We start from the raw sequence: 56,067 nt of genomic DNA, 5'->3' as shown, positions 1-56,067 counted from the left end.
AAGGTCTCGTCGTAGCCGCCCACCCGCAGGAACGCCCGCCGGTCGAAGGCCGCGTGGTGGCCGTGGGCGACGTAGCCCGAGATGCCGCCCTGCCGGTGGGCCGAGCCGCCGTTGCCGAGGCGGCTGTTCTGCGCCGCCGCGATGGCCCGCTGCAGCGGCGTGACCCCGACGGTCCGGAGCGGCACGACCACCGAGACGGCTTCCCGCAGCTGCATCGTGCCGACGAGGTTCTGCACGAACCCCTCCGGATAGACGGCGTGGCAATCGGCGCGGACCAGGTAGGCGGAGGCGGGATGCGCCAGCCGTGCCGCGAGGTTGAGGGCCGCCGCCTGGATCCGGCGCTCGTTGTGGACGAGCCGGATCCGCGGATCCCCGGCGCTCAGGGCGGAGACGATCGCGCAGGTGCCATCGCGGCTGCCGCCATCCAACACCAGCAATTCGCAGGCGACCGCATCCCGGTCGGGCAGAACGGACGCGATGGCCTCGGCGATGTGGCCGGCCTCGTCGAGGGCCGGCATGGCGATCGTCACGAGCGGAGCACCGGCGGCGCGCGCGGGGGTTCTCGTGGGTGATCTCATGGGGGCTCTCCCGACACCGGGCCCCGGTGGTCGGCGGATCCGGGCCGGCCGTTCCGGAGGGAAGCGGACGCCGACGGTCCCGCATCCGAGGGCTCATCTGCCGTGATTGGCCGCGATTACGGGCATTGATCACAACCACCACTTCGGTTGGCCGCACCGATACGACGAAAGGTGTAATTCTGACCGCCCCACCGCAATGATAGCCCGTTCCGGCGGGACAGCCGGACGGCTCGACAGTCGATTCGAACCGGATCCCGCGAGCTCGATCACGGGCTCGAAGCGTCATGCGGGACCCCCTCGAATGATGAAATCTTTGGATGCGCTTGCCCTCGGCCCGTCGGAATGCGGGCTGACCGAACAGCGGGGCGATCCGTCGACGCTGCGGGTCACCGAGATTGCGCCCGACGACCGGATCATCGCCTTCGACGCCGTGGGCCTCTGGCAGTATCGCGGTCTCTTGCGCGTCCTGATCCTGCGGGACCTGAAGGTCCTCTATCGTCAGACCGCCCTCGGCGCCTGCTGGGCGATCGCACAGCCGCTCTTCACCGTCCTGATCTTCACCGTGATCTTCGGCCACTTCGCCAAGATCCCCACCGACGGCGCGCCCTACGCGCTGTTCGCGGGCAGCGCGGTCGTCCTGTGGACCTACTTCGCCGAAGCGGTCCGGCGCAGCGCCAACGGCCTCGTGGCGGAGGCCGAACTCATCCGCAAGATCTACTTCCCGCGGCTGGTCATCCCGCTCGCCACGGTGATCTCGCCGATGGTCGACTTCGCCATCGCGCTGGCCGTCATGCTGGCCCTGATGGTCTGGTACGGCGTGGTGCCGGACTGGCACCTCGTGCTGGCCGTCCCGACCCTGATCGTCACGGCGATGCTCGCCCTCGGCGTGAGTTTGTGGCTCGGCCCGATCAATGTCCGCTTCCGGGACGTCAAGCACACGCTGCCGTTCCTGATCCAGATCTGGATGTACGCCTCGCCGATCGTCTACGCGTCGAGCATCGTGCCCGCCTCGGTGCGCTGGCTCTACGCACTCAATCCCATGGTCGGCCTGATCGAGGCGTTCCGGTTCGCCGTCCTCGGCGGGACGCCGCCCGACGCCTTCGCGATCACGGTCTCGGTCACGGCAGCGTTCGTCCTGCTCGTCAGCGGACTGATCTTCTTCCAGCGCATGGAGCGCTCCTTCGCGGATGTAATCTGATGTCGATGGCAATCAGCGTACAAGATATCGGCAAGCAGTACTGGCGCGCGCCGCGGGCCGCGCACCAGAACTCCCTGCGCGACGCCCTCAGCGAGGGCGTCCGGGGCCTCTTGTCCCGCCGCTCCGAGGCGCGCCCGGCACGGGAATCCTTCTGGGCGCTCAGGGACGTCAGCTTCGGCATCAAGCACGGTGAGAATGTCGGCATCATCGGCCTGAACGGCGCCGGCAAGAGCACGCTCCTCAAGCTGCTCTCACGGATCGCCGCCCCCACCACCGGCCGCATCCGCCTCGAGGGTCGGGTCGGTGCCCTGCTCGAGGTCGGCACCGGCTTCCACAGAGAGCTGACCGGCCGGGAGAACATCTTCCTGTACGGCTCGATCCTGGGCATGGGCCGGCAGGAGATCGCCGACAAGTTCGACGCGATCGTCGCGTTCTCGGAGATCGGAGACTTCATCGACACGCCGGTCAAACGCTACTCGAGCGGCATGTATGTCCGGCTGGCCTTCTCGGTCGCGGCCCATCTCGAGCCCGACATCCTGCTCTTGGATGAAGTCCTGGCCGTCGGAGACTACGCCTTCCAGAGAAAATGCATGGACTTCGCCCATCGCCTGCAAGCGAGCGGCGCCACCATCCTGATCGTGTCGCACAACATGTTCAGCGTGAAGACGATGTGCAAGCGCGTGATCTACATCAAGAACGGGACGGTGGCCTATGACGGGCCCGTGGATGCGGGCCTCAAAATCTACGAGCAGGACAGCTACCTGTCCCATCCCTCGTGGTACAGACCCGAACAGTCGAGCCAGGACTTCCGGATCACCGGCGTCGAGATCTTCGACGCGGCCGGAGAGGGCAAGACGGTCTTCTCCCACGGCGAGCGGATGCGGATCCGCATGCGGTATGCGGCCGATCTGCCGATCCACGACGCGAACGTCTCCTGCTCCTTCACCCGCGCCGACGAGACCCATTGCTGCACGTTCAGCACGCTGCTCGACGCGGCACCGGTGCCGGTGATCGCCGGTACGGGGACGATCGAGCTGCTGACACCGCCGCTCCGGCTCACCGCGGACGATTACCGGGTGTCGATCTCCGTGCGCCGCAAGGGCTTCGACACGATCGCCGACGCCAAGATCGGCGCCCGGTTCCACGTTCAGCACCCGGATCTCGATCCGTACATCTTCGGCATCTTCCACGAAGAAGGTCACTGGACCTTCGGCAGGTAGACTTATCGGGAAGGCAAAGAACCATGAGCACGGTCGATGTCGTCGTCCCCTGCTACAATTACGGCCGCTACCTCCGCGCATGCGTCGACAGTATCCTGACGCAGCGCGATGTGGACGTCCGGATTCTCATCATCGACGACATGTCGAACGACTCATCCGAAGAGGTGGGACGGGCCCTGGCCCGGGAGGATGCCCGCGTCACCTATCGGCGCCACACGGTCAACCAGGGACACATCAAGACCTTCAACGAAGGAATCATCGACTGGGCCACGGCCGACTACACGCTGCTGCTTTCGGCCGACGACATGCTGACGCCCGGGGCGCTCGCCCGCGCGGCGCAGGCGCTGAACCGGCATCCCGAAGCGGGGCTCGTCTGCGGGATGGCGGTGTCCCAGGCCGGCGACGTGGAGCCGGTGGCCGTCGCCGACGCGTCGGACCCGGAATGCCGGCTCGTCCCGGGGCGCACGTTCATCAAGCGCTTCTGCGACTTCGGAAACCAGTTCGCATCCCCGGTCGTGATCGTCCGCACATCCGTCCAGCACCGTCTCGGCGGCTACAATCCGAAGATGCGGCACACCTCCGACATGGAGATGTGGATGCGCTTCGCGTGCCATGGGCCCGTGGTCATCCTGAATGCAAAGCAGGCCTATTACCGCTGGCATAATCAGAACATGAGTTCTCATTACTATGCACAGGCGATCAGCGATCGCCGTGAGCAGATGGAAACCTGCCGCGTCATCCTGCAGGAGCAGGGAGACAGGATCCCCGAGCTTCAGGGATGGGTGGCCGCGATGCAGCGGCGGATCGGACGCGAACTCCTGATCACGGCGAGCAACTCCTTCACCCTGCATCACGACGACGACTGGAAGGAGATCCTCGCAGCTGCAGCGGAGTTCGATCCGCACCTGCTCCTGCGGCGCGACTGGTGGAAGCTCGCCCTGAAGCGGGTGATCGGTCGTCCGGCGCTCCATACCTTCCGCAGGCAGCTGCACCGATCGAACGGAAGGTCGATCCGGGAGTGTCGTCTCGACTGGACGAACCATGGCGAGGTCACCGGCTGGTGGCCCGCCTGAACATCCTGTCGCGGACGGTGCCTTCTCGGCGCCGCATGTCAGCACAGGTGCAATCGAGCGGAGGACGACGTGCAGAGGCCCGTCATAAACGTCGCATTCGGCATCGATCAGTCGTACATCCCACAACTTCGTGTGGTCATGCGCTCGATCGAGACACGAAACGAACGCAACCCGCTGCGGTTTTTCGTCTTCCATGACGGCATCGACGCGGCCAGCCGAGCCCAGGTTTCGACCCGGCGCGCCACGATCGAGTGGATTCAGATCTGCGATCCGGTCCTGCTCGGGTTCGACGCCCATCGCCCGAGCATGAGTCGGGCGACGTATTTCCGGTTGATGATCCCGCGATTTATGCCGCCTGACGTCAGTCGTGCGATCTATCTCGATTCCGATCTCATCCTTCAAAGCGACATCGCCGAACTCTGGGACTTCGACCTCGGCGCCCATGCGCTCGGAGCCGTGGTCGATGCCGGCCTCAACCCGCGCGACTTCGCCGCGCGGTACGGCCTGCCGGCCCAGGGCCGATACTTCAACGCGGGCGTGCTCCTGCTGGATGTCCAGAAACTCAGAGCGGACCAGAGCTTCGACCACACGATCGCGCTCCTTGCAAGCAACGTCTACGATTACGACGATCAGGATGCGTTGAACATCAGCTTCTGGAACCGCTGGACCAGCATTCCACCGGACTGGAACTTCCAGCGCAATTTCCTCTACGAGAAGTTCGCAACGTGGACCGCCCTGACCCGGAGCGCCCCGCGGCCGAAGATCATCCACTTCACCGACGCGACCAAACCCTGGCGCCGCGACGAATGGCATCCTCTGGCGTGGCTTTACCTGAAGGAGCTGCGCGGTGCCGAGTTCGGCCTGAGCCTCCTGCGCAATGCGGGCATCGGCTTCAAGACCCGGCTCAAATGGCGTCTGCGCTGGCTGCTGTGGAATTTCAGATGCTTCTGCAGATGGAACCTCGGCCTCCAATAGCGAAGCCGGCCTTCTCCTGAGTTTCTCGGAAGCGTGCCGGCGCCGAACGCGCCGACGCGGCCCCGGTCGAACCCCGACACGCCACGGCGCCCGACATGAAGCTGACCTACTTTGCCGGCGATCCGCCGAACTTCGGGGATGAACTCAACCCGCTGGTCTGGAGCGCGATGCTTCCGGACGGCTTTCTGGATGATCGCGAGGAGGCGCTGTTCCTCGGGATCGGCTCGATCATCCAAGACATCTACCCGAGATCGGCAAGAAAATACGTTATCGGGTCCGGCTACGGCGGCTATTCGGCGATGCCGGACGTGCATGACGGATCCTGGGACGTCCTGTTCGTCCGTGGCCCCGGGACCGCGCGGCGCCTCGGCCTCCCGGCGGAGCGGGCGATCTGCGATCCAGCCGTCCTGCTGCGCCTGCTGCCGCTGCCGGAGGCCGCGTCGGGCATCACGGTCGCCTTCATGCCGCATTACGAAAGCCTGGAGCGTGGCTTCTGGCAGGTGGCCTGCCGGATGGCGGGCGTCACGCTGATCGATCCCCGGGACGATGTCGGGCGGATCCTGTCCCAGATCAGGGGCGCCAGGCTCCTCATCACCGAGGCGATGCACGGCGCCATCGTCGCCGATGCCCTCCGCACGCCCTGGATCGCCGCCAAGCCGCTCCATCACTCGCATCGCATGAAGTGGCGGGACTGGTCCGAGTCCCTCGAGATCGACCTGCGCCCGCATGCCTTGCTGCCGAGCAACATCCGCGAGATGTATCACGCCGTTTGGCCCAACGCCGAAGTCTGGCGCGCGGCGCGTTCGAGCACGATGCCGACTCTCAAGCCCGTCAATCAGATGCTGACCTGGATCGCCGCGAAGCGTCTGCAGCAGCTGTCGCATGCGGAGCCGCAGATGAGCCGCGACACCCGGCTGGATGCGGCCGTCGACGGAGTCGCCTCTGCCATAGATCGGTTCGTTCGGTCCCGCGGCGGTTCGGGCCTGCGCGCGACCGGGCGGGCACCGGCTTCGGCCCGTTCCGCGTCGATGCGGTCGATGCGCTTGACGGCGTGAGGGCGGCCGCGGGGGCGATCCCGCCGATCCCCGTGACGGCCCGGCTGGCGTCCGATCAGATCGGCCGATGCATCGAGGCCATCTGAACCAGCGCCCTTCGGCAATCCCGGCGCGCGACCAGATGATAGGTCGCGCGGACCGGGAAGACCCTCAGCGCTCCGACGATGGCCCTGAAGGCCCGGCGCTTCTGGCCGCGCGAGGCTGCGGCGATCATGATCGTGACGAAATACCAGTAAAAGTGCTGCAGCGTGCCTTGATACGCCCTGAGGAACGCGAGGGGCGAGGGCCAGATACGCCATTCCGGCACACTATGCCTGAAGAAGACCAGCCGGTCGTAGGCAAGACGGTCGTACTGAATCGCGTCGTAGGTGCCGTGGGCGCGGCCGCGGAAGAGCATGCAGGGTGTCTCGACATAGCCCAGGGTCCGCCGGCGGGCGATACGGAGCTGCCAATCCAGGTCTTCTCCACCGATGAGCGTCTCGTCGAACAGACCCACCAAATCGCGGACGCGTCTGCGGACCACGAGCGTGCCCAGTTGAGGAAAGTAGCCGCTCAGCATGGTCCGAAGAAGTGCGTCGCCGACGCCCGGATGCCGTTCCGGCCAAGGGGCTGAGGGATTCTTCAGGTCCGGGTCCGTGCCGACGGCCTGCCCCAGAACGCCGTCCAAGGCGGGATCCGCATCGAGGACCGCAATCTGCGCACGCACATTCCCCGGAAGCCACGCGTCGTCATCGTCGAGGAAAGCGATGAAGTCGCCGGTCGCCAAACGCAGGCCCGCATTCCGTGCCGCGCTCGGCCCGCGGCGCTCCACCGCCACGTAGGTGGCCCCGAACGCCTCGGCGATCGCCCGGTTCTCGCACGCGCCCCCATTGTCCGCGACGAGGATTTCAAACGCGAGATCGCGATCTTCGAGGCGCCGGATGCTTGCGAGCGCACCGCGCAGAAGATGGGGCCGCCGGAATGTCGGCACGATGACCGAAACCAGCCTCGGACCGTCTTGCATCGGGGCGCCTCCCAGGCCGATGGATCTGCTGCGACATGACAGGGCAGTACGGCCTCGGACTGTCGGAACACCCCGAGACGCCGGAGATCAGACCCATTCTTCCCACGCATCGAAGGCGCCGCGCAGCAGGGCCTGGAAGATCAGATCATGGTCGAAGCAGGTGACGAAGGTCCGCCCCACGGTGCCCTCAGGTTTGGTCTCCTCCGCCTGCGCATAGAGGGTCCGGTAGCCGGCCTCGCGGGCCGCCTGTTGGGCGAAGGGCGTCCAGTTCATCGATTGACCGAGCGGGATCGCGAAGCTCGCCGGAGCGACGCCCAGGCGCCGCGCGATGATGGCCCGGGAGACGACGAGTTCCTCGACGGTCCGATCCGTGTCGAGGCGCCCGAAATCCGGGTGCGTCACCGAGTGGCTGCCGATCTCGACCCCGGCCGCGGCGAGCGCTTCGATGGCGCGCCAGTCCAGGATGCCGCGCGGCCCGGTCTCGGGCCGGTCCAGCCAGCCTGCCACGATGAACAGGGTCCACGGGATCCCGTAATCACGCAGGATCGGGGCCGCCGCGCTCAGCACGCTGTGCCAGCCATCGTCGAAGGTGATGGCGAGGTCGCGGGCGCCGCCGCGTCCCTCGGCGATGGCGGCCGCCGGCACGAAGCGGTAGCCCAGACGGAGCGCCCGCTCGATCTGATGCCGGAAGCGCCCGGGGGCGACGTCGTTGACGCCGCATTCCGGCTGGCCCACCGAGTGGTAGCAGAGGATGCGCCCGGCCGGCAGGGCCCGACGCCGGCGGGCGAGGGCGAGCGTCGTGCGCTCGCAGGCCATCCGGGCGGCGGCGACGCGCGGGCGGGTCAGGCCGACCGTCCGGGCGAGGCTCTTGACCGGTGCGGGGATCATCGCAGGGCGGCGCGCAGGCCGTCGACGACCTGATCCTGCGCCGCCTCCGTCATCGCCGCGTAGAGCGGCAGCAGGATCGCGTGGTCGCGGGCCCGCTCGGATTCCGGCAGCGCGAACCGCCGTGGCGCCTCGGCGTAGGGCGGCTCCAGATGCGCGCACATGATGCCCCGGCGGGTGGCGATGCCCCGGTCGAGCATCGCCTGCATGACCGCCTGCTGGTCCGCATCGTCCGGGAGGCGGACGCAGTAGCTCTGCCAGTTGCTGCGCAGCCCCATCGGCTCGGGCGGCGGCGTCACCCCGGGGAGGTCGGCCAGCCGCACGCGGTAGCCGTCGGCGAGGCCGCGGCGCCGGGCGATCAGGTCGGGCAGCCGCTTCAGCTGCTCCCGGCCGATGGCCGCCTGCACGTCGGTCATCCGGTAGTTGAAGCCCGCGATGGCGTATTCCTCGACCACCACCCGGGCGCTGCCGTGGCGGGCGATGTCGGAGACGCTCATCCCGTGCTGGCGCAGCAGCCGGAAGGTCTGGTCCCACGCGGCGTTGGCGGTGGTGATCATGCCGCCGTCGCCGGTGGTCAGCACCTTGCGCGGGTGGAACGAGAAGCAGGCGATGTCCCCCGCCGGGCTGCCGATCGGCCGCCAGACGTCGCCCTGGAGCCGCTCGGAGCCGATGGCGCAGGCCGCGTCCTCGATCACCGGGATGCCGGACCGGCGCCCGATCGCCACGATCGCCTCCAGGTCGCAGGGCATGCCCATCTGGTGGACGCAGACGATGGCCTTCGTCTTCCCGGTGATCGCCGCCGCGGCGGCGTCCGGGGCCATGTTGTAGGTCGCCGGGTCGATGTCGACGAAGATCGGCGTCGCCCCGCACTGGGCGATGGCGTTGGCGGTGGCGATGAAGCTGTGGCTCACCGTCACCACCTCGTCGCCGGGGCCGACCCCGACGGCGAGGAGGGCGAGATGCAGCGCGGTCGTGCAGTTCGAGACCGCGCAGGCATGGGGCGCGCCGACGATCGCGGCGAACTCCGTCTCGAAGGCCGCGACCTGCGGCCCCTGGGTCAGCCATCCGGAGCGGACGACGGCGGCGGCGGCCTCGGCCTCGGGGTCGCCGACTTCGGGCTTGGCGATCGGGATCATGCCAGCGCCCGCCGCAGGTGTTCCGAGCGGGACTCGTCCTGCCACCAGGCGACGAGGTCGGCGAGGCCCTCGGCCGCCCCGATCTTCGCCTCGAAGCCGATCAGCGCCTTGGCGAGGCTCGTGTCGCAGAGGCGCCGGGGCACCGGGTTCACGGCCCGCTCGGCCTCGTGGATCAGCGGCGTGCCGTCCCGGCCCATGATCCGGGTGAGGTGGCCGGCGAGGTCGACCAGCGAGGTCTCGACGCCGGTGCCGACGTTGAGCACCACGTCGGTGGCCGGCGAGATCGCCGACAGGATGTTGGCCCGGGCGATGTCGCGGACATGGACGAGGTCCATGGTCTGCAGGCCGTCGCCGAAGACGATCGGCGACTGGCCCTCGGCCAGGCGCTGCATCCAGCGGACCATGACCTCGGTGTAGCGGCCGGTCAGGTCCATCCGCGGGCCGTAGGCGTTGAAGTACCGGAGCGCGACGTAGTCCAGCCCGTACATGTCGTTGAACGAGCGCAGCAGACCTTCGCCGAAGGACTTGGCGGCGCCGTACAGGGTCCGGTTGTCGTAGGGGTGGTGCTTCTCGGTCGTCGGGAAGACCTCCGCCATCCCGTAGACCGAAGCCGAGGAGGCCATCACCACCTTGGCGACGCCGGCCTCGACGCAGCTCTCAAGCAGGTTGAAGGTCGCGGCGGCCATCACCTCGAAGGCGTGGCGCGGCTCCGCGGCGCATTGCGTGATCCGCAGGGCCGCCTGGTGGAACACCACGTCGGTGCCCTTGACCAGCGTGTCCATCAGGGCGCGGTCGCGGATGTCGCCCTGGACAAGGCGGACGCGGCCGGAGCCGAGGGCGTCCCCGAGATTCTCGGGGCGGCCGCGGATCATGTTGTCGATGGCCACGATCTCCTCGCAGCCGGCGTCGACCAGAAGGTCGATGATGTGCGAGCCGATGAAGCCCGATCCGCCGGTGACCAGGATCCGGGTCCCGCGCAGGTCGCCGCTGAACCGGCTTCCCTTGGTGACCTCACGCAGCTTGGGCATCGGCGACCTCGCAGTAGCTCGCGACGGCCCGGCAGACGGTGTCGATCTGCGCGGACGTCATCTCGGGGAACATCGGGAGGGACAGGGTCCGGGCGGCCAGCCGCTCGGTGACCGGCAGGCGGCCGGCGCCGTCGTCGAGGTGGCTGTAGGCGGGCTGCCGGTGGACCGGGACGGGATAGTGGATGCCGGTGGCGATGCCGGCCGCGTTGAGGTACTGGCGCAGCCCCTCGCGATCCGCCGTCGACACGGCGTAGACGTGGAACACGTGGTCGAGCCCGGCGGGCGCCGGCAGCTCCAGGCCGAGGCCCGCGAGCCGGGCACCGTACTCCGCCGCCACCGCCTGGCGGGCGCGGGTCCAGCCCTCCAGGTGCGGGAGCTTGACCCCCAGCACCGCGCCCTGGACGCCGTCCATGCGCAGGTTGAAGCCGTGGCGGACGTGGTTGTACTTGCCCTGCTGGCCCCAGTCGCGCAGGCAGCGGGCCGCCGCAGCGAGGTCGTCCCGGTCCGTGACGATGGCGCCGCCCTCGCCGTAGGCCCCGAGATTCTTGCCGGGATAGAAGCTGAAGCAGCCGATATCCCCGATCGTGCCGGCCTTGCGGCCGCCGCGCTCGGCGAGATGCGCCTGGGCGGCGTCCTCGACGAGGGCGAGCCCGTGGCGGCGGGCGATGGCGCCGAGCGCGTCGAGATCGGCCATCCGGCCGTGGAGATGCACCGGCAGGATCGCCTTGGTGCGGGGCGTGATCGCCGCCTCGACCAGGGCCGGGTCCATGGTCCAGGTGACCGGGTCGATGTCGACGAGGACCGGGGTGGCCCCGGCATACAGGACCGCCGCGACCGTCGCCACGAAGGTCGACGAGACCGTGATCACCTCGTCGCCCGGGCCGATGTCGAGGGCGAGGAGGGCGAGGTGCAGGGCCGCGGTGCCGCTGCTGACAGCGACCGCGTGGCGGGCGCCGCAGGCCTCGGCGAAGGCCGTCTCGAAGGCGCTGACCGCCGGGCCGAGGACGAAGTCGCCGCTGCGCAGAACGTTGAGGATTGCGGTCTCGACGTCGCCGCCGATCGCCGCGTACTGCGCCTTGAGGTCGAGGAAGGGGATCACGAGGCCCTCGCAAGTGGCATGAGGTCGATGGGGGCGCCGTTCTGGCGCAGGGAGCGCATGGCGGCTTCGAGCATCTCGACGACGCGCAGGCCGCTGTGGCCGTCGGTCATGGGCGCGGTGCCGTTCTCGATGGAATCGGCGAAGTGCTCGATCTCGACGATCAGCGCCTCGCGGAAGGACAGGTGCGGCGACCACATGTCGCCGGTCCGGTAGGAGACCATCAGCTCGGTGATGTCGTCCGAGCCGCCGCCGACCGTGACGCCGCGGTCGTAGACCTTGACCTTCTCGATCGGGTCGAGGTCGTTGTAGACGATCATCTTCTTGCTGCCGCCGATCAGCGTCTGCCGCACCTTCACGGGCGCGAGCCAGTTGACGTTGATCTGCGCGACGACGCCGCGCGGGTAGAAGACGGTCAGGTGGGCCATGTTCTCGGGACGGCCGCTGAAATGGCCGGTGCCGCTCGCCGAGATCGCCACCGGGGCGAGGTCCAGGATGTGGTCGAGGATCGCGAGGTCGTGGACCGCCAGGTCCCAGATCACGTTCACGTCGCGCTGGAACAGGCCGAGGTTCACCCGGGTCGAGTCGTAGTAGAACACGTCGCCGATGGCGTCGGTCGTGACGAGCTCGTGGATCTTCTCGACCGCGCCCGTGTAGACGAAGGTGTGATCGACCATCAGCCTCAGGTTGCGCTTGGCCGCCTCCTCGATCAGCAGCCGGGCCTCGAAGGCCGAGGGCGTGATCGGCTTCTCGATGAAGACGTGCTTGCCGGCCCGGAGCGCGTTGATGGCGATCTCGAAATGCGAGCTCACCGGCGTCGCCACCATGACGGCGTCGATCGCGGGATCGGCCACGAGGTCGCGCCAGTCCTGATGGAGCTGGACGGCGGGGTAGCGCTTGCCGGCCCGGGCGAGCGCGGCGGGCGACTGGTCGGCGATGGCCACCAGCTGGCAGCGCTCGCTCTCCGACGTGCACCGGGCGAGGTTCGGCCCCCAGTAGCCGTATCCGACGATACCGATCGAGATCATGAGTGCATTCCCCTCAAGCAATCTGCAGAGGCTCGGCCGGCTCGGGCCGCGGCGACTGGACGGAACGGGCGCGCGCGGCGCTTTCGGCGCGCTTGGTGCGCGTGTCCCCGACGACCCGCGCGGGGCATCCGGCGACGATGGCGAAGGCCGGTACATCCCGGGTGACGACGGCACCGGCGCCGACCAGGGCGCCCTCGCCGATGGTGATCCCCGCCACGATGGTGGCGTTGGAGCCGATGGAGGCGCGGGCCTCGACCACGGTCTCGACGAGCTCCCACTCGCCGTCCCGCTTCAGGCTCCCGTCCGCGTTGGTGGCTTCCGGATAGAGCTCGTTGGTGAAGACCACGCCGTGGCCGATGAACACTTCGGCCCCGATCGAGACGCCCGCGCAGATGAAGCTGTGCGAGGAGATCTTGCAGCGCGGGCCGATATGGCTGCCGCGCTGGATCTCCACGAACGGGCCGATGCGCGAGCCGTCTTCGATTCGACATCCATAAATATTGACCAGATCTGGGTACAATATGCCCACATCAGAACCAATATTGACATCATTAATCGGCATACCGGTCGCTCCACCCGCCGAATTTCCGTGCGGTAAAGCTGCACAGAGCTGCAGGTGGCCGGGAACCCAGGCTTTCGATGGCGTTCGTCCGTCGAAAGGCGAATAGCGTCTGCCCGATGCTGCCGGCCGTCGCGATCCGGCGGCGCTCCGGTCGCCGCGCCTACGCCGAAAGGCGGGGATCCTGCCCCGACGGGACGGCGCCGGCCCACCTTTTGGAGGAGTCCCGGCGGACTTTGCCGTTACGCATCATGCCGCCTCAGCCACCCATAAGCCCGTGAGGCCGACGCGCGGTTCGCCGCTCGATGGCCACGCCCGGACATGGCAGCGCATTCGAGGGGACGAGGCGTGTCGAGGATTCTGGCGAAGACTGAGCCTATGCCTGCCGGATATCGGTCCGCCGTCACCCGGCGCGCCTCCCGAGCCGGCATCATGGCCTGCCTGCTCGCCCTGTTCACGGTCCCCGCGGCGGCGGAGTACCGGATCGCCCCCGGGGACACGATCGAGGTGTCGGCCCTGAGCCTCCCGAACTTCAAGCAGGAATCCACGGTCTCGACCGATGGCGCCCTCATGGTCCCGCTGCTCGGGGACGTGCCGGCCGCCGGCCTGACCCTCGCGGAGCTGCGCCGGAACCTGCAGAAGACCCTGGCCGCCAAGGCGGTGCGGCAGCGCGGGCCGGACGGCAGGGAAACGATCGCCGTGATCGAGCCGGACGAGATCGGCGTGCGGGTCGCGAAGTACCAGCCGATCTACCTGAGCGGCGACGTGACCAAGCAGGGCGAGCACCCGTTCCATCCGGGCATGACCGTCCGGCAGGCGGTCGCCCTCGCGGGCGGCTACAATCTCCTGCGGTTCCGGATGGAGAACCCGATCATCGAATCCGCGAACCTGCGCGCCGACTACGACGCGACCTGGGCGAGCATCGCGCGGGAGAATGCGACGATCTGGCGCCTGAAGGCGATCATCGCCGCGCCGCGGGACAGGAGCGCCCCGGCCGCGGACCCGCAGGCCGCCTCGGGCGGCCGCCCGACACCGGCGCAGAAGCTCGCCGAGCAGCAGCTCCGGATCCAGCTGACCGACATCGCGAAGGAGAAGGAGCATCTGCAGCGCTCCCTCGCCCGGGCCCAGACGCAGTACGCCAATCTCAGCGAGCAGCAGGTCAAGGAGAAGGAGGGCGTCAACGCCGATGCCGAGGAGTACGACACGGTGCGTGCCCTGTTCCAGCGCGGCGCGGTGGTCACCACGCGGCTGACCGACGCCCGGCGGGCGGTGCTGCTCTCCTCGACCCGCGCCCTGCAGACGACGGTCCAGCTCACCCAGCTCGACCGTGACAAGAGCGACGTCGCCCGCAAGCTCGAGCGGGTCGAGGACCTGCAGGCCATGGACGCCCTGGAGAAGCTCCAGGCCGCGGAGAGCAACCTGTCGGCACTTCGCTCGAAGCTGAACAGCATCAACGACAAGCTCGTCTACACCGGCGCCCTGCGGGCCCAGCTCCTATCCGGAAGCCGGGCGCAGGCCGCGATCTCGGTCTTCCGCCAGGGCAGCACGTCCCGGACCCAGCTCGACGCCGCCGAGGACATGGAGCTTCAGCCGGGCGACGTCCTGGAGGTCGCGCTCAAGCCGGATCCCACCCTGCGGGGCATCGGTGACGGAGCCGGCCAGAACTGACGCCCCCCGGTTCGGCACCCCATGGGCCGAGCCGACACCCCCTTTGACAGAGAGCGCTCCGAGGCGGTGTCCGCCGCGGTGAGGAGAGAGCCATGAACCGACACTCGACCAGCGCGTCCTTCCTGCCGATCGGTGCGGCCCGCGCCGGTGGGACGGGCCCCTGGCGCAGCCTGCCGTTCTCGTCCGAGACGGAGGCGCAGGTCTCCATCCTGACGATTGCCCGGCAGAACTGGCGGTCGATCCTGGTCTTCGCCACCATCGGCCTGGTCTGCGCCGGATTCTACGTCGCGACCGCGCCCGCGATCTTCACGGCCCGGACGCGCATCTACATCGAGAGCCGCACCAGCCCGGTGACGGCCCGCGACACGCCCAATGCCGGGGCCCCGCTCGAGATCGCCGAGGTGGAGAGCCAGGTCGAGTACATACGCTCGGAGAAGATCGCGCTGGCCGCCGTGCGCCGGCTCGGCCTCCCCCCCCTGCAGGACCTCGCGGTGCCCTCGCACCCGCTGGTGGCGAAGATCCGTGAGGTCGTGAAGGCCCTCAAGGCGCTCCCCCATCGATTGATCGGCACCGAACCGCCGGTCCGGGAGACTGCCCCCGTGAGCCCGGAACTGAGCCAGGCACGGACCCTCCGGGAGAACGTGGAGGCCAACCGCATCGGCGCGGCCTACGTCATCGAGGTCGGGTACAGCGCCGACAACCCGACCACCGCCGCCGCCGTCGCGAACGCGGTGGCCGAGGCCTATGTCAGCACCGAGCTGGAAAACCGGGCCCAGATCTGGAAGGTCGCCGGCGAGTGGATGCTGCCGCGGCTGAAGGAACTCCAGCAGCGCGCCAGCCAGGCCTCGCGCGAGGCCCAGACCTACAAGGCCGAGCACACCATCATCGACCTGGGCAAGCGCGGCCTCGTGGGCGAGCAGCAGGTGGAAGAGCTCAACACCGCCGTGGCCGCGGCCCGCGCCAAGACCATGGATGCCCGGGCGGTGCGCGACCAGATCCGCGGGCTCCTCGATTCGGACATCGCCGATCCCGGGATCACCGAGGCCTTCAAGGATAGCGTGATCATCCAGCTGCGCCGGCAATATGTCGACCTCGTGCAGCGCGCCGACGACCTGAAGCGCCGGCTCGGCCCCGACCACGAGGCGGTCCAGGCGATCCAGCGGGACATTCAGGCGGCCAAGCAGTCGCTGCGCACCGAACTCGAGCGCCTCGCCATGTCCCTGGACCACGATTACGAGGTCGCCAAGGCACGTGAGGACAGCATGACGGCGGCCTTCGACGCCCTGATCTCGAAGACGCTGATCATGAGCAATGCCCGGGTCAAGGCGAAAGAACTCGACCGCACCGCCGAGACCTACGACCAGATCTACACGAACCTGCTCCAGCGCTACATCGACGCCGTCAACCAGCAATCCTATCCGCAGCCCTCTGCCCACGTGATCACGCCGGCGACCGTGCCGGAGGCTCCGAGCGCGCCCCGCGGCAGCCTGATCCTGCTCCTCGGCCTCTTCGTCGGCACCGGGTTCGGGGTGAGCGGCGCCTTCGCGCGGCACTGGTTCGACCGGACGATCCGCTCGCCCCGGCAGCTCACCGGCCACGGCCTGACCTGCCTCGCCGCTCTCCCCGAGCTGCGGCGCGAGCCGGGCTTCCGGGCCGCCCTGGCGCTGGCTCAGGCCCATGCCAGCGAGGCGCAGCGCCCGGCCAATGTCGAAGCGTTCAAGGCGAGCGCGGTGCGGTTCATGCCCCAATCGGTCTTCGTCGAGCGCCTGCACAGCCTGAAGGCCCATGTGCTGGGCAGCGATCGCCGCGGTGCGGTCTTCGCGATCGGCGTCACCTCGGTGGGGTCCGGCGCGGGCAAGACCCTGTTCGCGAGCAATTTCGGCCAGCTCCTCGCCCGCGTCCGGTCGAGCGCCGGGCGGGTGCTGGTGATCGACGCGGACGTCAGGCGTGCGACGCTCTCGCAGATCAACCGGGCCACGGACCAGCGCGGCCTGCTCGATGTGCTCGCCGGCCGCTGCTGCGCCACGGAGGCGGTCCGGCCCCAGCCCGGGGAAGTCCGCCTGCTCGCCTGCGGGAACCGCCACCCGAACGACCCCCATTTCAGCGACCTGATGACCCCGGAGGGCGTCGCGTCGGTCGTCGGGGACGAACGCACCACCCTCGACCGCGTCGTCGTCGATCTGCCGCCGGTGGACGAATTGCCCACTCTCCAGCCGCTCCTCGACAGCCTCGACGGTCTGATCATCGTGGTGGAGGCGGGGCGGACGAGCATCGACGAGGTCGCCGCCGCCGTCCACGATCTCGAGTCGAGCGGCAGCACCGTCCTGGGCATCGTGCTCAACAAGACGAGCGACGGGACGGCGGTCCGGCGCGGCGGCCTCAGGAGCGCGCTCCGGCGCTGGGCCACGGCCCCGCGGCGGCCCCACGACGCAACCCAGGCGGCTCTGTGATCGGCCCGCTCAGCCGGGGCATCGGCCGGACCTCGGCCTTCGGGCCGGGCGCGGCCACCGCGCCCCCGGCGGTCGCGAACCCGAAGACCGTGCCCGGCCGTCGGGTCGCCTTCTTCGGCCACGATCTGGCCGAGCCGACGGTCCGAAAGCGGGTCGATGCCATCCGGGAAGCCGGCTGGTCCGTAATCGTCTACGCCTTCGAGCGGGCCCGACCCGGCGGCGCAGCCACGCCCCGGGAGGCGGACGACGCCGTCCCGCTCGGCCGGACCGTCGACCGGAACTACGCAAGCCGGCTGCCGCGCCTCGCCCTCGGCATCCTCCGCGCCCTGCGCCGCGGGCCCGACCTGCGCGCGGCGGACGTGATCTACGTGCGCAACCTCGACATGGCCCTCGTGGCCTGGACCTCTTCACGCCTCGCCGGAAGCCGCGCGCGCCTCGTCTATGAGGTGCTCGATATCCAGCGGCTGATGGTCCGGCCGGACGCCCCGGGGCGGATCGCCCGCACGGTCGAGCGCTGGCTCCTCCGCCGCAGCGCCCTCCTCGTCGTGAGCGCACCGGACTTCATCGACCGGTACTTCCGGCCCGTCCAAGGCTTCACCGGCGCGTGGCATCTGCTGGAGAACAAGGTCATGGGCCATCGCCTCGGCGAGGTGGCGGACCGGCTCGATCGCACCCGCGCGGCTGAGCCGCCCTGGGTGATCGGCTGGTTCGGGACGCTGCGCTGCCGCAGGAGCCTGACGCTTCTCGCCGCCATTGCCGACGCCCTCGGCGACTCGGTGCGGATCGTCCTGGCCGGGCGTCTCTCCGAGGAGGACATAGCCCCGCGCGTGCTGGCCGAAACCCTGGACGGCCGTGCGAACATGGCGTTCCGCGGTCCTTACGCCAATCCCCGCGATCTCCCCGAGATCTACAGCGGCGTCCACTTCAGCTGGGCCGTCGATTACCTCGACGATGGACTGAATTCGGACTGGCTGCTGCCGAACCGGCTCTACGAGGGCGGCCTGTGCGGGGCGCTGACGCTCGCGCGCGCCTCGACCGCCACCGGGCGCTACGCGGTCGCCGAAGGGCTCGGCTGGGCCTTCCCCGAGCCGCTCGCGGATTCCGTGACGGCGTTCCTGCGGACGCTGACGCCCGCCGTCTACGCGCAGCGACACGCCCGCCTGCTCGCCTGCGACCTCGCCACGTTCGTCGATGTCGGCGGCATGCGCGATCTCCTGGTCCGGGTGGACTGAACAGGCCTCTTCAGAGCAGTCCGGGCATCGCAATTCCGGCGCGCAGGCGCGGGCTGATTCGCCCGCCGCGCCGGGCGGCACGCCCAGCCGCGCCGCGGATCCGGATGCCCTGCCATTCGGTACCCCAGCGTACCCATGAAATCAGTACTCGACTCAAAACAGCCCCAACAAACACCCACATATGTTGCATTTTAGCCTCATCATTTGACACCGGATCGCATTGGGGCGAATACTTGCAATCGAATACCTGAAGCGCATTCGGATCATCGAAATCGGTTCGAAAGCCAAGCCAAACGCCTTAGCAATAAGCGGAGGCAAGCAAATCAAAGTTTGATCATTCAGAAAATCGATGAACGATGGACTACATTCGCAAAGATCTTGAGACCGATCGCCGCCCGACGACAAACGACCTTGCGAATGCACATCTCGATCAGTTCAAGAACCGGCTATCAAACAAATCACCCTGTACGTACGTAGTGAGCGATGATTGTATTTAGAGAAGAAATTTAGGCAGTTAATTTCATACAGGGTATTTACAGGCGATTTTACGAAAGTTAGCATTGTATCCGTGGTCATCGGCCATCGCCCCAGACGACCGGAGCGACCGCGTATCTCAGTGTCACGCCGTCGGCGGGCTCATTGGGTACTCACGTCATCGCTGACAATGGACTTCCTTCGAAAGGAGGTAATTTCTCATGGCCAGTCTTGGTACTCGAGACGCGCTCATCATCGTTGAGCGGGACACGGCCGAGAGCCGCGGCGGCTTTTCGGGTGCACATGCCGGTGACAACCCGGCCGTCGTCGAGCAACGGGACCAGTCCCGGGGCCGCTCCAGCCGCATCGTGATCATCGATCGACGCCAACTCGTCGGCCGATGCCTCGCCGCCTCGCTCAGCGAGGCCGACCGGGAGACTTCGTTTGAAGTCTTCGCGGACATCGAATCGTGGAAGCGTCAGACGCCCTTCGTTCCGGCGAGCGTGGTCGTCCTCTGCCGGCCGGACGGCAATCTGTCCGAGACCGAGTGGGCCGAGATCACCCGGGAGCTGACCTTCCTGCAGGGCGAGGCCGGCACGCCGCCGGTGGCGGTCATCTCGGACGGCGAGCACCTCGAGCAGATCGTGCGGATCATCAAGCTCGGGGTCAAAGGCTACATTCCGACGACGACCTCCGTCGACATCGCCCTGCAGGCCCTCCAGCTCGTGCAGGCCGGCGGCGTCTACATCCCGGCCGAGTGCCTCCTGCCCCTGCTGGCCAACATCAAGGTGGACGAGCCGGTCGAGGCCGGCGACGATGAGATCTTCTCGCCGCGGCAGCTCTGCGTGGCGCGGGCGCTGCGGAAGGGCACGCCGAACAAGATCATTGCGTATGAACTGAACATGTGCGAGAGCACCGTGAAGGTTCATGTCCGGAATATCATGAAGAAGCTTAAGGCCAAGAACCGGACGGAAGTCGCCTATCTGACGAACAAGTACTTCCTCCGTGAGGATTCGAGCCTGGCGAGCGTGAAGGCCCCCGCGGCCTGATCGCCCCCGGCGGCCCCTCCCGCGGTCGCAGGGTGACCCCGGCGAGACCGCGATCCGGCGGCGCCAAGCGGGGCTTCACGGACTCCTCTCCGGTCGACGGCTTGATCGGCCCGGGAGGGGCCTCGTCAGCCTCGCCGCCGCTCGAGGCATCGGGCTCCTGAAGCGGACGGATCGCCCGCGCCGCCCCGGCGGGCGCGATCATCGGCGCAGATCCCGGCTCGCGCGGCGACGGGCCCCATCGCGGGCGAAGTCGAGATCGCTTCCCTGCCGGCCGCCCCGCTCCGTCGCGGGCAGTTCGCGCAGCGTGTCGCCCGCCCCGTCGGGCATGCGGGCGCAGGACCGCACCGGAACTGGCCGCTTCGGCCGCTGGCGGGCCGCCGCCCGTCCAGGCATCGCGCACCCGGCCGCCGACCGCCGCCACCCGCATTCAGGGCCATGCCCGCCTCGCGCTTGGCGGCGCCCCCGCAAGCGCGGCGCCGGTCGCGTCACCCCGCCCCAGCCTGGGAGCCTGGGAGGCGCCGGCACGTCCGCGCAGGGCTCGACATCCCCCGTCCTTCGGTCCGCGCCGTGCTGCCCCGACATCACCGTCCGGACATCGCGGGTGTCAGACGGCTACGCCCTTCGGCCTAGATCGAGCCATCCTTCGGCGATCCGGCGAAGATTGCGCACAGGCATCACCCGAATTGCCAAAGACGGCTGCTCTTTTCTGACCGCTTCATCTCAGGGCGCACGCGGCTAAGATGCGTGCATCGGGCTATAGCAGAGAACTCCCGAAAGAGTTCCGACCGAGGAGAATCCTGTTGGCGGCGCGTTTCTACTTCGAGATCGCAAATGCCGAGGAGACGATCCGCGACCTGGTCGGCGTCGAGGCCGCGGGCCTCGAGGAAGCCCTGATCGAGGCCCGCAGCGTGATCGCCGAGATGGCCGAGGAGATCACCGGAGGCGGCCGAGAACCGCTCTGGACCCTGCTCGTGCGCAACGAGGCCGGCTGGCTGGTCGGCCGGTTGCCCATCCGGAAGTGACGGCACTGGCCGCACCCGCCGCCTCCGAGGCGCGCCTGTTAAGATATCGTTAACGGATTGTCTTGAGGATCGGGCCAGCCCTCGCACCGTGGCAGCCATGGCCGGAATGCCCCACTCCTCGACCGACCCGCGCGCCGCCCTGCAGGCTGATGCCATGGCCGCCCAGATGGCGCTGGCCGCCGACGCCCTGCAGTTGCGCGGCGATATCGAGACGGCCGAATCGCTTCGCGCCATGGCGCGGCACAACCGGATCCTCGGACTCAAGCTGCGGGTCGAGCACGGTCTCGCGCCGCTCCCGAGCCGCGACCGCGCCCGGCGTCAGGACAGCGCGACCCGCTGACGGTTCCGCCCGGAGCGACGCGGCACGCCCGGTTCCGCTCCCCTCGAGACAGGGCGTCCCGGGCACAGGCCCCCACGCCCGCACCGGCGCCGATTGCTCGCCGCGCCTTAACGGCCGGCGCCTGCCCCGTCTTGCGACGGGCCCGACCCTGACCGATGCCCCCGGGGCGGCCGATCCGCCGATCGAGCCATGCGGCGGCCTTGCCTGTCGGCGCCAGCAGATGCGGGCTCTCCACGTGCGGTCGCCCGCCTCGCGCCCGATCCGGCCGAAGCGGCACGCCGTGTCCTGGGCAGTTCCCCGCGGGCCAGCTCTGCCGGAAAGCGGGTTCGGGACGGTCGCGGTCCGAACGGGATGCGTGAAAGGCGCCATCCCATTGAAAAAATTCGACATGGCTGGCGTCGAATTGAGAGTGTGATAGAGTAGCAGCTCAGCTTGCGACAGGAAATTCAGTCGTCGTGCCGGCGCCAGAAGCGGAAAATTCGGATATCAGCACAACCCTGGCGCTGGACATGGTCGGGCGCGCCTATTTGGCCCTCGCCCTGCTCTATGAGACGGCTCATCCTGGCGAGTTCGGCGATGTTCAGCAGAAGATCCGCACGTTCGTCGAAGATAATTTCCGCATCATTCAAGAAACAAGCCGCAACGGAAGCCTGACGACCGGGACAGTCGACGACGCCGTTCAACTTGTGAACAGCGTCCTCGTTGAGGTTGAAAACAAGATTGCCACGATGATCCGGCCGACGCGACCTATGCGCAGCTAGGTATCGTCTTGAGATAGGCTTGCGCTGAGCTTGTCCGTTCCGAGACTGTTGCAGTCGAGCCATGGGCCTCCGCTAAATCGCCGTGCGGCACGCCTTGTCGAAAAGTGCAATTGGCCTCAATATCGACAGATATAATTGAGCATGTTACCCGGAGGAAAGGGCAGCAATAGAATATCAATCACGATGATATGCAGCGATGATTGTGATCGAGGCGCGCGCAGTGCGGATGTCGCGCTCGAGGTCCTGATCCGGGCCTATCACGCTCTTGCGGTGGTCTACGAGCTGTCCAGCCCCGGTGCCTACGTGGCGCTCCATGGCAAGATGATGCCCTACCTGCTGGACAGCTTCCACCAGGGCACGAAGCGGGACGCCGTCGATCCGAATCTGGACGCGGCGTTCTCGACCGCCCTCGAACGGGTCCGCTGCGCGCTGGACGACGTCTGCTCCGACGTGGCGGCCGTCCGCACCCGCAAGGCGGAGCGCGACCGCTGATCCGCCAGGCAGGCTCGGCCGGAGCCTGGGATCAGCGCACGGGCTCGAGGCGGCGCTCGGGCCCGAGGAGCAGGCGCGGCCGGATCTCCCGGTCCGGCGCAGCCGCGGGCACCAGGCGCGCGAGCTTGGCCGCCAGAGTCACCGACAGGATGTGCCGCCACGCCATGGGCGTGCCGAGCAGTTCCCTCACGGCCGCCGCGTAGCCCTGGGCGCGTCGCCGGTCGAGAACGCGCCGGTGTTGCCAGCGCTTGGCCGTCGCGGTCCGGTGAGCCCGGAGCGCCGCCCGGGCATCCGGGGTGAGACCCGGCCGGTCCAGCATGGCGTCGTCGAAGGCCAGGATCGCCGCGAGATCGTCCGTCCGGTGCTGGGCGCTCAGCGAGTTCGCCCGTTCGACCGCCACATAGCCGCAGGGCGCCGTCACGGCGAACACCGCCCCGGCCGCCAGCGCCTCCACGTAGAGGGCGTAATCCTCCCCGAGGCGCAGGCGCACGTCGTAGCGCAGCCCCTGCCGCTCCAGGAATCCCCGCCGCATGACCGGCTTCAGGAAGCCGAGTTCGCGCCGGTACGCGCCGGGACGGGGGATGTTGCCGGCCACGAAGGTCGCGAGGGTGAGCCGCTGCGGCCGCCCGGGCCCGGTCACGAGGCCGGCGGCGGAGCCCGCCTCGCGGCCGCGGACCATGATGATGTCGTCGGCGATCAGGTCCCAGGTCCGGGGCGCGGACAGGAGCCGGCCGAGCCGGCCGTCGACGAAGTGGTCGTCGGCGTCGAGGATGCAGAGCAGCGGGGCGGTCGCGGCCGCGATGGCCCGGTTGCGGGCGGCCGCGGGTCCGACATTGACGGACAGCCGGATCAGCTTCAGGCGGCCCGAACCGTCGTCGGCCGCCGCGGCGGCCGCGCCGGTCCGGTCCGCGGAGGCATCGTCCACCACGATGACCTCCGCGACCTCCGGCTGCCGGAGCGCCGAGGCGATGGCGGTCGCGATCGTGTCCGCGGCGTCCCGGGCCGCGATGATGACGCAGACCTCCGGGACGGGGGACGGGGCCTGTAATCTGCGCACCGGACGACTCCGCGACTCACGGGCCGGTCCGCGCCGCGGCCGGTCCGCCGCACGGTAGGACGGCTCCGCCGCGGGGCGCGAGATCGTCCGAAAGGAGAGGGAGCGCCCCGGCCCGGATCGTCCGAATGATCACCGGTCCGCGGCGCCCCCGTCGCTACGATCCGCACCGCCGCGATCGGGCGGCGAAGATAAGGACGCGCGCATGACGATCTGGTCCGGCCCGGTCCGCCGCCTCTGCGTGGCGGCGACGCTCCTCCTGCAGGCCCATCCCGGCAGCGCCGGCGAGACCGCCGCTCCAGCGGCCGGTGCCCCGGCCGAACAGGGCGGCGGATCCTTCGTCGAGACCTTCAACACCTTGAGCGACCGCCGCTGGTACATCTCGGACGGCTGGGCCAACGGCGACTGGCAGGGCTGCATGTGGTCGAAGCAGCGCGTCCGGATCGCCAAGCCCGGCGAGCTGACGCTGGCCCTGGCGAACATCGCCTACAAGGAGCGCCCGTTCAGCTGCGCCGAGATCCAGACCCACGAGCGCTACGGCTACGGCACCTACGAGGTCCGGATGCGGCCCGGCGCCGGGTCCGGCATGGTCTCGGCGTTCTTCACCTACAACGGCCCCGAGAACGGCGACCGGCGCACGAACGACGAGATCGACTTCGAGTTCCTCGGCAAGGACACCGGCAAGGTCCAGCTCAACTACTTCGTCGGCGGCGTCGGCGGCCACGACAGCTTCGACCCGCTCGGATTCGACGCCGCGACCGCCACCGCCGACTACGCCCTCGAGTGGCTGCCCGACCGCCTGCGCTGGTACGTCAACGGACGCCTGCTGCGCGAGGTGCGCGCCGCGCCCGACCGGCCGCTCCCGTCGCATCCGGGCAAGATCATGCTCAGCGTCTGGTCGGGACAGGGCCAGGATTTCGCGTCCTGGCTTGGGCCGACGGTCTATCCGGGACGGCCGGTCACCGCGCTGTTCGAGCGGGTGGCGTTCACCCGGATGGGCGATCCGTGCGGCTTCAAGGAATCGATCGTCTGCCGGTAGCGGCCCCCGTCGGTCGGCCGCGCCCCGGACACCGGACGGGGCGGAATCTTAACGTCTCCGCATCAGGCTCAGCCCGCGAATGTGCCCGGAGCTGCGCGATGCATTGGTCGAGCCTCGTCATCGCCGCCTACGCCGCCGGATTCGTGGAGTTCTGGCGACTCTGCATCGAGGCACCCACCGCCGAGGACGATGCGGCCTGACGTGCCCGCGTCGCCGCGGCGGCCCGGGCCGGCCCCGGGGGCGTCACCGCTGATTGGCGATGGGCCGCAGCAGCGCGCCGAGCAGAAAGGCCAGCTGGCCGCAGATCAGCAGTGCCGTACCGCGGCGCAGACACGCACCTGCGCTCAGGTTGTAGACGCAGAGGCCGTAGCCGACCTCCGCCGCCACGATCGGAACGAAGACCAGCAGCCGCCAGACCGAACCGAAGCGTCCGAGCATCACGCCCAGCAGGGCGTTGAGCATCATGCCCTTCATCGGCGCATTCCACGGTGTGCGCGGCGATTGGGACGCGGCCGCCAGGCCATGGCCCTAGCGGCTGCCGCGCTGGCTCAACACGGCCGGCACCGTCTTGAGCAGGATGCCGAGGTCGCGGGCGAGGCTCCACTGGCTGGCATAGGCGCAATCCAGGGCGACGCGCTCGGCGTAGCCCGTGTCGCTGCGCCCGGAGACCTGCCACAGGCCGGTCAGCCCCGGCGGAACCGAGAAGCAGGTGATGAAGTCGGCGCCGTAGCGGACGACCTCCGCCTGCACGATCGGCCGCGGACCGACGAGGCTCATCTCTCCGCACAGCACGTTCCAGAGCTGCGGCAGCTCGTCGAGGGAGGTCTTGCGCAGGACCTGGCCCAGCGCCGTCACGCGGGGGTCGTGCGTGAGCTTGTAGGACGCCTCCCACTCGGCCCGGGCCTCGGGATGCTCGGCGAAGTGCCGCGTCAGAACCGTGTCGCTGTCCGGCACCATGGACCGGAACTTCAGGCAGCCGAAGGGGCGCCCGTACCGGCCGAGGCGCTTGTGGCGGAAGATCGGCGACCGGCCGTCGCTCCCCCAGATCAGCAGGGCGATGAACAGCAGGAGCGGCAGCAGCAGGAGCAGGGCCGTCAGGGCGATGGTGGCGTCGAGGATGCGCTTCGTCACCCAGCTCGCCCTGAGGCCCGGGCCGGCCTGCACCGTCGCCGGCAACGTCTTGACCAAGGCCTCGTTGATCGTCTCGACCACATCCTGCGGCGTCGACGACTCGATCGGCGTCGGGGTCCCGGCCGGGCGCAACATGTCGGCTCCTTGACTCGAAGCGAGACGGGGTCCGAACCTGCGGAGCGGCGTGCGCGCCCGGCCGGTCCGGCCCGCGTCGCCGCAGCCGGCTTCGACGGCTGTCAGCCGGTCCGAAGGGGCGTCGATCGCAGGCGGAACCCTTGCGCCGACTCTGGGCCGGCGAGAGGTTCGGCAACAAGACGGCCGCCGATCCATCAATGGAGGTAAATCGTTGCTGGTCGTGCTGGTCTTCGCTGCGCTGATAGGAGGAGCGATCGGCTTCACACTGGTCCTGCCGAAGGGGATCCTGGTCGCGCTGCTGGCCGCCCAGGCTGCGGCGGCCGTTTCCGTCGGCCTCGTCGCCCTCCTCGCCCGGCGCCGCTGAGCGGCAAGACCGCTTTCGGGGAGCCCCGCTCCCCCGATCGAGGTAGGGACCTCCGGCTCTCAGCCCGGTCTATGGCGGCGTGTCCGGCCCTCCCGGACGCGAACGAAGCCGCACGGGCGAGATCGGCACTCAGGTCTGCCCCGGCGCGGCGCGGACGATCACCGGACGAGGCGCGCCGTGGCCCCTCCAGAGCGCCGCATCATCGGGTTCGACGGCCTCCGGGCCGTGGCGTTCCTGATGGTCTTCATCAGCCACAAGGCGTCGAGCCCGAGGACCGAAGCCGTCGGCACAGCCGGGGTGTGGCTGTTCTTCGTCCTGAGCGGCTTCCTGATCGTCCGCATCCTCGACGCCGCCCGCGCGGCGGTGGAGGCCGGCACGGCGACGCCGCTCGGCAGCCTCGGACTGTTCTACCGGAACCGGATCGCCCGCATCGTGCCGGTCTACTACGTCTTCCTGTTCGTGCTCTACACGGTCCGGCCCGGCGACCCGTCCAGTCTCGGCACCGCCGCGTTCAAGGGCGCGACGTGGTTCTACGTCACGAACGTCTACATCGCGCAGAACGGCTGGGGGACCGAACTCGGCCACCTCTGGAGCCTCGCCGTCGAGCAGCAATTCTACCTGCTGTTCGCGCCGGCGGCGCTGTTCCTGCCGCGGCGGCACCTCGGCACGCTGTGCGGGATCCTGATCGGGGTCAGCGTCGTGACGCACGGCGCCCTGTGGCTGTCGGGCGCCGGGCCGACGCGCTTCGATGTCGATACGCTGGCCAATCTCGGGCTGATCGCGCTGGGCGGCCTCGCCGGTCTGCGCACCAAGCCGCTTCCGGCCTGGCTCGCCCACGACGCCGCCCTGGCCGGCGTGGCGATCCTGTTCCTGACCCTGCCGCTCGTGGTCGCGCCGACCGGCTGGTGGCTGATCCTCGGCCGCCTCAGCGGCGTCCTGGCGGCGCTGCTCCTGCTGCAGGTGGTTCAGGTGCGGGACGGCCGCGCGGTCGCCCTGCTGGAGATCCCGTGGCTGCGCCGGATCGGCGTGATCAGCTACGCCGCCTACCTGTTCCACGTTCCGCTCCACGCGGAACGGGTGCTCGCGCCAATCGGCCTCGACGTCGCCGGCCCGCGCCCGGTCTCGATGGCGCTGGACCTGATCCTCACGCTGTTGCTGGCGGAATTGTCGTGGCGGCTCCTCGAGGCGCCGGCCCGCCGGCTCCTGCGGGCGCCACCCCGGCGGGTCGGCTCGTCTGCGCTGATCGGCCCGTAGCCGCGTCCCGCGGCGGCAGCGGCCGGGCCGGTTTGCGGATGCCCGCGGGCGGGCCCTGTCTAGCTCTTGATCGGCAACCGGCCGACCTCGGCACCGGTGGCGTCGCGCACGACGAGCGTCCACCTGCCGTCCGAGCCTGCGGCACCCAGATCGCCTGCCACTTCGTCGATCACGCTGCGGGCCTCCGCCAGCGCCTCGGCCAGGTCTTCGGCTTCCACGCCCTGCGCGTCGCGGATCGTTTCCTTGCCGTTCTCGATATCGAAATAGAAGCGACTGGGCACCCATCTCCTCCCTGAATGCTGCCCTCGGGAGGGCCCCCTCGGATACTACCTACGTAGTTCGCCCGTGCCCGACAATGCTCAGTAGGAGACATAAACCTTAACAAACACCAAAACTGTTTTCGCCAGTCGCGTTGCAATAATGTCGAGATTCCATCCAAATAATCCATTATAGGTATCGCCGATCACCCTTCCGGCCGCGTCGGCCATGGCGACGCGCGGTGACGGGCCTCAGCGGCGTTCGACATGACAGCCTCCGGCGATTCGAGCCTCAAGAAGGATTCTCCCGCCTCGGCGGAGCGGAAGCAGAAATTGCGTGCCCATGTCCGGTCGATCCTGACACAGGGCCTCACCCCGCAGGAGCCGCGTCCCGGCGGCGAATCGAAGCCCGGGTCACGCTGAGCGCCCCCCGCCACCGGGGCCATCCGCCGCAAGAGGAAGGGCTGCCGGCGGCCCTACGCCCTTTGAGCGTCGTGCGCGCCGATCACTTCGGGCTCATGTCGAGGGCGGCCTGGGAGGCCGCGCCCGTCGGGCCAGGAAACGCGATGGCGGATCAATTCTTGTCCGATGCCCGGGGCACGTCCGTGGACGTCTCGTTCATCATGGCCGCGCACGATGCGGCGCCCTGGATCGAGATGGCCGTTCGCTCCGCCCTCGCCCAGACCGGCGCCGCCGTGGAGGTCGTGGCGGTCGATGACGGCTCGCGGGACGGGACCGGGACCGTGCTGGCGCGCTTGGCGGAGGCCGATCGGCGCGTCCGCGTGATCTCCCTCGCCGGGGCCGGGCCGGGATCGCCCCGGGGCCCGTCGAGCGCCCGGAACGCGGCCCTGGACGCCGCCCGGGGCCGCTGGATCGCGATCCTCGACGCCGACGACCTGATCCTGCCAAATCGCTCCCGGTCGCTGCTCGACCTTGCCCTGGCGGCGGATGCCGACATCGTCGCCGACAACCCGATCCCGTTCACGGACGTGTTCGATCCCCGGGGACCGGGCATGATGGAGGGCGGCCGGGAGCCGTACCTGTTCGAGATCGATCTCGCCAAGTACATCGCCTGCAATCAACTTCTCAGGCCAGGGACCAAGCTCGGCTACCTCAAGCCCATGATCCGGGCCGAGACCCTCAACCGGCACAAGATCCGGTACGACGAAGGCGTCCGGATCGGCGAGGACTTCCTGCTGTGCCTCGAGGCCCTCGCGGCGGGCGCGCGGTTCGTGGTCACCAGCGACGCGGGCTACGGCTATCGGCGCGGCCCGACCTCCCTGTCCCACCGGCTGCGCCAAGCCGACATTGCGCGCTTGGAGGCGGCCTTCGCGGCCCGGGCGGAGCACGGCCGCCTCGCGGAGGCCCGGGCGCGGTCCGCTGAGATCCGCCACGGCAGCCGCGCCTACCGCGACGGCCTCGCGATGATGCGCATGATGGCCCAGGTCATCGAGGCCGCCCAGGCCGGCCGGTGGATCCAGGGCGCCGCCCTGGCGCTCCGGCATCCCCGGATGTGGCAATCCCTGGCCGCGACGCTGCTGGAAGCGGCGGGCAAGCGCCTGCGGCCGAGGCTACACGCCCTCCCGATCGGACAGAGGTGAGACGATGCGCCTGTGCATCTGTATCTGCACCTGCGAGCGGCCCGTCGGGCTCGCGCGCCTTCTCAAGGCGCTGGACCAGCAGCGGCTCGGCAACCTCGCCGAGACCGCCCTGCGCATCCTGATCATCGACAACGGGCGCAGCCGCGCCGCCGTGCCGGTCGTGGAGGCCTACCGGGCGACCGGCCGTTTCCCGGTCACCTATGCCCGGGAGGAGACCCGCGGCCTCGCCGCGGTCCGCAACCGGAGCCTCGCGGAGGCCTCCGCGGCCGGCGCGGATTGGGTCGCGCTGATCGACGACGACGAGTTCCCCGACCGGGACTGGCTCCACAACCTGCTCGAGACCGCCCTCGGAACGGGGGCCGCGGCCTGCATCGGGCCGGTCGTGCCGTTCTTCGACCGGGTGCCGCCCACCTGGGCGGCGGCGGGGGGCTTCTTCGCCAAGCGCCTGCCGGTCCGCGACGGCTTCGTGCAGGACGGCTACACCGCCAACGCGCTCCTGGACCTGCGGGTGATCCGGGCGCTGGGCCTGTCCTTCGACATGCGCTTCAACACCCTGGGCGGCGAGGACACCTTCTTCTTCCGGTCCCTGCTGCAGGCCGGGCACCGGATCGCCTGGGCCGAGACGGCTTTGGTCTACGACAGCATCCCGACGCACCGGATGCGGGTGCGCTGGCTGCTGGCCCGCTGGTACCGCAGCGGCAACGTCGAGGCCTATCTCGGCCGGCTCCGCCCGGAGACGGTGACCGGCCGCCTCGCCAATGCGGGCCGCGGCCTCGCGCGCCTCGGCGGTGGCCTGCTGCGGCTCGGGATCGCCGGCCTGTCCCTCAGGCCGGAGACCCTGATCGGCGGCGGCTACACGCTGTGCCGGGGGGCCGGCCTGCTCGCGGCGGTCATCGGCCTGAGCTACCGGGAATATCACCCGTCGCGCTACCGGTAGCGTCTTCTAGCGTCTCCTAGCGGGTCGCGAACGCGATGCTGAGCGCCGCCTTGGCCACGAGGCCCGGGCTTGCCAGGGCGTCGCGGTACTGGCGGTAGCGCCGGTCGAGGGCGTTCTGGACGACGACATCCGCCGTGACCCGGTCGGTGACCGCATAGGTGGCGAAGAGGTCCACCAGCCCGTAGGCCTTGGTGGCCCGGTTCCGGGAACCCGCCGGGAGGTCGGTGCGCGCATCCACCAGGGTCAGGCGCGTCCCGACGGTGAGCCGGTCGGCGAGGAAGCGCAGGCCCAACGTCGTGCCGATCCGGTCCGGCGGCACCGTGAGCAGGCTCTCGCGGGTGGCTCGGTCGCGACCGTCGATATGGGTGGCGGCGAGCGACACGAAGCCCCGGCCCCAATCGTAGATGCCCTCCAGTTCCACGCCCGACAGGTCGGCCCGGGCGATGTTGCGGTACTGGTAGGAGCGCACCGGGATCACGCAGGGGAAGCGCCCGGGCCGGCCGGAGCAGGCCGAGGCCGGGATGCCGGGAATCGCCGGGACGAAGTAGGTCGGCCCGACCGCCTGCATGTCGATGAAGGCGTCGACCGCGGTGTCGAACACGGCGAGCTTGGCGCGCAGGGAATCCTCCGGCCCCATCGCGGCGTCGGCGCGCAGGTTGACGCCGCCCTCGACGGTGCGGGCCACCTCCGGCCGCAGGGCCGGATTCGGCAGGATCGTGAAGGCCGGGAACGGGTGGAGGCCCTGCACCAGCGTCTCGGTGACGGTGGGGGCGCGATAGCCCTCGGCATAGGTGCCGTAGAGTTCGAGGCCGCCCAGCGGCGCAACGCCGATCGTGATCTTCGGCGAGACCCGCGCGCCGCCGGCGCGATAGGCCCCGCCGTCGAGCCGGTAGCTGTCGCGCCGGAGCGCGCCGACGATCCGCAGCCACGGCGCGGCTTGGATCTCGTCCTGCAGGAAGGCGCCGGCCAGGTCCCGCCGCCCCGACGGTGTGAAGGCCGCCCCGAAGCCGCCGGCTCGGTCGGTGGTCCGGACGCGATTCGCCACGCCGTCGCCGCCGAGCGTGAGCGCGTGCGCGACCGGACCGGTCTCGAACCGGGCGGTGTTGTGGGCGTCGAAGCCCATCGTCGCGATGTCGTAGGTCAGACGGTCGCCGGCCCGGGTGCCGAGCCGGCTGTAAACGCCCCGCGGCGAGTCCTGGAGGAAAGTCAGGGCGTCGTGCGTCGTGGTCGCGTAGCTGTCGAGGCTGAGATCGACGAGCGGCACGTCCGGCCGGGCGAAGCGGTAGCCGACGGTGTAGGTGTCGGCCTGCACGGCGTTGGCGAAGCGAGCCCCGCCGCCGGTGTCGCCGCCATTGACGAAGTCGAAGCGCTGGAGGAGCGCGGTGGCGTGGATCGCGTGTCCGTCCGCGGGCCGCAGGGTGAGCTTGGCGAGGCCCGCATTCAGGTCGCTGCCGGTATCGGGCACCGGCAGGCCGGCGCCGTCGCGATAGGGCGCGGTGTCGCGGAAGACGAACTGCCCGAACAGGTCCGCGGCGGTGCCGATGCGGGCGCCGAGCGCCGAGCTGTTCACGAAGCGCTGGCCGTTCGTGCCGAAGCCCTGCTTCTGCACGAAGCCGGCGGTCTCGTCGGGGGCCAGGATGTCGTCGATCGACCGGGTGCGGAACGCCGCGACGCCCCCGATGGCGCCCGAGCCGTAGATCGTCGCCGTGGGCCCGCGGGTGATGTCGACGCCGCCGACGAGTTCGGGATCCAGGTAGAACACGCCGTTGGCGCCGTGGCCCGAGACCTGGAAGTCCTGCCGCGCGCCGTCGACCAGGACGTTGACCCGGCCGAAATCCTGCAGGCCGCGGATGTTGATCGCCTGCGCAGGATCGGTCCGGTTCTCCTGGGTGGTCACGCCGGGCACGTCGCGCAGCACCTCGGACAGGCGTCCGGGCTGGAGCCGGTCGAGGGCCGCGCGCGGGACGACGCTCGTGCCTGCCAGGGCGTCGACGGCCGGAACGGCGGTCTTCGTCGCGGTGACCGACAGCGTATCGAGGCCGATCTCGGGCTCGAGGCGCGCGGCCGGGCCGGACTCCTCCGCCCGGGCGCCCGGCAGAGTCGCCAGCGCAACGCCGAGGGCGACGAGCGCCCGGTGGAAAGCATAAGCCATGATGACGATCGCCCCCGCACAGTCGTTTCCAAGAGCTGGCTGGCGGATGGCTGGCTTGCTGAAGCTTTTCTCGCCGATCGCGACGGCGATGCGCAACAGATTTTTCTGGGATGTCGGGCCGGCATGCCGAGAAGGCCGTCCTGGCGCCGGCCGGACGACGTCGAGGATCCACGAAATTCGGTCAGGTCGGTGTCCGGCCGGCCACATCCCGATGCGGCAGGAGGAAGGGCTGGTCGCCCTCGGGCACCCGGCCGACCGGCCAGCGGACGCCGAAGACCCGCGCGATCAGCTCGTCCGTCAGGACCTCGGCCGGTCGCCCGCGCGCGACCAGCCGGCCCCCGTCCAGAACCAGAAGCCGGTCGGCATAGGCCGCGGCGAGGTTGAGGTCGTGCAGGATCGCCACCACGGCGATGCCGGCCGCTGCCAGCCCGGCCGCGGCGTCGAGAAGCGCGCCCTGGTGGCGGAGGTCGAGACTCGCGGTCGGCTCGTCGAGGAACAGCACCTGCCGCTCCGCGACCGTGCGGCCGGCCTCCAGCTGGCAGAGCACGCGGGCGAATTGCACCCGCGCCTGCTCCCCGCCCGACAGGGTCGGATAGGCGCGCCCGGCGAGATGGGCCACGTCGGCCTGTTCGAGGGCCCGGGCCAGGATCGCGGCGCGGTCGCGGGCGCCGAGGCCCCGGCCGATGCCGTCGAGGCCGATTCGGACCACCTCGGCCGCCGCGAACGGGAAGGCGAGGCGCGCCGCCTGCGGCAGCACGGCCCGCATCGCTGCGAGCCGGCAGGGCGGGATCGTCTCAATTGCCGCGCCGGCATAGGCGACGGTGCCCCGGGTCGGGCGCAGGGCGCCGCTGAGCAGGCGGAGGAGGGTGGACTTGCCGGCCCCGTTCGGGCCGACGATCACCTGGAGGGTGCCGCCTTCCACCTCCAGGGAGACGTCGCGCACGAGGTCGCGCCCCGCCACCGTGACGGTCAGGTCGCGCGCCGTGAGCAGGGCCGGATCAGACATCGTCCGGCTGCACCCGGTCGAGGAGCAGCCACAGGAAGACCGGCGCCCCGACCAGCGCCGTGACGATCCCGATGGGCAGTTCGGCGGGCGCGGCGACGAGGCGCGCCACCACGTCGGCGAGGATCAGGAAGGCGCCGCCGAGGAGCGCCGAGGCCGGGAGCAGCAGCCGGTGCCCCGGGCCGATCAGCAGCCGCAGGGCGTGCGGCACCACGAGGCCGACGAAGCCGATCACCCCGGCCGCCGCCACGCTGGCGCCGACCGCGACCGCCACCAGCACGATGCAGGCGCGCTTCAGCCGCTCCACCGGGACGCCGAGATGGAACGCCTCGGCCTCGCCGAGGACCAGGGCGTTCAGGCCGCGGCCGAGGAACGGGACCGCGGCCAGCACCGGCAGGATCAGCGGCGCCGAGGCCACGACCTTGGCCCAGGTGGCGCCCCCGAGGCTGCCGAGGGACCAGAAGGCGAGATCGCGCAATTGCCGGTCGTCGCTGACGAAGGTCAGCAGGCCGGTCAGCGCGCCGCTCAGCGCGCCGAGGGCGATCCCGGCAAGCAGCATCGTCGCCACGGCGGTGCGCCCGGACCGCGTGGCGAGGACGTACAGGATGAGGGTCGCGCCCAGGCCCCCGAGGAAGGCCCCGGCCGGCAGGACCGCGTAGGGCAGCGGCCCGGGCAGCCCGAGATGGGCGAGGATGCGGTCGCCGAGGACGATGATGAGCGCGGCGGCGAGCCCCGCCCCCGACGAGACCCCGACCAGCGCCGGGTCGGCCAGGGGATTGCGGAACAGCCCCTGCATCAGCGCGCCGGAGACCGCCAGCCCCGCCCCGACCATCAGCCCCAGCAGAGTGCGGGGCAGGCGGATGGAGAGGATCACGAGGGCGTCCCGGGCGCGGGCCGGATCGCTGCCGTCCCCCAGCAGGACCGCCAGGACCCGCTCCACCGGGATACGGATCGCCCCGAGGCTCACGGAGAGCAGGGCGGCGGACACCACCAGGGCCGCCAGGATCCCCAGCACCCAGGGCGCCGGGGACCGCCGGCTCACGCGCGCCGCCCGCCGCCGCGCGGCTCAGTCACGCGGCAGGTCCGGGTAGAGCGCCCGCATCAGGTCCGTGGCGGCCTGCGGCGTGCGCGGACCGAAGCCGAGGAGGTAGAGCCCGTCCATGGCCACCAGCCGGCCTTGGGCGCCCGCGGGGGTCTGGGCGAGGGCCGTGCCGGGGGCGAAGATACCCTCGGGCTTCGGCGGCTCCGGGCCATTCTGCATCATCACCACCGCGTCGGGAGCGGCGGCCACGATGGCCTCGTCGGTCATCGGCTTGAAGCCCTCCAGGCCCGTGGCCGCGTTGGCGATGCCCGCCAGGGTCAGGATGCCGTCCGCCGAGGAGCCGGCACCGCCGACGACGGTCCGGCCGCCCTGGACCGAGAGGACGACGAGGGCCCGGGCCGGCCGGGCGATCCGAGCGCGCCGGGCTGCGAGGTCGGCGAAACGGGCGCGGACCTCGGCCTCGAGGGCCTCGGCCGCACGCTCCAGCCCGGCGAGGCGCCCGACCGTCTCGATCTTGTCCAGCACGCCCTCGGGGCTCGGCGGCTCCGTCACGGTCTCCACACGCAGCCCGGCCTCGCGCAGCTGCGCCAGGACCGCGGGCGGGCCCGCCCCCTCGGCGGCGATGATCAGGTCGGGCTGCTGCGCCAGCAGGCCCTCGGCCGAGAGCGCCCGCAGGTAGCCGACATTCGGCTTCTCGCGCAGCGCCTCGGGCGGGTAGAGGCTGGTCGTGTCGACCGCGACGATCCGGCCGCCGGCGCCGAGGCGGTAGAGGATCTCGGTGACGGCACCGCCCAGTGCTGCGATGCGGGTGGCCGCCTGCGCGGCGGCGGCGCGCGGGGCGAGCGCACCGGCCGCGGCGGCGGCCAGGAGGGCGCGGCGCGATATCGGGGCGGGGGCGTTCATTTGGTCAGGATCAGCTTGTCGCTCGCGGTCACGCGCAGGCGATAGGCGTGGCCGCCGTGGCGGATGACGATCTCCCGGCGCCCCTGCAGGAGACGCGCCGAGCCGATCTCGGCCGCCGGCTCCGGCAGCGGAACGGGCTGCGTCGCGCCGGGCCCCGCGCGGGTCCCAGCCGGAATGCCGCGCTGCCCCTCTCCTTCGGCACGCAACATGGACCGATCGCTCCAGAGCTGTTGTTTGTAAATCTTCAAATGAAAGACTTACTTGGATAGAGGAACAGCTTAGCGGCAATCGATTGCGGGCGCCACCCCGCTGCGGTGGTGTCGTAATACTTCAAAAATCTCCTGTAGAAACCGGGCGATTCCGATTTTCGGATCCACCGATGCGGCGCTGGACCGGTTCGGCTCCGTCGAGACCCTCGACCCGAGCGATATCGGCCGGAGCGCTGTCGACCGCGACGACCGGGTGCCATCTGGGCCCGCGCCCAGAGCGGGCCGGCATGGGCCGCCACGCTGCGCGCCCAGTCCGGCCGCGCGATCGCCGCAGCGGTGAGGCGGGCAAGGCGCTGCGTCCGATCGCCGGAGCGGCGGAGCTGAGCGGCCTCAGGCCGCCGCGCCCTGACGCGGGCCCGCGTCCCAGTCGCCCCCCCAATCCTGGACGCTGTGGCCAGGCGCGACCTCCCGGTAGAGCCGCTCCGGCGCCACGTAGTCGGGCGCGCGGATCGGACTGCGGATCTCGTCGTCCGGCAGGGCGTGCCGCGCGCCCCGCCGGGCCGGATCCGGGACCGGCACGGCGGCGAGCAGCTTCTTCGTGTAGGGGTGCTGCGGGTCGCCGAAGATCGCGGCGCGCGGTCCGATCTCCACGATCTCGCCGAGATACATCACGGCGACCCGGTGGCTCACCCGCTCCACCACCGCCATGTCGTGCGAGATGAACAGATAGGCGAGGCCGAACTCGGCCTGGAGGTCGAGCATCAGGTTCACGACCTGCGCCTTCACCGAGACGTCGAGCGCCGAGACCGCCTCGTCGGCGACGATCAGACGGGGGTTCAGGGCGAGCGCCCGGGCGATGCAGATGCGCTGGCGCTGGCCGCCGGAGAATTCGTGCGGGAAGTGCCCGGCCGTCTCGGGCGCGAGTCCGACCCGGGCCAGCAGGTCCTCGGCCCGAAGCCTTGCCTCGCGGGGCGCGGCGAGGCGGTTGATCAGCAGCGGCTCGGCCACCGCCGCACCGACGCTCAGGCGCGGGTCGAGGCTCGCGAACGGGTCCTGGAAGATCATCTGCATGCGCTGGCGGCGGGTGCGCAGGGTCTTCGGGTCGAGGCCGGTGATGTCCTCGCCGTCGAGCAGGACCGAGCCCGACAGCGGCTCGACGAGGCGCAGGATCGCGCGGCCGGTGGTGGACTTGCCGCAGCCGGATTCGCCGACCAGCGCCAGGGTCTCCCCGGCCGCGAGGCTGAATGAGACCCGCTCCACCGCGTGGACGCGGCCGGTCACGCGGCCGAGGAGGCCGGAGCGGATGTCGAACCGGGCGGTCAGGTCGCGCACCTCCAGCACCGGGCGCTCGGCGGCCCTGACGGTGTCGGGGGTCTCGGGCGTCGGCGCCGCCAGGCCGGTCGCCCGGTCGACCACCGGGAAGCGCATCGGGCGGGCGCGGCCCGCCATGGTCCCCAGCCGCGGGACCGCGGCCAGCAGCGCCCGCGTGTAGGGCTCGGCGGGGGCGTCGAAGATCCGTGCGGTCGGGCCGGCCTCCACGGCGCGGCCCCGGTACATCACCACGGTGCGGTCGGCGATTTCGGCGACCACGCCCATGTCGTGGGTGATGAACAGGACCGACATGCCCTCCTCGTCCTGCAGGCTCTTGATGAGGTCGAGGATCTGGGCCTGGATCGTGACGTCCAGCGCCGTGGTCGGCTCGTCGGCGATGAGGAGCTTCGGCCGGCAGGCCAGCGCCATGGCGATCATCACCCGCTGGCGCATGCCGCCGGAGAAGCGGTGCGGGTACTCGTGCAGGCGCGACCGGGCGGCCGGGATCCGGACCTTGTCGAGGAGCCGGAGCGCCTCCGCCTCGGCGGCGGACCGCGACAGGCCCCGGTGCCGGATCAGCGCCTCGGCGATCTGGAAGCCGATGGTGAGCACCGGGTTCAGGGAGGTCATCGGCTCTTGGAAGATCATGGCGATGGAATCGCCGCGCACCCGCCGCATCTCGGCCTCGGGGGCCGTGAGCAGCTCGCGCCCCGCGAAGCGCACGCTGCCGCCGATGCGGCTCGCGTCCCGCGGCAGGAGGCGCAGGATCGACAGGGCGCTGACGCTCTTGCCGGAGCCGGACTCGCCCACCAGCGCCACGGTCTCGCGGGGCCCGACATCGAAGGAGACGCCGTGCACCACCGCGTGCCAGCGGCCCTCCGAGCGGAAGGACACGGTGAGGTCGGAGACCGAGAGGATCGGATCCGTCACGGGCTTCACTCCTGATCCAGCGGGGTTCGACGGGGCGACTCCACACCGTCCCCGCGCCCTCCGACGCGACGATGTTCCCGCCTCTCCGATGCGCACCGACGCTGATGACGGAGCGCGACGGGCCCCCTCTCCCGTGCGGGAGAGGGTTGGGGTGAGGGATGAGAAGGTTCAGGACCGAGCACACCGTCGACGCTCCGACAGGGCGCGCCCCATCCTGAAAGACCCGATCCCTCACCCTGTCCCTCTCCCGCCCGGGAGAGGGGACCCGCGCCCGATCCTGAAGCCCCAGTGCCGGAAAGGGCCTTTCGGTCTGTCCGCCCCTCTGCGGGGGCAGGCGCGGTCACGGCAAGCCGGCAGCCCTCGAAGCCCCGCCGCATGCCCTAGAGCACCCGGCGCGGGTCGAGGGCGTCGCGCAAACCGTCGCCGATGAAGTTGATCGACAGCACCGTCAGGAAGATCGCGCCCCCCGGGAACAGCGCCCAGTGCGGGGCGACGTCGAGATGGTCCTTGGCGTCGAACAGCAGCCGCCCCCAGGTCGGGATGTCGGGCGGGAAGCCGAGCCCCAGGAAGGAGAGCGTCGATTCCGCGATGATCGCGGACGACACCTCGATGGAGGCCGCCACGATCACCGGCCCCAGGGCGTTCGGCAGGATGTGGCGGCGCACGAGGTGCCCGGTGGTCGCCCCCTGCGAGCGGGCCGCCTCCACGAACTCCTTCTCGCGCAAGCTCAGGAACTGCGCCCGCACCAGCCGGGCGACCGGCATCCAGCGCAGGCCCCCGATCACCGCGACGATCATCAGGAACACGCCGCCCTGGCTGCCGAACACGGCCTTCAGGCTGTCGCGGAACAGGTAGATCACAAGGAGCAGCAGCGGCAGCTGCGGCAGCGACAGGAACAGGTCGGTCAGCCACATCAGCACCGGGTCGAGGAGGCGGCGCGACATGCCGGCGAGCGCGCCCACCAGCACGCCGATCAGGCTCGCCACCGCCATGGCGGCGAAGCCCACGGCGAGCGAGATCCGGCCGCCGTAGATCATCCGGGCGAGGAGATCCTGGCCGAGATCGTCGGTGCCGAACGGGTGGTCCCAGGACGGACCCTGGAGCTGGGCCGCGAAGTCGATATCGTCGATGGCGACCGGCCAGAGCAGGCCGCCGAACACCACGCCGGCGACGAGGAGCGCCAGCACGCCGACGCTGGCGAGCGCCAGCCGGTGCCGCCGGAAGCGCCGCCACGTCTCCCGCGCCGGCGAGGCCGGCGCGCGGGCGACGGGCACCGCCTCATCGGAGGGCGATGCGAGGGTCGAGCCAGCCATAGAGCAGGTCCGCGACGAGGTTGAACAGGATGACGAGGCCGGCGAACACGAAGGTCACCGCCATCACCACCGGCGTGTCGTTGGCCAGCATCGCGTCGATCAGCAGCGAGCCGATGCCGGGGATCCGGAAGATCTGCTCGGTGACGATGGCGCCGCCGAACACCGCCGGGATCTGGAGGGCGACGAGCGTCACCACCGGGATCAGGGCGTTGCGGGCGATGTGCCGGCGGGTCACCGTGCCCTCCGACAGGCCCTTGGCGCGGGCCGTGGTGACGTAGTCGAGGCGGGCGACGTCCAGCGCCGAGGCGCGTACGTAGCGGGTGTAGGAGGCGGCCTGAAAGAAGCCCAGCACCGCCACCGGCATGATCGCCTGCCGGACATTCGCCCAGACCCAGGGCAGGCCGGAGCCCGGCAGGTCGGCCTGGTAGACGAAGGGCAGCCAGCCGAGCTTGATCGAGAACAGCAGGATGAACAGCAGGCCGGTGAAGAAGGTCGGCAGCGAGAAGCCCACGAAGGCCAGCGTGTTGGCGACCTGGTCGGCGAGCGAGTAGGGCCGGCGCGCCGCGTAGAGGCCCACCGGGACCGCGATCAGCAGCGCCAGAACCTGCGAGGAGCCGACGATGAACAGGGTCGTCGGCAGCCGCTGCAGGATCAGGGTGTCGACATTCACCCGGCTGGCGAAGGAGAAGCCCCAATCCCCCTGCAGCATGGCGGTGAGCCAGTGCAGGTAGCGGGTGAGGATCGGGTCATCGAGGCCGAATTTCACCCGCAGGGCCGCCCGCACCTCCGGGGGCACGTTCGGGTTGCTGGCGAGTTCGCCGAACGGGTCGCCCGGCGCGAGCGCCAGGACGGTGAACAGGATCAGGCTGATGCCGAGCAGGCTCGGGATCGCGATCAGGAGCCGTCGCAGGATGTAGGCGCCCATGGCCCGTGCTCCCGCTCAGGCCTCCCTGTACCAGTCGGGCAGGAACGACAGGTCGTTGTCCCAGCCGCTGCGGGGCGCCGTGAGCGTGGCGCCCACCGCCGAGACCTCGGCGCGGTGGATCAGCGGCAGCACGTTCTCGGAGACCGCGAGGTCGTTGCAGGTGATCAGCAGCGCCGCGCGCTTGACCGGGTCGAGCTCGCTCTGGGCGGCGTTGTAGGCCTTGTCGTAGGCGGCGTTGCGCCAGCGCACGACGTTGCGGCCCTGCCACTTGTTGGCCTTCTGGGCCACCTCCCAGGAGGCGTACATGAGCAGCCAGATCGCCGGATCGGCCTGGGTCATGCTGTAGGCGTACATCTCCATGTCGGCGTAGAAATGCGTGCAGGTGTCGGGGTTGGCCGGGTCGGAGGAGAAGAACACCGAGCCGGTCACCGATTTCAGCTCGATCTCGATCCCGGCCTTGGCGGCCGCCTGCTTGATGATCGCCTGGGTCTTCTGACGCGGCGCGTTGATCGAGGTCTGGAAGAGTAGCTTGAGCTTCTTGCCGTCCTTGGCGCGGATGCCGTCGGAGCCCTTCTTCCAGCCGGCCTCGTCGAGGAGCGCGTTGGCCTTGGCCGGGTCGAAGGCGAAGCTCGTGTTCTTGGAGACGAAGCGCTCCGGCCCGTTGACCGTGTTGGCGGTGGGCTTGCCGGTGCGGCCGTAGATGTAGGTCTGGATCGACTTGCGGTCGACCAGCAGGTTCATCGCCTGACACACCTTGGGGTCGGAGAAGGCGGGGTGCTTGGTGGTGACCGAGGCGCGCTCGCCGTCGACCTCGACGTTCGGGTCGGTGGCGTTGAGGAGCAGGAACTCGAGCTTGCCGCCGTAGACCACGTCGACCCGGCCCTTGCCGCCGGTCTCCAGGCGCTTGAGCACCTCGTCCTCGATCAGCATGTTCCAGGCGTAGTCGTACTCGCCGGTCTGGAGCACCGCGCGGGCCGCCGAGACCGCGTCGCCGCCGCCCTTCATCTCGATCGTGTCGAAGTACGGCCGGTTCGGCAGGTGGTAGTCGGGATTGCGCTCGCCGCGGACGATGTCGCCGGGCCGGAACTCCACGAACCGGTACGGGCCGGTGCCCACGGGGGCGAGGTTCTGCGGCGCGTCCCGGGACTTGGCGCCGCTATAGGGCCCGAACAGGTGCTTCGGCAGCACCATCCCGACGATGCCCACGAAGGCGTCGCACCAGTAGGGCGTCGGCTTGTCGAACAGCACCCGGACGCTGAGGTCGTCGACCTTCTCGACCTTGCAATCCTTGTAGGAGCCGGCCGTCACCGCCGCGGTGGCGGGGTCGCGGGCGTAGTCCCAGGTGAAGACGAGGTCGTCGGCGGTGAGCGGCTTGCCGTCGTGCCACGTCACGCCGGGCTTCAGCGTCCACACCACCGAGCGGCCGTCGGCGGCGAGCGCCCCGTTCTCCTTCGACGGGATCGAGGCGGCCAGCACCGGCACGAGGTTGCCGTCCGCGTCCCAGGCGGCGAGCGGCTCGTAGAAGATCCGCGAGGCGTCCTGGTCCTTGGTCCCGATGGCGAAATGCGGGTTGATCAGGGTCGGCGCCTGCCACCAGAGCAGCTTCAGGGCGCCGCCGCCGCCGGCCTTGGTCGGCTTATAGCCGGCCCGGATATCGGCCGCCATCGCGACCCCGTTCCCGGCCAGCATCAGCCCGGCCATGGGCGCGGTGAGGCCGAAAGCCACCATCCGCTGCACGAAGGCGCGCCGCGACAGGCGGCCGCCCTTCACCTGCCCGATGAGGCCGCGCAGATCCCGCTCGTCCATGTACGCATTCCCGTTGACCGCCGCGCGGCACAGCAACATTCCGGTGGCGGCCTTGGCAAGGGGCGGGCCAGTGACGGTTCAACCGAAACGTGTTGAGGAAGGTTCGCTTCGTGCGCAGCATGGCCCCGGCCCTGCATGCCAGTCCCTCTCCTGCCGCACCGAGCCGAGCAGCGCGACGCCGCCGTCTCTGCGAGCGCAGCGAAGCAATCCAGCAGCGCCACGTCCCCTGACCGTGCGCAGCCCTGGGTCGCTTCGCTGCGCTCGCGATGACGGCGCGGAGCCCGCTATGATGGCGCGAACGCGACGCGCGACCTTCCGGGAGACGACACGATGGACAACCGCAACACCGTGTGGCGCCACGTCGACGCGCAGACGGAGCGGCTGATCGCCCTGTCCGACCGGGTCTGGGGCATGCCGGAGGTCTGCTACACGGAAGCGCGGTCCTGCGCCGAGCACGTCGCCGAGCTGCGCCACCAGGGCTTCCGCGTAACCGAGCAGGTCGCCGGCATCCCCACCGCCGTGATGGGCGAGGCCGGTGAAGGCGGGCCTGTCATCGCCTTCCTCGGCGAGTACGATGCCCTGCCGGGCCTGTCGCAGGAGGCGGGCGTCGCCGAGCACCGGCCGGTGGAGGCGGGCGGCCACGGCCACGGCTGCGGCCACAACCTCCTCGGCTCGGCGGCTTTGCTCGCCGCCACCGCCCTGAAGGACTGGCTCGCCGAGACCGGCACCCCCGGCCGCGTGCGCTACTACGGCTGTCCCGCCGAGGAGGGCGGCGCCGCCAAGGCGTTCATGGTCCGCGCCGGCGCCTTCGCGGATGCCGACATCGCGATCTCCTGGCATCCGGGCAGCTTCTGGGAGGTGGCGCCGCCGGTGGCGCTCGCCAACACCCGGGCGGATTTCGTCTTCACCGGGCGCACCGCCCACGCGGCGGCTTCCCCGCATCTCGGGCGCTCGGCGCTCGACGCCGTCGAGCTGATGAGCGTCGGCGTGAACTACATGCGGGAGCACATGCCGTCCGACGCGCGGGTCCACTACGCCTATCTCGACGCCGGCGGCATCGCCCCCAACGTCGTCCAGGCCGGCGCCACGGTGCGCTACTCGATCCGGGCGCGCGACCTGCCGGGCATGCTGGCGCTGGTCGAGCGGGTGAAGAAGATCGCCGAGGGCGCCGCCCTGATGACCGAGACCGCCCTCGAGGTGCGAATCGTCAGCGCGGTGTCGAACCTCCTGGGCAACACGCCGCTGGAGCAAGCGCTCCACGGCGTGATGGAGGAGCTCGGGCCGCCGCATTTCGACGAGGCCGACCGGGACTTCGCGGGCAAGATCCGGTCGACGCTGACCGACGGCGACATCGACGCCGTGTTCCGCGCCATCGGCATGCCGCGCAACGAGGCACCGCTCGCCGATTTCCTCGTGCCCCTCGACGCGCCGCGCAACCCGGCGGTCGGCTCCACGGATGTCGGCGACGTGAGCTGGGTGGTGCCCACCGTCCAGGCCCACGCACCCACGGTGGCGATCGGCACGCCGTTCCACACCTGGCAGGTGGTGGCGCAGGGCAAGACCCCGGCGGCCCACAAGGCGATGGTGCAGGTCGCCAAGGCGATGGCCGCCACCGGCGCCCGGGCGGTGACCGACGCGGCTCTGCGCGACGCCGCCAAGGCGGACCTCGCCCGCCGGGTCGGCGCCGCCGGCTACGTCTCGCCGCTGCCGCCGGAGGTCGCGCCGCCGCTCGGCATGTCGCTGGGGCGGTGAGGCCCCCTCAGAGCGTCCGGGCGCGGAGCGCCGTCACGACGATCTCGGCCAGGATGACGACGCCGAAGATCGCGGCGAGCACCACGGCGACCTGATCCCAGTAGAGCAGGTTCAGGGCGGTATCGAGCGCGACGCCGATGCCGCCCGCGCCGACCAGCCCGAGCACGGCGGATTCGCGGATGTTGATGTCCCACCGGAACAGCGCGATCGACCAGAAGGCCGGCTTCACCTGCGGCCAGTAGCCGAGCAGCAGCGTCGAGAGCCGGCCGGCGCCCGCGGCCTGCAGGGCCTCGATCGAGCCGCGATTGGCCTCCTCCAGCGCCTCGGCGAACAGCTTGCCGGTGAAGCCGACGGAGCGGAGCGCGATCGCCAGGGTCCCGGCCAGGGGGCCGGGGCCGAACACCGCCACGAACAGCAGCGCCCAGACCAGGGAATTCACCGAGCGCGAGGTCACGAACACGAACTTCGCGAACAGGTTCAGCGCGCGGTTGGGCGTGACGTTGCGGGCCGCCATCAGCCCGATCGGCACCGCGATCGCGATGGCGATCAGGGTGCCGAGCGTCGCGATGTGGAGCGTCTCCACCAGCGCCCGCAGGGTCGGCCCGACATAGCCGGCATCCATCGGCCACATCCGGCCGAACAGGTCGGCCAGTTGCTCGGGGGCGTCGTAGAGGAATTCCGGGATCACCTCGATGGTGCGCAGGCTCGCCACGAAGGCCGCCACCGCGCAGAGCGTGAAGGCGAGCCGCGCCAGCCGCTTCCACAGGGGGAAGCGCTGCCAGTGGCGCGGGCCGGCGGTAGCGGGGGCGAGGGCGACGCTCACTGGAACACCTTGCGGGCCCAGCCGGAGACGATCTCGGCCACCATGATCAGGGCGACGATGACGATCAGGATCGCCAGCACGACGTCGAAGTCGAAGCGCTGGTAGGCGGTGAACAGCGTCGCGCCGATGCCGCCGCCGCCGACGATGCCCACCATGGTGGAGTTCCGCAGGTTGGAATCGAGCTGGTAGGTGGCGAAGCCGATGAAGCGCGGCAGAACCTGCGGCTGCACGCCCATGATCAGGGTCGACAGGAAGCCGGCACCGGTCGCCCGCACCGCCTCGACCTGCTTCAGGGAGATCTCCTCGATCGCCTCGGCGAACAGCTTGGCGATGAAGCCCACCGAGGCGACGATCAGCGCCATGACGCCGGCGAGCGCCCCGAAGCCGATCGCCTTCACGAACAGGATCGCCACGATGATCGGGTGGAACGACCGGCAGAGCGCGATCAGGATGCGGGTCGGCCACGTCACCCAGGGCGGCATCAGGTTGCGGGCCGCCAGGAAGCCGATCGGCAGGGCGACCGCGATGCCGATCACCGTCGCGATCACGGCGATCTGCAGGCTCTCGAGGATGCCCGACTGGATCAGCTCCCAGCGGGAGAAGTTCGGCGGGAACATCCGGGCCAGGAACTGCTGCCCGTGGGCGAGGCCGCCGGCGAAGCGCTCGGGGGAGAAGCCGAGCTGGGTCGCCGCGTAGACCGCGTAGAGGGCGAGGAGCGCCCAGCCGGCGCGGGCGGTCCAGTTGGGCCGGAACGCGACGCGGCCGGCGGCGTCGGAGGAGGCCGGTCGGGCGGTCGCAATCATTCGAGCCAGTTCTCGCCGCCGTAGATGCCGCGTAGGTCGGCCTCGCTCAGCCGGTCGGGCGGCCCGTCATAGACCACATGCCCGCCCGACATGCCGACGATCCGCGCCGCGAAGCGCTGGGCGAGCGCCACGTTGTGGATGTTGACCACCACCGGCACGCCGCGCTCGGCCGCGAGCCGGGACAGGATCTCCATGATCTCCACGGAGCTCTTCGGATCGAGGGACGAAGTCGGCTCGTCGGCGAGCACGATCTCGGGCTCCTGCATGATCGCCCGGGCGATGCCGACGCGCTGGCGCTGGCCGCCCGACAGGGCGTCGGCCCGGCGCGTGGCGAAGCCCGACAGGCCGACCGCGTCGAGGAGGTCGAAGGCGCGGGCGATGTCCGCCTCGGGGAAGCGGCGCAGCCACGCGCGCCACGCCGGCACGTAGCCGAGGCGGCCGCAGAGCAGGTTCTCCATCACCGAGAGGCGCTCGACCAGGTTGTACTCCTGGAACACCATCCCGATCCGGCGACGCGCCCGGCGCAGGGCGGGGCCGGAGAGCCGGGCGAGGTCCTCGCCGCGGAACAGGATCTGCCCCGCGGTCGGCTGGACCAGCCGGTTGATGCAGCGGATCAGGGTGCTCTTGCCGGTGCCGGACGGCCCGATGATCGCCGTGAGCCCGGTGCCGGGCACCACGAGGTCGATGCCCTTCAGGACCGGCTGGCCGGGCCGGTATTCCTTGGTCAGCCCGCGGATCACCAGGGCTCGGGGATCCTCCGCCCGGGGATCGCCGTCGGGTCCGTCCTTGACCGCGCGCATCGCGCTTCCCGCCGTCACAGCCTGCATCACGGCTTGGGCGCGTCCGCGGCCTTCTTGCGGGCGGCCTCGGCCTCGCGGGCGGCCTCACGCTCGTAGGCGACCTTGTTGTACGGCGTGCCCGATTCCTCCGCGACCTTGCGGACGATCGCCCAGTCCTTGAGGTAGGTGATCGGCGCGAACCGGTCGTCGCCCTCGAAATCCTTCACCATGTCGGGTGGGAAGCGGAAATCGTAGAAGCACTGCTTCAGCTTCTCGGCGAGGTCCGGCTTGAGATCGTGGGCATAGGCGAAGCCCGAGGTCGGGAACTTCTCGCTCGTGTAGATCACCCGGTAATCGTCGCCCTTGATCGTGCCGCGGGCGACCATCCGGTAGAACACGTCCGAGGCCACCGGGGCGGCGTCGTAGTCGCCGGTGCCGACGCCCAAAGCCGACTTGTCGTGCCCGCCCGAATAGATCAGCTTGTAATCCTCGCCGGGCTTCAGCCCCTGCTCGGGGAAGAGGGCCTTGGGGGCGAGGTTGCCGGAATTCGACGACGGCGCCGTGTGGGCCACGCGCTTGCCCTTCAGGTCGGCCAGCGTCTTGTACGGGCTGCTCGCCTTCACCACGACGATCAGGTTGTAGCCCTCAGACCCCTTCTCGGTGCCCTTGGCGGCGAACGGGACCGCGCCGGCCATGTTGACGGCGAAGCCGAGGGGCCCGGTCGAGAAGCCCGCCACCGTGAGCCGGCCGGAGCGCATCGCCTCGATCTCGGCGGAGTTCGACTGGACCGGATAGTAGACGACCCGCTTGCCCGTGCACTGGCTGAGGTAGGTCGTGAACGGCTTGAACGAGTTCTCGTAGACCGCGGGATCCTCCACCGGCGTGTAGGCGAAGACGATGACGCTCGGGTCACGGGTCTTGGCCGGGACGTCGGCGACGAGATCCTTGTCGGCGTCGCAATAGGCATCGTCGAGCTGGCCGCGGTTGGGACACGCGTCGGCCCTGACGGGCGACAGGGAACCGAAGCCGCAGAGCAGCGCCAGGGCTGCGCCGTATCGGGCGAATGTCACGCGGTATCCTCCCTGCGGAGCCGTGCCTCGGGCCGGCGCCGTCATGTCCTCGCTCGATCGCGGCCGAGCCTTAAGTCGGCAAACTTGTAGGCGGCGGCTTCCGGGCGATGCAAGGCAGTCCGTGGAACAGAAGTTGAAGGACACGGCCCGGTGACAGGGGCCTGCGGCGGCTCCGAAGCGTCCCGTTTCCGTCGGCATCCAGGTGCCCACCGCCGGAGCCCCAGGGCGTGACACCGGGCGCCGAAGGGAAACCGGTTCCGTCCTGGCGCGCCGCGACAGGGCCGCCGCGCCGCTGATACGGTATCGCGCGGCTGTGGAGCGTTTCGATGCGGCGATCAATCCTGTTCCTGACGGCCGGCCTCCTGGCCTGCAGCCCGCGTGCGGCCTCCGCCGAGCCGGCGCAGGACGGCGTCGCCGATCTCGGCAGCTATGCCGCCCGCGTGGAGATGCATCCCTTCGAGAGCCTGACGCTGACCGACCGGCAGTTCCTGACCGGCACGTCCGAGGGTGCGAAGCCCGTCACGGTCGCCGGGCTCCTGCGCATCGCCAAGCCGGGGTCGGAGCGGTTGCCGACCGTGATCCTGATGCACGGCTCCGGGGGCCTCGGCGGCAACATCGAGTTCTGGCAGCGGGCGCTGGCGGCGCGGGGGATCTCGACCTTCGCCATCGACGGCTTCACCGGCCGGGGCCTGACCAGCGTCAACACCGATCAAAGTCTCCTCGCGCGCACGAACCTGATCCTCGACATCTACCGGGCGCTGGGCGTGCTGGCCCAGCATCCGCGGGTCGATCCGGCGCGCATCGCCGTGATGGGCTTCTCGCGCGGCGGCCAGGCTGCGCTGTATGCCAGCCTCAAGCGCTTCGACGCGGCCTGGAACCGCTCCGGCGTCACCCCCGCCCTGTACCTGCCGGTCTATCCCGACTGCGCGATCCGATTCCGGGACGACACCGCCCTGGTGGACCGGCCGATCCGGATGTTCGGGGGCAGCGGCGACGATTACAATCCGGCCGCGACCTGCGCCGCCTACGCCGAGCGACTGAAGGCGGCCGGCGCCGATGTCGGCCTGACCGTCTATCCCGGCGCGCAGCACGTCTTCGACAACCCGAACGGGCCGGCCCACCCCGTGGTCGCCAAGGGCGCGCAGACGGTCCGCGCCTGCGCGATCCGCGAGGCGGAGGACGGCGCCCTCGTGGAGGGCCCGAACGCCACGCCGTTCACCTATACCGCCCCGTGCGTGCAGCACGACCCGCATATCGGCTCCGACGCCGCCGCCCGCGCCGCGACCCTGTCGAGCGTCTCGGACGCGCTCGAGGCCGCGTTCCGGCGGCCGTGACGGCCAGATCGTCGCCGGATCGACGCCGGATCGACGCCGTGCAGGCGTCACTGGAGATCGATGACCGTCCGCCCCGACGGATGGGCCCGCGGTGCGGGCTCCCGCCTGTTGCCGAGGAAGTCCGTCGGCGGCAGGGCGCCGGGCTTGGCGCCGGGCTTGGCGACCGGGGCGCCGCGCGCGGCCTGCACCACCTGTTCGGGGCGCTCGGACGTGGCCGGCCCCGCGACCGGCGGCAGGGGCGCCACCACGCGTCCCTCCGCCTGATCGAGGCAGCGCCGCAGGGCGCCCGGGTCCGGCAGCAAGGTGCAATCGTTCACCGAGAGCGGGCTCGGCTGCGCGGCGGCGGGGGCCGCACCGAGGCCGGCCAGCAGGGCCAGGACGGCCTTGGCTTGCCGGGACCTGGCTTGCCGGGACCGGGTCGGGATCATGGCTGCGCCTGCCGGATCCGCGGGTTGACCTGCCGGATCTCGACCTCGCTCGGCTCCGACGGAAGCAGCCTGCGTGGGACCGGCGCCCCGACGCGGCCAGCCTGCTGCGGCGGCTGTGCGGGCGCGTCCGCCTGGTCGAGCCGGCCGAGCCGCACCCGCACATACGCGACCGAACGGTTGGCCGCATCGAACCCGCACTCGTAGGTCACGCGTACCCATTCCTTCGCGGGGCTGAGGAAGCGGATCGAATCCCCCCGATAGCGCACCACCGTGGCGGCGCCCTCGGGCGCCTCCGCCTGCTGGAAGATCTTGGCGAAGGGCCGCGAGACCCATTCGAAATCCGTCGGCGCCTGCGCCTCGATCCGCGGCGCGCAGATCTGGGACGCGACCTCGTTGTTGGCGCGCACGCAGGTGGCATCGCAGCCCGCGGGGGCGGGCGCCGGTTGCGTCGACGCGGCCCTGGCGGAGGCTGGCTGCTGCGCGGGCGGTGTCTGTGGTGAGGCTGCCGGCGGGGCCGGGGCCGCGGGCTGAGCCTCGGCCGAGTTGGCGCCGACAGACCCCAGGGTCGCGGTGGCGAGCAGGACCTGCATCAGCGATCGGCCGCGCTGCCTCATCGTAGCCTCCCACTCAACGCGTATCGCAGACGATTTTTCGTCTTGCGGTGAATTCGATCTCTTCGTCGTCCGCGAAAACCTTTCGGCTCAAGCACAGTCGACGGATCCTAAGCGGCGACGGCGGCATGGCCCTGTGAGACCCGTCCCACATCACCTTTCGGAGCATTCTTGCTTGGCCAGCAACATACCACTTTCAGCCATAACTGATGTGACCAATTTAACACGCCTATACCGACCTGTGATGGCACTAACGAAGACTGCCTATCCCGTGGAATGGATTCTAAGTCAGCGATCGCGGCAGGGCCACTTTAAACAGTTGAGAATGTTCGTCTTTCGACGCGCCATCCATACTGAATTCACGGCACTTTCATCTGAAAAAGGAATCCAGAAAATTGTAAAGATTGTAGATTTTTGCCTAACTCACGCTTGACACCCATCATCGGCTTATGGATACGCTTAACAAGCCGTTAAATCGCTGTAACGATAGAGCGACTGCAATGGCATAGATTGTGTTCGAGAGGACACATAAATAAAAATGGGAGTGTATCTATGTTCAAGTCAGTTGTTCTGGCGTCCGTGGCGGTCGCCGGTCTGACGGCCTTTGCGACAGGCGCCTCGGCGCAGTCCCAGACCCCCGTCATGGGCGCTGGAACTACCGCGAACGAAGCCTTCGTCGTCCAACGCGGTCTATCGAACTCCGCGGCTGTCGATCAGACCGGAACGAACAATAAGGCCGGCAAGCTCTCGACCAATGTCGACCTGTCAGTCCCGAATCTGTCGGAGAGCAACCTGAACGGCGTCTCGAACGGCGCCCAGACCATTCTGCAGAATGGTGCGTTCAACGAACTGAAGGTCACGCAGGGCGGCTCGAACAACACCGTGAGCACGATCGCCGGCAATCGCTACGGCAATCCGACGATCGGCGTCGCCAACGGCTCGTTCCAGCAAGGCATCGCCAACTCCGTCGACTCGAATCAGCTCGGGACCAACGGCGTGGCGCAGTTCCAGCAGAACGGCGACAAGAACAAGGCGTGGATCACCGCCGAGGCCGGATCGAAGAACACCTACGCGGGCATTTTCCAGTTCAACGGCGACAACAACAGGGCCCGCATCACGCAAGACTACAGGGCTGACAACGCCTATGCCGCGATCGTCCAGTCCGGCGACTATAACGTAGGCAACATCAGCCAGAACGGCAACACCAACTACGCCGCCCTGCTCCAGATCGGCCGAGGCAACGAGGCGTCGATCACGCAGACCGGATCGTCTGTCGGCGCCTTCGGCTATCAGAACGGCTTCGGCAATTATGGATCCATCACGCAGTCGGCGAACTCGGCCAATGCTGCTTTCGCGCAGATCGGCGGCTTCAACAGCGTGACGATCCGCCAGCACTAATGGATCGGGCTGAGGCCCATCCCCAGTCTGACGTGTCCTGGAAGGGGCGCTCCTGCGGGAGCGTCCCTTCTCTCGCCATCCCAGCGTCTTCGATCGCAGGCGCAGTCTCGATCATGCCCAGCCTCACCGTCGATCCGCCCGTCCTCTGTCGCGTGGTCGAGAGCCGCTCGGCCGAAACGACGCGTCTGGCTCTTCGCGTCGAGGCGCTCCGCGGCACCGCAGGGCGGTACAGCCTGGTCGTGCGGAAATCGGATCCGGCAGGCACCGCGACGATGCAGCAGGGCGGTGGCTTCGACCTCGCCCCCGGCGAAACCCGGGATGTCGGCAATCTGACCGTCAGCGTCCTGCCGAACGGCCAGCTCCGGATCGACGCGTCCGTGCTGATCGACGGGCGCAAGATCAACTGCGGCCATATCAGCATATACGATCTTTGATCGGCCGATCGATAATCGCCGATGTCAGTCGGTTGACATACCACTTTTTCGTTATCGGGAAATTATCCGTCGATTCATTGACATGGGCTGCCAACGGCGACAGCGGGTCGATTCTTATCAGAATTCATTGTGCCATAGTCACCACACGCCGGCTTAGAAGCCGTGTGGATAAGATATTTTGCTGTACTTTATCGAATAGCACTGATTTAAGGTGGGCCAAACAAGCAGGGGGGACAGATGATGCGCCGCACGCGCCGCAGCCGGACCGCAGGTCAAGTGCTGCTCTTCGTCCTCCCGCTCATGGCCGGCTCGGCGGCGGCCCAGGATCGCGTCGCGATCGAACAGATCCAAGCCCTAGCCCAACGCGCCGCGGCCGGTGCTCCGGGGCGGGCGATCCAGGAGAGCGACTACATCCTGGGCAATCAGTCCGGCATCCTGCTGCTCAGCCCGAGCCTCCCGCCCCAGCCGGCAGCCAATCAAGCCCGGGCCCTTCAGGTCGGAACAGGCAACATCTCCACGATCGACATGTCGGGCTACGGGAATGTCGCGGTCCAGAGCATCATCGGCGCGCGCAATACGGTGACGCAGCAGCAGACAGGCTCCTACAATCAGTCGACAGTCTCGGTCTTCGGCGATTCCAACACCGTCGGTACCCGGCAGGACGGCAGCGGCGCGGCCGCGACGATCACGGTCCGCGGCGACAACAACGCCATCTCGGCGCAGCAGCAGGGCAACAACGCCCTGCCGATCAGCATCACGCAAGTCGGCAACGGCGCCAACGTCTCGGTCACCCGGAGGTAACCCCATGCGCTTGTCCCGTCTCCTCGGGCCGCTCGTCTGCGGCACGGCTCTCCTTGCGGGCGTAGAGGCGCAGGCCAGCAGCCTCGTCTACCAGCCGATCAACCCGTCCTTCGGGGGAAGCCCCCTGAACGGCGCCTGGCTGCAGGCCGAGGCCGCCGCCCAGAACGACGCGCAACGGTCCGCCCAGCGCGACCAGCAGCTGTTCTCGGCGGCCCAGAGCAACGCCAACACCAAGACCCCCGGTCAGATCTTCGCCCAGCAGTTGCAGACGCAGATCTACAGCTCGCTGGCGAACCAGATCACCCAGGCCCTCTTCGGCGAGAACGCCCAGCAGAGCGGCAGCTACAGCTTCGGCGGATCCCAGGTCACGTTCCAGCGTCTGGGGACCAACATCCAGCTCCAGATCTTCGACGGCCAGTCGACCACTACCATCGTCGTCCCGGCGACGGCGGCGGCCGGCGGCAGCGCGATCGCCACGACGCCGCTCTCGGGCGCGCCCTGAAGCCGGGCGCAGGACGATGGAAACCGATCATCCTTGGCGGCCGGCTTCGCCGACCTGTGCCGCGCGAGCGGACGCGGCGGACCGGCATGCGGACCGGAACGGAGACGGCGTTGCCCGTGCGTAGCCTTCTGAACAGCCTGGTCGGCGCCGTCATCCTGTGTGCGGGCCTCGCCGCCTGCGCCCCCTGGGAGCGGGAGCTGCTCGCCCAGGCCCCGGTGGTGACGCCGCCGTCGCCCACCGACCTCAATCTGGAGACGCTGCCGCCGCCGACCCGCCGGGTCGACATCGCGATCTACAGCTTCCCGGACCTCACCGGTCAGAACAAGCCGAACGACAACATCGCGGAATATTCCCGCGCGGTCACGCAGGGCGGGGGCGCCTTCGTGGTCGACGCCCTGCGGCGCGCCGGCCGCGGCCAGTGGTTCTCGGTGGTGGAGCGCACCGGTCTCGCCAATCTGCTTCAGGAGCGGCAGCTCATCCGGGCCACGCGCCAGGAATTCGAGGGCGTGGAGGCCAAGCCGCTGCCGCCGATCCGGTTCGCCGGCCTGATCGTGGAGGGCGGCATCATCGGCTACGATGCCAACACCGTCACGGGCGGCGCCGGCGCCAACCTTCTGGGCATCGGCGGCGACACCAAATACCGGCGCGACGAGGTGACGGTGGCGATGCGCATCGTCTCCGTGCAGAGCGGCGAGGTGCTCAACAGCGTCACGGTGACGAAGACGATCTACTCGGTCGCCCTCAACGCCAACGCGTACCGCTACGTGGCGGTGGCCAAGCTGCTGCAGGTCGAGGCGGGTGTGACCCGCAACGAGCCGACCCAGATGGCCGTCCGCGAGGCGATCGACCTCGCCGTCTACGCGACGATCATGGAAGGCACGCGCAAGAAGCTCTGGCGCTTCCGGGACCCGGTGCTCGGGACGCGCTTGGTCGACGCGTACCTCGCCCGCGACAAGCCGACGCCGCTCGAGGTTCCGGCCGCAGAGGCGCCGGTGGGGCCCGTGGTGGTCAAGTCCTGAACCGCCATGCTGGAGCCCGTCGCACGCCCGCTCCAGTTCGGCCACCGCCGCAGGGGCGTGCGGGGGCCGCTCGCCCTCTGTCTCGTGCTGGCCGCCGCCCTGACCCCGATCATCGCGCCCCGGGCATCGAGCACCGCGCGTGCCCCGATGGCGCCGGATGCGGCCGACCTCACACCCTTCGCGCAGAGTGCGCCGCCGCCGATTGGGCCGGTGGCCAGCTTGGTCCGGTGGCCGGCGATCAGTCCGGCGATCAGTCCGGCCATGGCCGACCTTCTGGTCCTGGATCGGGGCGCGTTCCAGCCGATCGATGCCGCGTCGCTGCTGTTCTCGCGGGGTGATGGCGACCTGGACCGGCTGATCGCGACCGCGGCCGCGGCCAACGACCTGCCGCCCGACTTCTTCCTGCGCCTTCTGCGTCAGGAGAGCGGCCTCAATCCCTATGCGGTCAGTCCGGTCGGCGCACAGGGAATCGCCCAGTTCATGCCCGGGACCGCCGCCGAGCGCGGCCTGCGAAACCCGTTCGATCCCGTGGAGGCGATTCCGAAATCCGCCGAACTCCTGCGCGAGCACCGCGCGCGCTTCGGCAATCTCGGTTTGGCGGCCGCCGCGTACAATGCCGGCCCTCAGCGCGTGCGCGGATGGCTCGACGGCCGTTCGGGCATGCCCGCCGAGACGCGCGACTACGTGATCCGCATCACGGGCCGCCCCCTGGAGGAGTGGGCCCTGCAGAGCGGCCGGTCCCTGCCGGGGACGGCGCTGGCCTTCCTCGCCCCGCGCAGTCTCGGCTCTGCCTGGGCCGGCCGCGCCGACCCGCTCCTGCGTCCTGCGTCCCTGCTGGGGACCGAGCCGGTCTTGCGCGACGGGCCCGTGTCGTCGACGGCGCGCTCCGCCAGGACGAGGCCCCAGCGCCCGTCGGCACGGAGCCCGCAGCCGCGCTCCGAGCAGGCCCTCTGCGCGGTCCTGAACGGCGAAGGCCGCACCTGCCTCGTCCAGGCGGTCTACTGAGGGGGCGCGAGCTGCTCGATCCGGACCGCCTGGGCGGGCGTGGTCGGCTGGCGGCTCTGCCGAAGCCTGCGCCGCTTCCCGCGCCGTGATGCCCCCGCCGCCGGGATTGGGCCCGCCGCCTCAAGCAGGGACCGGTCGATCACCGGCGCCCGCTGAAACGCAGCCGGTCGCGGGCCGGGCGCGAGGCGCTGCCCCTCGTAGAGTTCGATGCAGTCCCGGAGGGCCGTCGGGTCGCGGATGAAGGTGCAGTCGTTCACGTTCGGCACCGGCGCGCCCTGCGCCGCCGCGGCGGTGATGCTCCCCGCGGCGGCGGCGGCGAACACAATCGTCCGCAGTGCAAATCCGGACATGGACGAACCTCACGGCCGTGCAGGCGAGTCGCTGCGTCGGCCTGAAACTACATTATTCAGCGTCTATCAGAACATTCACCTATCCTGCCAGTTCCGAAATTCTGATTTCGCTCGAACTCCAGAGGCCAGATCTGGGCCGCGGCCGCCGGTCGGGCGCGCGGCCGAGGCCCGCCCGACTTCGCCGCCCCGTTTCGCAGCATCGACCGGCGCTCGGCGGACCGCCGCGCCGCCGAGGGGGCCATCTCTACATCCGCAAGTCATGTCGGCGAGACGGCCGGCTCCTGGTGGCCTGCAAGCGGCGGAACCTGGCGCAGGCGCCCCCTCGTCCGACCGATGCCTGCGGGACGGGCCTGATCGGCAACGGCACAGCGATCCGGTGGGATGTCGGTGAGGGCCGCTCAAGGCGATCCCCCGGAGCGCGGCAAGCTGCAGCGCCAAAAGGACTGCCCCTTCACGGGGGGCGGATCACTCTGCCGACGGCCCCGCGCAGCCCGCACGGTCCGCCTATGGGATGGCGTCACAGTCCGCTGAGTGACGGTATCGGGTCGAACGCAGCCGTTCGCGCGGCCAATCCGGCCGTGTTCAGATTCTAGACGCCCGCCCGCGATGGCCCGCCCACCTGCCGCAGGGCCTCGCCGGCGATCATCGCGGCCGCAACCGCGACGTTGAGCGAGCGCAGGCCGGGCCGGATCGGCACCACGATCCGGGCATCGGCCGCCGCGTGCACCGCCTCCGGTACGCCGGCGGATTCGCGTCCCATCATCACGCAATCGTCCGGGCGGAAGGCGAAGTCCGTGTAGGGCAGGGCGCCCGCCGTGGTTGCGAGGACGAGCCGGATCCCGGCCTCGGCCCGCCACGCCGCGAAGGCCGCGAAGGAGCGGTGCCGCGTGATCGCCACGTGGTCGAGGTAGTCGAGCCCGGAGCGGCGCAGGTGCCGGTCGGAGACATCGAAGCCCGCGGGTTCCACGATCTCCACCGCGAGCCCCAGGCAGGCGGCCATGCGCAGCATCGTGCCGGTGTTCTGGGGAATGTCGGGCTGGTAGAGGGCGAGACGGAGCATGACACCCGCCTTGTGCGGGGTGGGGCCCGCGCCGTCAAAGACCCGCGCCGACGACGCACAGCCGGCAAACCGCTGCGGCGGCCCCCGCCGATGCCGAGACCGGGCGGAACTTAAGCCCCGCCAGAACCTTGAGGCGGCGCCACCCCATGTTCGGCCTCCGTCTGAAAGACCTGCTCCGATGCGCACCCCGCTCCTCGCCTCGGCCCTCCT

The 56,067-nt window shown here is 69.9% G+C and carries 56 protein-coding genes (2 of these 56 running past the window's edge); 27 read left to right on the top strand and 29 right to left on the bottom strand.

Annotation, left to right across the window (positions count from 1 at the left end; translation table 11 throughout):
• Positions 1-578, bottom strand: the 5' portion of a protein-coding gene (locus A3862_RS08660) for a glycosyltransferase family 2 protein (RefSeq protein WP_111473518.1). It extends 502 nt beyond the left edge of the window; 578 of the gene's 1,080 nt are visible here — the first part of the coding sequence; its start codon is at positions 576-578; its stop codon lies beyond the left edge, outside the window.
• A 301-nt stretch (positions 579-879) separates the two neighbouring features.
• Here A3862_RS08660 and A3862_RS08655 point away from each other — a divergent pair, with 301 nt between their 5' ends.
• From A3862_RS08655 to A3862_RS08635, 5 genes are all read left to right on the top strand, one after another.
• Positions 880-1,776: an ABC transporter permease gene (locus A3862_RS08655; protein ID WP_043355138.1), complete on the top strand. Its 897-nt coding sequence runs from the start codon at positions 880-882 to the stop codon at positions 1,774-1,776.
• Entirely contained in the window at positions 1,776-2,996 is a 1,221-nt protein-coding gene (locus tag A3862_RS08650) for an ABC transporter ATP-binding protein (RefSeq protein WP_043355139.1), read from the top strand. The genes A3862_RS08655 and A3862_RS08650 overlap by 1 nt, the downstream gene beginning before the upstream one ends.
• A gap of 23 nt (positions 2,997-3,019) precedes the next feature.
• On the top strand, positions 3,020-4,069 hold the full coding sequence (locus A3862_RS08645; RefSeq protein ID WP_053609331.1) for a glycosyltransferase family 2 protein: 1,050 nt from the start codon (positions 3,020-3,022) through the stop codon (positions 4,067-4,069).
• A 69-nt stretch (positions 4,070-4,138) separates the two neighbouring features.
• A complete protein-coding gene (locus A3862_RS08640) occupies positions 4,139-5,044 on the top strand; it encodes a glycosyltransferase family 8 protein (RefSeq protein WP_100794033.1) in 906 nt (301 codons plus the stop codon).
• Positions 5,045-5,139: 95 nt separating this feature from the next.
• Positions 5,140-6,099, top strand: coding sequence for a polysaccharide pyruvyl transferase family protein (locus A3862_RS08635; protein WP_205782333.1), 960 nt, complete (start codon positions 5,140-5,142; stop codon positions 6,097-6,099).
• 55 nt (positions 6,100-6,154) lie between these two features.
• Here A3862_RS08635 and A3862_RS08630 read toward each other — a convergent pair whose 3' ends face one another.
• The 7 genes from A3862_RS08630 to A3862_RS08600 all read right to left on the bottom strand — a co-directional run bounded on the left by A3862_RS08630 (position 6,155) and on the right by A3862_RS08600 (position 12,837).
• Positions 6,155-7,102, bottom strand: coding sequence for a glycosyltransferase family 2 protein (locus tag A3862_RS08630; protein WP_043379183.1), 948 nt, complete (start codon positions 7,100-7,102; stop codon positions 6,155-6,157).
• A gap of 87 nt (positions 7,103-7,189) precedes the next feature.
• The gene (locus A3862_RS08625; protein ID WP_111473517.1) at positions 7,190-7,990 is read right to left on the bottom strand and encodes a polysaccharide deacetylase family protein; all 801 of its coding nucleotides are present in this window, start codon (positions 7,988-7,990) and stop codon (positions 7,190-7,192) included.
• Entirely contained in the window at positions 7,987-9,123 is a 1,137-nt protein-coding gene (locus A3862_RS08620; protein ID WP_111473516.1) for a DegT/DnrJ/EryC1/StrS family aminotransferase, read from the bottom strand. The genes A3862_RS08625 and A3862_RS08620 overlap by 4 nt, the downstream gene beginning before the upstream one ends.
• Positions 9,120-10,151 (bottom strand): NAD-dependent epimerase/dehydratase family protein, encoded by a 1,032-nt coding sequence (locus A3862_RS08615; RefSeq protein ID WP_111473515.1) that lies wholly within the window; start codon positions 10,149-10,151, stop codon positions 9,120-9,122. Before A3862_RS08615 ends, A3862_RS08620 begins: the two co-directional genes overlap by 4 nt.
• Positions 10,135-11,250, bottom strand: coding sequence for a DegT/DnrJ/EryC1/StrS family aminotransferase (locus A3862_RS08610; protein WP_043379175.1), 1,116 nt, complete (start codon positions 11,248-11,250; stop codon positions 10,135-10,137). Before A3862_RS08610 ends, A3862_RS08615 begins: the two co-directional genes overlap by 17 nt.
• Positions 11,247-12,275, bottom strand: coding sequence for a Gfo/Idh/MocA family protein (locus A3862_RS08605; protein ID WP_043379174.1), 1,029 nt, complete (start codon positions 12,273-12,275; stop codon positions 11,247-11,249). Before A3862_RS08605 ends, A3862_RS08610 begins: the two co-directional genes overlap by 4 nt.
• A 13-nt stretch (positions 12,276-12,288) precedes the next feature.
• Positions 12,289-12,837 carry an acyltransferase gene (locus A3862_RS08600; protein ID WP_043355152.1) on the bottom strand — a complete coding sequence of 183 codons (549 nt, stop codon included), beginning with the start codon at positions 12,835-12,837 and terminating at the stop codon, positions 12,289-12,291.
• A gap of 375 nt (positions 12,838-13,212) precedes the next feature.
• Between A3862_RS08600 and A3862_RS08595 the strand changes: the two genes are divergently transcribed.
• From A3862_RS08595 to A3862_RS08560, 8 genes are all read left to right on the top strand, one after another.
• The gene (locus A3862_RS08595) at positions 13,213-14,502 is read left to right on the top strand and encodes a polysaccharide biosynthesis/export family protein (RefSeq protein ID WP_043379172.1); all 1,290 of its coding nucleotides are present in this window, start codon (positions 13,213-13,215) and stop codon (positions 14,500-14,502) included.
• Between the two features lie 92 nt (positions 14,503-14,594).
• On the top strand, positions 14,595-16,952 hold the full coding sequence (locus A3862_RS08590) for a GumC family protein (RefSeq protein WP_043759829.1): 2,358 nt from the start codon (positions 14,595-14,597) through the stop codon (positions 16,950-16,952).
• Positions 16,949-18,184, top strand: coding sequence for a glucosyl transferase (locus tag A3862_RS08585; RefSeq protein WP_043759831.1), 1,236 nt, complete (start codon positions 16,949-16,951; stop codon positions 18,182-18,184). Before A3862_RS08590 ends, A3862_RS08585 begins: the two co-directional genes overlap by 4 nt.
• Positions 18,185-18,879: 695 nt before the next feature.
• Positions 18,880-19,707 carry a LuxR C-terminal-related transcriptional regulator gene (locus A3862_RS08580; protein ID WP_043355160.1) on the top strand — a complete coding sequence of 276 codons (828 nt, stop codon included), beginning with the start codon at positions 18,880-18,882 and terminating at the stop codon, positions 19,705-19,707.
• Positions 19,708-20,507: 800 nt separating this feature from the next.
• Positions 20,508-20,729, top strand: a complete 222-nt coding sequence (locus A3862_RS08575; RefSeq protein ID WP_043355162.1) for a DUF6894 family protein — start codon at positions 20,508-20,510, stop codon at positions 20,727-20,729.
• A 97-nt stretch (positions 20,730-20,826) separates the two neighbouring features.
• A complete protein-coding gene (locus A3862_RS08570) occupies positions 20,827-21,069 on the top strand; it encodes a hypothetical protein (RefSeq protein WP_043759834.1) in 243 nt (80 codons plus the stop codon).
• Positions 21,070-21,524: 455 nt separating this feature from the next.
• On the top strand, positions 21,525-21,830 hold the full coding sequence (locus tag A3862_RS08565) for a hypothetical protein (protein WP_085987698.1): 306 nt from the start codon (positions 21,525-21,527) through the stop codon (positions 21,828-21,830).
• Between the two features lie 183 nt (positions 21,831-22,013).
• Entirely contained in the window at positions 22,014-22,322 is a 309-nt protein-coding gene (locus A3862_RS08560) for a hypothetical protein (protein WP_043355166.1), read from the top strand.
• 31 nt (positions 22,323-22,353) lie between these two features.
• Here the strand turns inward: A3862_RS08560 and A3862_RS08555 are convergent, their stop codons facing one another.
• Positions 22,354-23,379 carry a glycosyltransferase gene (locus A3862_RS08555; RefSeq protein WP_043759836.1) on the bottom strand — a complete coding sequence of 342 codons (1,026 nt, stop codon included), beginning with the start codon at positions 23,377-23,379 and terminating at the stop codon, positions 22,354-22,356.
• Positions 23,380-23,581: 202 nt separating this feature from the next.
• Here A3862_RS08555 and A3862_RS08550 point away from each other — a divergent pair, with 202 nt between their 5' ends.
• The gene (locus A3862_RS08550) at positions 23,582-24,415 is read left to right on the top strand and encodes a family 16 glycosylhydrolase (protein ID WP_043759837.1); all 834 of its coding nucleotides are present in this window, start codon (positions 23,582-23,584) and stop codon (positions 24,413-24,415) included.
• A gap of 243 nt (positions 24,416-24,658) precedes the next feature.
• Here A3862_RS08550 and A3862_RS08545 read toward each other — a convergent pair whose 3' ends face one another.
• Both A3862_RS08545 and A3862_RS08540 read right to left on the bottom strand, forming a co-directional pair.
• Positions 24,659-24,889, bottom strand: coding sequence for a hypothetical protein (locus A3862_RS08545; RefSeq protein ID WP_043355172.1), 231 nt, complete (start codon positions 24,887-24,889; stop codon positions 24,659-24,661).
• A 54-nt stretch (positions 24,890-24,943) separates the two neighbouring features.
• Positions 24,944-25,681, bottom strand: coding sequence for a sugar transferase (locus tag A3862_RS08540; protein ID WP_051045014.1), 738 nt, complete (start codon positions 25,679-25,681; stop codon positions 24,944-24,946).
• A 211-nt stretch (positions 25,682-25,892) separates the two neighbouring features.
• Here A3862_RS08540 and A3862_RS31465 point away from each other — a divergent pair, with 211 nt between their 5' ends.
• Together A3862_RS31465 and A3862_RS08535 are read left to right on the top strand one after the other, a co-directional pair.
• The gene (locus tag A3862_RS31465) at positions 25,893-26,045 is read left to right on the top strand and encodes a hypothetical protein (protein WP_164706357.1); all 153 of its coding nucleotides are present in this window, start codon (positions 25,893-25,895) and stop codon (positions 26,043-26,045) included.
• Positions 26,046-26,222: 177 nt separating this feature from the next.
• Positions 26,223-27,299: an acyltransferase family protein gene (locus A3862_RS08535; RefSeq protein WP_043355174.1), complete on the top strand. Its 1,077-nt coding sequence runs from the start codon at positions 26,223-26,225 to the stop codon at positions 27,297-27,299.
• 59 nt (positions 27,300-27,358) lie between these two features.
• Here A3862_RS08535 and A3862_RS08530 read toward each other — a convergent pair whose 3' ends face one another.
• Positions 27,359-27,580 carry a DUF6894 family protein gene (locus tag A3862_RS08530; RefSeq protein WP_043355176.1) on the bottom strand — a complete coding sequence of 74 codons (222 nt, stop codon included), beginning with the start codon at positions 27,578-27,580 and terminating at the stop codon, positions 27,359-27,361.
• A gap of 542 nt (positions 27,581-28,122) precedes the next feature.
• On the opposite strand from A3862_RS08530, the gene A3862_RS08525 reads away from it, so the two are divergent.
• Positions 28,123-29,157: a glycosyltransferase family 2 protein gene (locus tag A3862_RS08525; protein ID WP_111473514.1), complete on the top strand. Its 1,035-nt coding sequence runs from the start codon at positions 28,123-28,125 to the stop codon at positions 29,155-29,157.
• A 4-nt stretch (positions 29,158-29,161) separates the two neighbouring features.
• Positions 29,162-30,094, top strand: a complete 933-nt coding sequence (locus A3862_RS08520; RefSeq protein ID WP_043355178.1) for a glycosyltransferase family 2 protein — start codon at positions 29,162-29,164, stop codon at positions 30,092-30,094.
• Between the two features lie 16 nt (positions 30,095-30,110).
• Here A3862_RS08520 and A3862_RS08515 read toward each other — a convergent pair whose 3' ends face one another.
• The 9 genes from A3862_RS08515 to A3862_RS08470 all read right to left on the bottom strand — a co-directional run bounded on the left by A3862_RS08515 (position 30,111) and on the right by A3862_RS08470 (position 41,688).
• Positions 30,111-32,246: a TonB-dependent hemoglobin/transferrin/lactoferrin family receptor gene (locus A3862_RS08515; protein ID WP_164706356.1), complete on the bottom strand. Its 2,136-nt coding sequence runs from the start codon at positions 32,244-32,246 to the stop codon at positions 30,111-30,113.
• 181 nt (positions 32,247-32,427) lie between these two features.
• On the bottom strand, positions 32,428-33,252 hold the full coding sequence (locus A3862_RS08510; protein ID WP_111473512.1) for a heme ABC transporter ATP-binding protein: 825 nt from the start codon (positions 33,250-33,252) through the stop codon (positions 32,428-32,430).
• A complete protein-coding gene (locus tag A3862_RS08505) occupies positions 33,245-34,291 on the bottom strand; it encodes a FecCD family ABC transporter permease (protein ID WP_111473511.1) in 1,047 nt (348 codons plus the stop codon). The genes A3862_RS08510 and A3862_RS08505 overlap by 8 nt, the downstream gene beginning before the upstream one ends.
• Positions 34,292-34,315: 24 nt before the next feature.
• Complete coding sequence (locus A3862_RS08500; protein WP_111473510.1) at positions 34,316-35,194, bottom strand: heme/hemin ABC transporter substrate-binding protein; 879 nt, start codon at positions 35,192-35,194, stop codon at positions 34,316-34,318.
• Positions 35,191-35,403, bottom strand: a complete 213-nt coding sequence (locus tag A3862_RS08495) for a hemin uptake protein HemP (RefSeq protein WP_111473509.1) — start codon at positions 35,401-35,403, stop codon at positions 35,191-35,193. Before A3862_RS08495 ends, A3862_RS08500 begins: the two co-directional genes overlap by 4 nt.
• A gap of 390 nt (positions 35,404-35,793) precedes the next feature.
• A complete protein-coding gene (locus A3862_RS08485) occupies positions 35,794-37,644 on the bottom strand; it encodes an ABC transporter ATP-binding protein (protein WP_111474320.1) in 1,851 nt (616 codons plus the stop codon).
• A gap of 380 nt (positions 37,645-38,024) precedes the next feature.
• Entirely contained in the window at positions 38,025-38,957 is a 933-nt protein-coding gene (locus A3862_RS08480) for an ABC transporter permease (protein WP_043353306.1), read from the bottom strand.
• Positions 38,923-39,882, bottom strand: coding sequence for an ABC transporter permease (locus A3862_RS08475; protein WP_111473507.1), 960 nt, complete (start codon positions 39,880-39,882; stop codon positions 38,923-38,925). The genes A3862_RS08480 and A3862_RS08475 overlap by 35 nt, the downstream gene beginning before the upstream one ends.
• Before the next feature lie 15 nt (positions 39,883-39,897).
• Entirely contained in the window at positions 39,898-41,688 is a 1,791-nt protein-coding gene (locus tag A3862_RS08470; protein WP_043759847.1) for a peptide ABC transporter substrate-binding protein, read from the bottom strand.
• Positions 41,689-42,018: 330 nt separating this feature from the next.
• On the opposite strand from A3862_RS08470, the gene A3862_RS08465 reads away from it, so the two are divergent.
• Positions 42,019-43,440 carry a M20 family metallopeptidase gene (locus A3862_RS08465; protein WP_043759849.1) on the top strand — a complete coding sequence of 474 codons (1,422 nt, stop codon included), beginning with the start codon at positions 42,019-42,021 and terminating at the stop codon, positions 43,438-43,440.
• 7 nt (positions 43,441-43,447) lie between these two features.
• On the opposite strand, the gene phnE (A3862_RS08460) is transcribed toward A3862_RS08465, so the two are convergent.
• From phnE (A3862_RS08460) to phnD, 4 genes are read right to left on the bottom strand one after another with little or no spacing between them, the layout of a single operon-like run.
• On the bottom strand, positions 43,448-44,263 hold the full coding sequence (gene phnE, locus A3862_RS08460; protein ID WP_043356476.1) for a phosphonate ABC transporter, permease protein PhnE: 816 nt from the start codon (positions 44,261-44,263) through the stop codon (positions 43,448-43,450).
• Positions 44,260-45,066, bottom strand: a complete 807-nt coding sequence (gene phnE, locus A3862_RS08455; RefSeq protein ID WP_111473506.1) for a phosphonate ABC transporter, permease protein PhnE — start codon at positions 45,064-45,066, stop codon at positions 44,260-44,262. Before phnE (A3862_RS08455) ends, phnE (A3862_RS08460) begins: the two co-directional genes overlap by 4 nt.
• Positions 45,063-45,866 (bottom strand): phosphonate ABC transporter ATP-binding protein, encoded by an 804-nt coding sequence (gene phnC, locus A3862_RS08450; RefSeq protein ID WP_052083927.1) that lies wholly within the window; start codon positions 45,864-45,866, stop codon positions 45,063-45,065. Before phnC ends, phnE (A3862_RS08455) begins: the two co-directional genes overlap by 4 nt.
• 26 nt (positions 45,867-45,892) lie before the next feature.
• Positions 45,893-46,915: a phosphate/phosphite/phosphonate ABC transporter substrate-binding protein gene (gene phnD, locus A3862_RS08445; RefSeq protein WP_043353999.1), complete on the bottom strand. Its 1,023-nt coding sequence runs from the start codon at positions 46,913-46,915 to the stop codon at positions 45,893-45,895.
• A 326-nt stretch (positions 46,916-47,241) separates the two neighbouring features.
• On the opposite strand from phnD, the gene A3862_RS08440 reads away from it, so the two are divergent.
• Positions 47,242-48,249: a dienelactone hydrolase family protein gene (locus A3862_RS08440; protein ID WP_043759855.1), complete on the top strand. Its 1,008-nt coding sequence runs from the start codon at positions 47,242-47,244 to the stop codon at positions 48,247-48,249.
• Between the two features lie 47 nt (positions 48,250-48,296).
• On the opposite strand, the gene A3862_RS08435 is transcribed toward A3862_RS08440, so the two are convergent.
• Both A3862_RS08435 and A3862_RS08430 read right to left on the bottom strand, forming a co-directional pair.
• The gene (locus A3862_RS08435) at positions 48,297-48,677 is read right to left on the bottom strand and encodes a hypothetical protein (RefSeq protein WP_043379074.1); all 381 of its coding nucleotides are present in this window, start codon (positions 48,675-48,677) and stop codon (positions 48,297-48,299) included.
• A complete protein-coding gene (locus A3862_RS08430) occupies positions 48,674-49,291 on the bottom strand; it encodes a hypothetical protein (protein ID WP_124262958.1) in 618 nt (205 codons plus the stop codon). Before A3862_RS08430 ends, A3862_RS08435 begins: the two co-directional genes overlap by 4 nt.
• A 549-nt stretch (positions 49,292-49,840) precedes the next feature.
• Here A3862_RS08430 and A3862_RS08425 point away from each other — a divergent pair.
• From A3862_RS08425 to A3862_RS08400, 6 genes are all read left to right on the top strand, one after another.
• Positions 49,841-50,686, top strand: coding sequence for a hypothetical protein (locus A3862_RS08425; RefSeq protein WP_043759859.1), 846 nt, complete (start codon positions 49,841-49,843; stop codon positions 50,684-50,686).
• A gap of 113 nt (positions 50,687-50,799) precedes the next feature.
• Positions 50,800-51,120 carry a curli-like amyloid fiber formation chaperone CsgH gene (csgH, locus tag A3862_RS08420; RefSeq protein ID WP_043759861.1) on the top strand — a complete coding sequence of 107 codons (321 nt, stop codon included), beginning with the start codon at positions 50,800-50,802 and terminating at the stop codon, positions 51,118-51,120.
• 237 nt (positions 51,121-51,357) lie between these two features.
• Complete coding sequence (locus A3862_RS08415) at positions 51,358-51,921, top strand: hypothetical protein (RefSeq protein ID WP_236961864.1); 564 nt, start codon at positions 51,358-51,360, stop codon at positions 51,919-51,921.
• Between the two features lie 4 nt (positions 51,922-51,925).
• A complete protein-coding gene (locus A3862_RS08410; protein WP_043355333.1) occupies positions 51,926-52,423 on the top strand; it encodes a curli assembly protein CsgF in 498 nt (165 codons plus the stop codon).
• A 116-nt stretch (positions 52,424-52,539) separates the two neighbouring features.
• Entirely contained in the window at positions 52,540-53,442 is a 903-nt protein-coding gene (locus tag A3862_RS08405) for a CsgG/HfaB family protein (protein WP_111474318.1), read from the top strand.
• Between the two features lie 6 nt (positions 53,443-53,448).
• Positions 53,449-54,447, top strand: a complete 999-nt coding sequence (locus tag A3862_RS08400) for a lytic transglycosylase domain-containing protein (RefSeq protein ID WP_111473504.1) — start codon at positions 53,449-53,451, stop codon at positions 54,445-54,447.
• Here the strand turns inward: A3862_RS08400 and A3862_RS08395 are convergent.
• Positions 54,441-54,797, bottom strand: a complete 357-nt coding sequence (locus tag A3862_RS08395; RefSeq protein ID WP_043355336.1) for a hypothetical protein — start codon at positions 54,795-54,797, stop codon at positions 54,441-54,443. The genes A3862_RS08400 and A3862_RS08395 overlap by 7 nt on opposite strands.
• 589 nt (positions 54,798-55,386) lie before the next feature.
• Positions 55,387-55,857, bottom strand: coding sequence for a tRNA (cytidine(34)-2'-O)-methyltransferase (locus A3862_RS08390; protein WP_043355337.1), 471 nt, complete (start codon positions 55,855-55,857; stop codon positions 55,387-55,389).
• Between the two features lie 178 nt (positions 55,858-56,035).
• Between A3862_RS08390 and A3862_RS08385 the strand changes: the two genes are divergently transcribed.
• Positions 56,036-56,067, top strand: partial view of a PRC-barrel domain-containing protein gene (locus A3862_RS08385; RefSeq protein ID WP_043355339.1) — the 5' end (the start) only. Its footprint extends 472 nt past the window's final position; only the first 32 of its 504 coding nucleotides appear in the window; the start codon lies at positions 56,036-56,038; its stop codon lies off the right edge, out of view.

It is taken from the genome of Methylobacterium sp. XJLW (assembly GCF_003254375.1).
Classification (GTDB): domain Bacteria; phylum Pseudomonadota; class Alphaproteobacteria; order Rhizobiales; family Beijerinckiaceae; genus Methylobacterium; species Methylobacterium fujisawaense.
This window is presented reverse-complemented; position numbering and strand designations above follow the sequence as displayed.

Excerpts from the sequence above, each read along its gene's own strand:
- A3862_RS08655 (WP_043355138.1), top strand. The coding sequence starts at position 880 with ATGATGAAATCTTTGGATGCGCTTGCCCTCGGCCCGTCGGAATGCGGG.
- A3862_RS08650 (WP_043355139.1), top strand. The coding sequence starts at position 1,776 with ATGTCGATGGCAATCAGCGTACAAGATATCGGCAAGCAGTACTGGCGC.
- A3862_RS08645 (WP_053609331.1), top strand. The coding sequence starts at position 3,020 with ATGAGCACGGTCGATGTCGTCGTCCCCTGCTACAATTACGGCCGCTAC.
- A3862_RS08635 (WP_205782333.1), top strand. The coding sequence starts at position 5,140 with ATGAAGCTGACCTACTTTGCCGGCGATCCGCCGAACTTCGGGGATGAA.
- A3862_RS08630 (WP_043379183.1), bottom strand. The coding sequence starts at position 7,102 with ATGCAAGACGGTCCGAGGCTGGTTTCGGTCATCGTGCCGACATTCCGG.
- A3862_RS08625 (WP_111473517.1), bottom strand. The coding sequence starts at position 7,990 with ATGATCCCCGCACCGGTCAAGAGCCTCGCCCGGACGGTCGGCCTGACC.
- A3862_RS08620 (WP_111473516.1), bottom strand. The coding sequence starts at position 9,123 with ATGATCCCGATCGCCAAGCCCGAAGTCGGCGACCCCGAGGCCGAGGCC.
- A3862_RS08615 (WP_111473515.1), bottom strand. The coding sequence starts at position 10,151 with ATGCCCAAGCTGCGTGAGGTCACCAAGGGAAGCCGGTTCAGCGGCGAC.
- A3862_RS08605 (WP_043379174.1), bottom strand. The coding sequence starts at position 12,275 with ATGATCTCGATCGGTATCGTCGGATACGGCTACTGGGGGCCGAACCTC.
- A3862_RS08600 (WP_043355152.1), bottom strand. The coding sequence starts at position 12,837 with ATGCCGATTAATGATGTCAATATTGGTTCTGATGTGGGCATATTGTAC.
- A3862_RS08595 (WP_043379172.1), top strand. The coding sequence starts at position 13,213 with ATGCCTGCCGGATATCGGTCCGCCGTCACCCGGCGCGCCTCCCGAGCC.
- A3862_RS08590 (WP_043759829.1), top strand. The coding sequence starts at position 14,595 with ATGAACCGACACTCGACCAGCGCGTCCTTCCTGCCGATCGGTGCGGCC.
- A3862_RS08580 (WP_043355160.1), top strand. The coding sequence starts at position 18,880 with ATGGCCAGTCTTGGTACTCGAGACGCGCTCATCATCGTTGAGCGGGAC.
- A3862_RS08570 (WP_043759834.1), top strand. The coding sequence starts at position 20,827 with ATGGCCGGAATGCCCCACTCCTCGACCGACCCGCGCGCCGCCCTGCAG.
- A3862_RS08560 (WP_043355166.1), top strand. The coding sequence starts at position 22,014 with ATGATATGCAGCGATGATTGTGATCGAGGCGCGCGCAGTGCGGATGTC.
- A3862_RS08550 (WP_043759837.1), top strand. The coding sequence starts at position 23,582 with ATGACGATCTGGTCCGGCCCGGTCCGCCGCCTCTGCGTGGCGGCGACG.
- A3862_RS08545 (WP_043355172.1), bottom strand. The coding sequence starts at position 24,889 with ATGAAGGGCATGATGCTCAACGCCCTGCTGGGCGTGATGCTCGGACGC.
- A3862_RS08540 (WP_051045014.1), bottom strand. The coding sequence starts at position 25,681 with ATGTTGCGCCCGGCCGGGACCCCGACGCCGATCGAGTCGTCGACGCCG.
- A3862_RS08525 (WP_111473514.1), top strand. The coding sequence starts at position 28,123 with ATGGCGGATCAATTCTTGTCCGATGCCCGGGGCACGTCCGTGGACGTC.
- A3862_RS08520 (WP_043355178.1), top strand. The coding sequence starts at position 29,162 with ATGCGCCTGTGCATCTGTATCTGCACCTGCGAGCGGCCCGTCGGGCTC.
- A3862_RS08515 (WP_164706356.1), bottom strand. The coding sequence starts at position 32,246 with ATGGCTTATGCTTTCCACCGGGCGCTCGTCGCCCTCGGCGTTGCGCTG.
- A3862_RS08510 (WP_111473512.1), bottom strand. The coding sequence starts at position 33,252 with ATGTCTGATCCGGCCCTGCTCACGGCGCGCGACCTGACCGTCACGGTG.
- A3862_RS08500 (WP_111473510.1), bottom strand. The coding sequence starts at position 35,194 with ATGAACGCCCCCGCCCCGATATCGCGCCGCGCCCTCCTGGCCGCCGCC.
- A3862_RS08495 (WP_111473509.1), bottom strand. The coding sequence starts at position 35,403 with ATGTTGCGTGCCGAAGGAGAGGGGCAGCGCGGCATTCCGGCTGGGACC.
- A3862_RS08480 (WP_043353306.1), bottom strand. The coding sequence starts at position 38,957 with ATGGCTGGCTCGACCCTCGCATCGCCCTCCGATGAGGCGGTGCCCGTC.
- A3862_RS08475 (WP_111473507.1), bottom strand. The coding sequence starts at position 39,882 with ATGGGCGCCTACATCCTGCGACGGCTCCTGATCGCGATCCCGAGCCTG.
- A3862_RS08470 (WP_043759847.1), bottom strand. The coding sequence starts at position 41,688 with ATGGACGAGCGGGATCTGCGCGGCCTCATCGGGCAGGTGAAGGGCGGC.
- A3862_RS08465 (WP_043759849.1), top strand. The coding sequence starts at position 42,019 with ATGGACAACCGCAACACCGTGTGGCGCCACGTCGACGCGCAGACGGAG.
- phnE (WP_111473506.1), bottom strand. The coding sequence starts at position 45,066 with ATGATTGCGACCGCCCGACCGGCCTCCTCCGACGCCGCCGGCCGCGTC.
- phnC (WP_052083927.1), bottom strand. The coding sequence starts at position 45,866 with ATGCGCGCGGTCAAGGACGGACCCGACGGCGATCCCCGGGCGGAGGAT.
- A3862_RS08440 (WP_043759855.1), top strand. The coding sequence starts at position 47,242 with ATGCGGCGATCAATCCTGTTCCTGACGGCCGGCCTCCTGGCCTGCAGC.
- A3862_RS08435 (WP_043379074.1), bottom strand. The coding sequence starts at position 48,677 with ATGATCCCGACCCGGTCCCGGCAAGCCAGGTCCCGGCAAGCCAAGGCC.
- A3862_RS08430 (WP_124262958.1), bottom strand. The coding sequence starts at position 49,291 with ATGAGGCAGCGCGGCCGATCGCTGATGCAGGTCCTGCTCGCCACCGCG.
- A3862_RS08425 (WP_043759859.1), top strand. The coding sequence starts at position 49,841 with ATGTTCAAGTCAGTTGTTCTGGCGTCCGTGGCGGTCGCCGGTCTGACG.
- csgH (WP_043759861.1), top strand. The coding sequence starts at position 50,800 with ATGCCCAGCCTCACCGTCGATCCGCCCGTCCTCTGTCGCGTGGTCGAG.
- A3862_RS08415 (WP_236961864.1), top strand. The coding sequence starts at position 51,358 with ATGATGCGCCGCACGCGCCGCAGCCGGACCGCAGGTCAAGTGCTGCTC.
- A3862_RS08410 (WP_043355333.1), top strand. The coding sequence starts at position 51,926 with ATGCGCTTGTCCCGTCTCCTCGGGCCGCTCGTCTGCGGCACGGCTCTC.
- A3862_RS08400 (WP_111473504.1), top strand. The coding sequence starts at position 53,449 with ATGCTGGAGCCCGTCGCACGCCCGCTCCAGTTCGGCCACCGCCGCAGG.
- A3862_RS08395 (WP_043355336.1), bottom strand. The coding sequence starts at position 54,797 with ATGTCCGGATTTGCACTGCGGACGATTGTGTTCGCCGCCGCCGCCGCG.
- A3862_RS08390 (WP_043355337.1), bottom strand. The coding sequence starts at position 55,857 with ATGCTCCGTCTCGCCCTCTACCAGCCCGACATTCCCCAGAACACCGGC.